The sequence below is a fragment of the Nonomuraea sp. NPDC005650 genome, assembly GCF_040605375.1.
Classification (GTDB): domain Bacteria; phylum Actinomycetota; class Actinomycetes; order Streptosporangiales; family Streptosporangiaceae; genus Nonomuraea.
Map to the genome: position 1 here is coordinate 1 of NZ_JBEXCR010000036.1, position 57,671 is coordinate 57,671.

At 66.2% G+C, this 57,671-nt stretch carries 46 protein-coding genes and 2 pseudogenes (1 of these 48 running past the window's edge); 27 read left to right on the forward strand and 21 right to left on the reverse strand.

Going from position 1 to position 57,671, the window contains the following annotated elements:
• Positions 1 to 145 precede the first annotated feature (145 nt).
• The 4 genes from ABZS69_RS46130 (at position 146) to ABZS69_RS46145 (ending at position 5,337) form a co-directional block, all read left to right on the forward strand.
• Complete coding sequence (locus tag ABZS69_RS46130; RefSeq protein WP_355384615.1) at positions 146 to 2,776, forward strand: RHS repeat-associated core domain-containing protein; 2,631 nt, start codon at positions 146 to 148, stop codon at positions 2,774 to 2,776.
• A 60-nt stretch (positions 2,777 to 2,836) separates the two neighbouring features.
• A complete protein-coding gene (locus tag ABZS69_RS46135; protein WP_355384618.1) occupies positions 2,837 to 3,340 on the forward strand; it encodes a hypothetical protein in 504 nt (167 codons plus the stop codon).
• 795 nt (positions 3,341 to 4,135) lie between these two features.
• Positions 4,136 to 4,663, forward strand: coding sequence for a hypothetical protein (locus tag ABZS69_RS46140; RefSeq protein WP_355384621.1), 528 nt, complete (start codon positions 4,136 to 4,138; stop codon positions 4,661 to 4,663).
• Positions 4,664 to 4,731: 68 nt separating this feature from the next.
• A complete protein-coding gene (locus tag ABZS69_RS46145) occupies positions 4,732 to 5,337 on the forward strand; it encodes a DUF6461 domain-containing protein (protein WP_355384938.1) in 606 nt (201 codons plus the stop codon).
• A 330-nt stretch (positions 5,338 to 5,667) separates the two neighbouring features.
• Here ABZS69_RS46145 and ABZS69_RS46150 read toward each other — a convergent pair whose 3' ends face one another.
• Positions 5,668 to 6,339 carry a hypothetical protein gene (locus tag ABZS69_RS46150; RefSeq protein WP_355384624.1) on the reverse strand — a complete coding sequence of 224 codons (672 nt, stop codon included), beginning with the start codon at positions 6,337 to 6,339 and terminating at the stop codon, positions 5,668 to 5,670.
• 8 nt (positions 6,340 to 6,347) lie between these two features.
• Entirely contained in the window at positions 6,348 to 9,206 is a 2,859-nt protein-coding gene (locus tag ABZS69_RS46155) for a CHAT domain-containing tetratricopeptide repeat protein (protein WP_355384627.1), read from the reverse strand.
• A gap of 128 nt (positions 9,207 to 9,334) precedes the next feature.
• On the opposite strand from ABZS69_RS46155, the gene ABZS69_RS46160 reads away from it, so the two are divergent.
• Positions 9,335 to 9,928: an HIT domain-containing protein gene (locus tag ABZS69_RS46160; protein WP_355384630.1), complete on the forward strand. Its 594-nt coding sequence runs from the start codon at positions 9,335 to 9,337 to the stop codon at positions 9,926 to 9,928.
• A gap of 766 nt (positions 9,929 to 10,694) precedes the next feature.
• On the opposite strand, the pseudogene ABZS69_RS46165 reads toward ABZS69_RS46160, so the two are convergent.
• A pseudogene (locus ABZS69_RS46165) lies at positions 10,695 to 10,967 on the reverse strand (tyrosine-type recombinase/integrase); the annotation flags it as partial.
• Here ABZS69_RS46165 and ABZS69_RS46170 point away from each other — a divergent pair.
• Positions 10,957 to 11,505, forward strand: coding sequence for a transposase (locus tag ABZS69_RS46170; RefSeq protein WP_355384633.1), 549 nt, complete (start codon positions 10,957 to 10,959; stop codon positions 11,503 to 11,505). The pseudogene ABZS69_RS46165 and the gene ABZS69_RS46170 overlap by 11 nt on opposite strands.
• Positions 11,506 to 11,740: 235 nt before the next feature.
• Here ABZS69_RS46170 and ABZS69_RS46175 read toward each other — a convergent pair whose 3' ends face one another.
• The gene (locus ABZS69_RS46175; protein ID WP_355384636.1) at positions 11,741 to 12,094 is read right to left on the reverse strand and encodes a hypothetical protein; all 354 of its coding nucleotides are present in this window, start codon (positions 12,092 to 12,094) and stop codon (positions 11,741 to 11,743) included.
• Positions 12,095 to 12,359: 265 nt separating this feature from the next.
• On the opposite strand from ABZS69_RS46175, the gene ABZS69_RS46180 reads away from it, so the two are divergent.
• Together ABZS69_RS46180 and ABZS69_RS46185 are read left to right on the forward strand one after the other, a co-directional pair.
• Positions 12,360 to 12,554 (forward strand): hypothetical protein, encoded by a 195-nt coding sequence (locus tag ABZS69_RS46180; RefSeq protein WP_355384639.1) that lies wholly within the window; start codon positions 12,360 to 12,362, stop codon positions 12,552 to 12,554.
• A 295-nt stretch (positions 12,555 to 12,849) separates the two neighbouring features.
• Positions 12,850 to 13,011 carry a hypothetical protein gene (locus ABZS69_RS46185; protein WP_355384642.1) on the forward strand — a complete coding sequence of 54 codons (162 nt, stop codon included), beginning with the start codon at positions 12,850 to 12,852 and terminating at the stop codon, positions 13,009 to 13,011.
• A 55-nt stretch (positions 13,012 to 13,066) separates the two neighbouring features.
• Here ABZS69_RS46185 and ABZS69_RS46190 read toward each other — a convergent pair whose 3' ends face one another.
• Together ABZS69_RS46190 and ABZS69_RS46195 are read right to left on the reverse strand one after the other, a co-directional pair.
• Positions 13,067 to 14,476 carry a DUF4241 domain-containing protein gene (locus ABZS69_RS46190; protein WP_355384645.1) on the reverse strand — a complete coding sequence of 470 codons (1,410 nt, stop codon included), beginning with the start codon at positions 14,474 to 14,476 and terminating at the stop codon, positions 13,067 to 13,069.
• Positions 14,477 to 14,967: 491 nt separating this feature from the next.
• Entirely contained in the window at positions 14,968 to 16,434 is a 1,467-nt protein-coding gene (locus tag ABZS69_RS46195; protein WP_355384648.1) for a leucine-rich repeat domain-containing protein, read from the reverse strand.
• A 705-nt stretch (positions 16,435 to 17,139) separates the two neighbouring features.
• On the opposite strand from ABZS69_RS46195, the gene ABZS69_RS46200 reads away from it, so the two are divergent.
• Complete coding sequence (locus ABZS69_RS46200; RefSeq protein ID WP_355384651.1) at positions 17,140 to 18,921, forward strand: reverse transcriptase domain-containing protein; 1,782 nt, start codon at positions 17,140 to 17,142, stop codon at positions 18,919 to 18,921.
• Between the two features lie 255 nt (positions 18,922 to 19,176).
• Here the strand turns inward: ABZS69_RS46200 and ABZS69_RS46205 are convergent, their stop codons facing one another.
• Together ABZS69_RS46205 and ABZS69_RS46210 are read right to left on the reverse strand one after the other, a co-directional pair.
• Entirely contained in the window at positions 19,177 to 20,160 is a 984-nt protein-coding gene (locus ABZS69_RS46205) for a beta-ketoacyl-ACP synthase 3 (protein WP_355384654.1), read from the reverse strand.
• On the reverse strand, positions 20,157 to 20,396 hold the full coding sequence (locus ABZS69_RS46210) for an acyl carrier protein (protein WP_355384657.1): 240 nt from the start codon (positions 20,394 to 20,396) through the stop codon (positions 20,157 to 20,159). Before ABZS69_RS46210 ends, ABZS69_RS46205 begins: the two co-directional genes overlap by 4 nt.
• A gap of 362 nt (positions 20,397 to 20,758) precedes the next feature.
• On the opposite strand from ABZS69_RS46210, the gene ABZS69_RS46215 reads away from it, so the two are divergent.
• Entirely contained in the window at positions 20,759 to 22,069 is a 1,311-nt protein-coding gene (locus ABZS69_RS46215; RefSeq protein WP_355384660.1) for a wax ester/triacylglycerol synthase domain-containing protein, read from the forward strand.
• 286 nt (positions 22,070 to 22,355) lie between these two features.
• Here ABZS69_RS46215 and ABZS69_RS46220 read toward each other — a convergent pair whose 3' ends face one another.
• Together ABZS69_RS46220 and ABZS69_RS46225 are read right to left on the reverse strand one after the other, a co-directional pair.
• Complete coding sequence (locus ABZS69_RS46220; protein WP_355384662.1) at positions 22,356 to 23,657, reverse strand: MFS transporter; 1,302 nt, start codon at positions 23,655 to 23,657, stop codon at positions 22,356 to 22,358.
• A gap of 279 nt (positions 23,658 to 23,936) precedes the next feature.
• Positions 23,937 to 24,086, reverse strand: a pseudogene (locus ABZS69_RS46225) (ATP-binding protein); the annotation flags it as partial.
• A 163-nt stretch (positions 24,087 to 24,249) separates the two neighbouring features.
• On the opposite strand from ABZS69_RS46225, the gene ABZS69_RS46230 reads away from it, so the two are divergent.
• Genes ABZS69_RS46230 through ABZS69_RS46245 form a run of 4 tightly spaced genes read left to right on the forward strand, consistent with a single transcriptional unit; the run spans position 24,250 to position 27,734 of the window.
• On the forward strand, positions 24,250 to 25,296 hold the full coding sequence (locus ABZS69_RS46230; RefSeq protein WP_355384665.1) for a tyrosine-type recombinase/integrase: 1,047 nt from the start codon (positions 24,250 to 24,252) through the stop codon (positions 25,294 to 25,296).
• Positions 25,293 to 25,604, forward strand: a complete 312-nt coding sequence (locus ABZS69_RS46235; protein WP_355384668.1) for a helix-turn-helix transcriptional regulator — start codon at positions 25,293 to 25,295, stop codon at positions 25,602 to 25,604. Before ABZS69_RS46230 ends, ABZS69_RS46235 begins: the two co-directional genes overlap by 4 nt.
• Before the next feature lie 19 nt (positions 25,605 to 25,623).
• Positions 25,624 to 27,255: an integrase gene (locus ABZS69_RS46240; protein ID WP_355384671.1), complete on the forward strand. Its 1,632-nt coding sequence runs from the start codon at positions 25,624 to 25,626 to the stop codon at positions 27,253 to 27,255.
• 11 nt (positions 27,256 to 27,266) lie between these two features.
• Positions 27,267 to 27,734, forward strand: coding sequence for a hypothetical protein (locus ABZS69_RS46245; protein WP_355384674.1), 468 nt, complete (start codon positions 27,267 to 27,269; stop codon positions 27,732 to 27,734).
• Positions 27,735 to 27,754: 20 nt separating this feature from the next.
• Here ABZS69_RS46245 and istB read toward each other — a convergent pair whose 3' ends face one another.
• From istB to ABZS69_RS46260, 3 genes are all read right to left on the reverse strand, one after another.
• Positions 27,755 to 28,420: an IS21-like element helper ATPase IstB gene (istB, locus tag ABZS69_RS46250; RefSeq protein WP_355384677.1), complete on the reverse strand. Its 666-nt coding sequence runs from the start codon at positions 28,418 to 28,420 to the stop codon at positions 27,755 to 27,757.
• 20 nt (positions 28,421 to 28,440) lie between these two features.
• Positions 28,441 to 30,060 carry an IS21 family transposase gene (gene istA / locus ABZS69_RS46255; protein ID WP_355384680.1) on the reverse strand — a complete coding sequence of 540 codons (1,620 nt, stop codon included), beginning with the start codon at positions 30,058 to 30,060 and terminating at the stop codon, positions 28,441 to 28,443.
• A 249-nt stretch (positions 30,061 to 30,309) separates the two neighbouring features.
• Complete coding sequence (locus ABZS69_RS46260; RefSeq protein WP_355384683.1) at positions 30,310 to 31,623, reverse strand: FAD-dependent oxidoreductase; 1,314 nt, start codon at positions 31,621 to 31,623, stop codon at positions 30,310 to 30,312.
• Between the two features lie 132 nt (positions 31,624 to 31,755).
• Between ABZS69_RS46260 and hpnC the strand changes: the two genes are divergently transcribed.
• The 3 genes from hpnC to hpnE are packed head-to-tail and all read left to right on the forward strand — an operon-like array spanning position 31,756 to position 34,762.
• Complete coding sequence (gene hpnC, locus ABZS69_RS46265) at positions 31,756 to 32,562, forward strand: squalene synthase HpnC (protein WP_355384686.1); 807 nt, start codon at positions 31,756 to 31,758, stop codon at positions 32,560 to 32,562.
• Complete coding sequence (locus tag ABZS69_RS46270) at positions 32,559 to 33,440, forward strand: squalene/phytoene synthase family protein (RefSeq protein WP_355384689.1); 882 nt, start codon at positions 32,559 to 32,561, stop codon at positions 33,438 to 33,440. Before hpnC ends, ABZS69_RS46270 begins: the two co-directional genes overlap by 4 nt.
• Positions 33,437 to 34,762 carry a hydroxysqualene dehydroxylase HpnE gene (hpnE, locus tag ABZS69_RS46275; RefSeq protein ID WP_355384692.1) on the forward strand — a complete coding sequence of 442 codons (1,326 nt, stop codon included), beginning with the start codon at positions 33,437 to 33,439 and terminating at the stop codon, positions 34,760 to 34,762. The genes ABZS69_RS46270 and hpnE overlap by 4 nt, the downstream gene beginning before the upstream one ends.
• On the opposite strand, the gene ABZS69_RS46280 is transcribed toward hpnE, so the two are convergent.
• Genes ABZS69_RS46280 through ABZS69_RS46295 form a run of 4 tightly spaced genes read right to left on the reverse strand, consistent with a single transcriptional unit; the run spans position 34,749 to position 40,202 of the window.
• Complete coding sequence (locus ABZS69_RS46280) at positions 34,749 to 36,701, reverse strand: prenyltransferase/squalene oxidase repeat-containing protein (RefSeq protein ID WP_355384695.1); 1,953 nt, start codon at positions 36,699 to 36,701, stop codon at positions 34,749 to 34,751. The genes hpnE and ABZS69_RS46280 overlap by 14 nt on opposite strands.
• Positions 36,698 to 37,822, reverse strand: a complete 1,125-nt coding sequence (locus ABZS69_RS46285; protein WP_355384698.1) for a Rieske 2Fe-2S domain-containing protein — start codon at positions 37,820 to 37,822, stop codon at positions 36,698 to 36,700. The genes ABZS69_RS46280 and ABZS69_RS46285 overlap by 4 nt, the downstream gene beginning before the upstream one ends.
• Complete coding sequence (locus tag ABZS69_RS46290; protein ID WP_355384701.1) at positions 37,819 to 39,243, reverse strand: cytochrome P450; 1,425 nt, start codon at positions 39,241 to 39,243, stop codon at positions 37,819 to 37,821. Before ABZS69_RS46290 ends, ABZS69_RS46285 begins: the two co-directional genes overlap by 4 nt.
• Entirely contained in the window at positions 39,213 to 40,202 is a 990-nt protein-coding gene (locus tag ABZS69_RS46295) for an NAD-dependent epimerase/dehydratase family protein (RefSeq protein ID WP_355384704.1), read from the reverse strand. The genes ABZS69_RS46290 and ABZS69_RS46295 overlap by 31 nt, the downstream gene beginning before the upstream one ends.
• Before the next feature lie 167 nt (positions 40,203 to 40,369).
• Here ABZS69_RS46295 and ABZS69_RS46300 point away from each other — a divergent pair, with 167 nt between their 5' ends.
• From ABZS69_RS46300 to ABZS69_RS46315, 4 genes are all read left to right on the forward strand, one after another.
• Positions 40,370 to 41,449, forward strand: coding sequence for a DUF1295 domain-containing protein (locus ABZS69_RS46300; protein ID WP_355384707.1), 1,080 nt, complete (start codon positions 40,370 to 40,372; stop codon positions 41,447 to 41,449).
• Between the two features lie 71 nt (positions 41,450 to 41,520).
• Positions 41,521 to 42,852: a cytochrome P450 gene (locus ABZS69_RS46305; protein ID WP_355384709.1), complete on the forward strand. Its 1,332-nt coding sequence runs from the start codon at positions 41,521 to 41,523 to the stop codon at positions 42,850 to 42,852.
• Between the two features lie 13 nt (positions 42,853 to 42,865).
• Positions 42,866 to 43,621, forward strand: coding sequence for an SDR family oxidoreductase (locus tag ABZS69_RS46310; RefSeq protein ID WP_355384712.1), 756 nt, complete (start codon positions 42,866 to 42,868; stop codon positions 43,619 to 43,621).
• 36 nt (positions 43,622 to 43,657) lie between these two features.
• The gene (locus ABZS69_RS46315) at positions 43,658 to 44,413 is read left to right on the forward strand and encodes a glucose 1-dehydrogenase (protein ID WP_355384941.1); all 756 of its coding nucleotides are present in this window, start codon (positions 43,658 to 43,660) and stop codon (positions 44,411 to 44,413) included.
• Between the two features lie 95 nt (positions 44,414 to 44,508).
• On the opposite strand, the gene ABZS69_RS46320 is transcribed toward ABZS69_RS46315, so the two are convergent.
• From ABZS69_RS46320 to ABZS69_RS46330, 3 genes are all read right to left on the reverse strand, one after another.
• Positions 44,509 to 44,784: a hypothetical protein gene (locus tag ABZS69_RS46320; RefSeq protein WP_355384715.1), complete on the reverse strand. Its 276-nt coding sequence runs from the start codon at positions 44,782 to 44,784 to the stop codon at positions 44,509 to 44,511.
• A 1,094-nt stretch (positions 44,785 to 45,878) separates the two neighbouring features.
• Positions 45,879 to 46,250 (reverse strand): hypothetical protein, encoded by a 372-nt coding sequence (locus tag ABZS69_RS46325; RefSeq protein WP_355384718.1) that lies wholly within the window; start codon positions 46,248 to 46,250, stop codon positions 45,879 to 45,881.
• 257 nt (positions 46,251 to 46,507) lie between these two features.
• Positions 46,508 to 47,476 (reverse strand): LacI family DNA-binding transcriptional regulator, encoded by a 969-nt coding sequence (locus ABZS69_RS46330; protein ID WP_355384721.1) that lies wholly within the window; start codon positions 47,474 to 47,476, stop codon positions 46,508 to 46,510.
• Between ABZS69_RS46330 and ABZS69_RS46335 the strand changes: the two genes are divergently transcribed.
• The 6 genes from ABZS69_RS46335 to ABZS69_RS46360 all read left to right on the forward strand — a co-directional run bounded on the left by ABZS69_RS46335 (position 47,439) and on the right by ABZS69_RS46360 (position 56,751).
• Positions 47,439 to 48,881 carry a polysaccharide pyruvyl transferase family protein gene (locus ABZS69_RS46335; protein WP_355384724.1) on the forward strand — a complete coding sequence of 481 codons (1,443 nt, stop codon included), beginning with the start codon at positions 47,439 to 47,441 and terminating at the stop codon, positions 48,879 to 48,881. The two genes, ABZS69_RS46330 and ABZS69_RS46335, sit on opposite strands and share 38 nt — an antisense overlap.
• Positions 48,874 to 49,785, forward strand: coding sequence for an ABC transporter permease subunit (locus ABZS69_RS46340; RefSeq protein ID WP_347779519.1), 912 nt, complete (start codon positions 48,874 to 48,876; stop codon positions 49,783 to 49,785). Before ABZS69_RS46335 ends, ABZS69_RS46340 begins: the two co-directional genes overlap by 8 nt.
• Before the next feature lie 29 nt (positions 49,786 to 49,814).
• Positions 49,815 to 50,753, forward strand: a complete 939-nt coding sequence (locus tag ABZS69_RS46345) for a carbohydrate ABC transporter permease (protein WP_355384728.1) — start codon at positions 49,815 to 49,817, stop codon at positions 50,751 to 50,753.
• Positions 50,754 to 50,786: 33 nt separating this feature from the next.
• Positions 50,787 to 52,409 carry an extracellular solute-binding protein gene (locus tag ABZS69_RS46350; protein ID WP_355384731.1) on the forward strand — a complete coding sequence of 541 codons (1,623 nt, stop codon included), beginning with the start codon at positions 50,787 to 50,789 and terminating at the stop codon, positions 52,407 to 52,409.
• Between the two features lie 48 nt (positions 52,410 to 52,457).
• A complete protein-coding gene (locus ABZS69_RS46355) occupies positions 52,458 to 55,940 on the forward strand; it encodes an alginate lyase family protein (protein WP_355384734.1) in 3,483 nt (1,160 codons plus the stop codon).
• 412 nt (positions 55,941 to 56,352) lie between these two features.
• The gene (locus tag ABZS69_RS46360; RefSeq protein WP_355384737.1) at positions 56,353 to 56,751 is read left to right on the forward strand and encodes a hypothetical protein; all 399 of its coding nucleotides are present in this window, start codon (positions 56,353 to 56,355) and stop codon (positions 56,749 to 56,751) included.
• Between the two features lie 155 nt (positions 56,752 to 56,906).
• Here ABZS69_RS46360 and ABZS69_RS46365 read toward each other — a convergent pair whose 3' ends face one another.
• Positions 56,907 to 57,671, reverse strand: partial view of a plasmid pRiA4b ORF-3 family protein gene (locus ABZS69_RS46365; RefSeq protein WP_355384740.1) — the 3' portion only. Its footprint extends 444 nt past the window's final position; only the last 765 of its 1,209 coding nucleotides appear in the window; the start codon falls outside the window, past its right edge — the gene reads right to left on this strand; the stop codon is at positions 56,907 to 56,909.

Below are 57,671 nucleotides of genomic sequence, written 5' to 3' on the forward strand. Positions count from 1 at the left end.
TGTGACCATCCAGACCCGCGACGGAGGTAGCCGCAGCTCCTCTGATAGACATCAACAATCCAGGTCAGACAGTCCCTGAGCGCGAGCTACACCCATCACCGATGGGCGGGGCAACGCCACCTGGACCAGCTACAACAGCCTCGGTTTGGCCGAAACAGCGACCGAGCCCTCCACAACGGCGCACCCGAACGCGGCCGACCGCACCTGGACCCACGTCTACGACGAGGCCGGAAACCCCAAGGCCACCATCCAGCCGGGCGGGGTGCGCATAGACCGTACTTTCGACCGCCTGGGCCGGCTCACCAAGGAGAGCGGCGCGGGCGGCGGCGCCGCCACAGCGGAGCGGACGTTTGGCTACGACCTGGCCGGCCGCCGCACCGCCGCCGGTGACCTGACGGTCGACTACAACGACCGCGGCCTGCCCTTGAAGGTCTCGCGGGGCACCGTCCAGGAGACCGCCTACGGCTACGACGGGATCGGCACCCCCACCCAGCGCATCGACGCATCCGGCACCGCCACTTTCACCTACGACAGCGCCAACCGTCTCAAGACCGCCACCGACCCGGTCACCAGCCGCACACTGACCTACGGCTACGACGCGGCCAGCCGGTTGAAGACGATCACGGCCACCACTGGCACGGCCAGCACCCAGACCATCGACTACGACGACATGGACCGGGTCACGGGCCAGACGCTGAAGAACGGCTCCGGCACCCAACTCTCCAAGATCACCTACGAGTGGGACAAGGACGACAACCTCACCAGCAAGACCACCGCCGGCACCGCCGGGGCGGGCATCAACACCTACGGCTACGACCACGCCGGACGCCTCACCTCCTGGACCGCCCCCAGCGGCGCCACCACCGCGTATGAGTGGGACGCCGCAGGCAACCGCACCAAGGCCGGCAACGCGACCTTCACCTACGACGAGCGCAACCGCCTCACCAACGGCAACGGCACCGACTACACCTACACCCCGCGCGGCACCCTGGCCACCAGCACCAAGGCGGGTGCCACCACCCAGTACACCTTCGACGCCTTCGACCGGCTCATCGCCGACGGCGACAACCTCTACAGCTACGACGCCCTCGACCGGATGACCAGCCGGATCCGCGGCACCGCCAAGCACACCTTCGCCTACAGCGGGCTCGGCAACGACCTGGCTGCCATCACCGATAGCGGCGGCGCTGTCCAGGCCAAGTACGCTCGCGACCTCGGCGGCGGCCTGCTTGGCCTCAAGGAGGGCACCGCTGCCGCGGTGGCGACGCTGAGCGACCTGCACGGCGACCTGGTGGCCACCTACACCACCACCCTGCAGACCTCCACCGCCTACGACCCGTTCGGCACCGTCACCGCCCAGACCGGCACCAAGACGAACGTCGGCTACCAGGGCGAATACACCGACCCTGACACCGGCAAAGTCAACATGCACGCCCGCTGGTACCAGCCCGGCACCGGCACCTTCACCAGCCGCGACACCGCCACCCTCACCCCCAACCCCTCCGTCCAGGCCAACCGCTACACCTACGCCAACGCCTCACCCCTCACCGGCACCGACCCCACCGGCCACTACACCGTCATCGACAGCGGCTCACTCTCCGGGGCCGGCTACGGCAGCTCCGGGTCGAGCGGCTACACCACCATTCCGGCAGGCAGCTACAGCAGCTCCGGATCATCAGGCGGCGGGCAATGCATCGGAAGCTGCTACGGAGGCGGCGGCGCAGTTGATTCGTCCAACGACATGATCGGCGGCTGCCTCGCCTGCGTCAATGCAGGGGAGGCGAGTTGGAACTTCGCCGAAGAAGACGTTACTAAGTGGTACTTCGAGAACTACGTCCTGCCGAGCCTTCCCTCCTTCAGCGATGAGGAAGCGAAACGAATCAACGTGATGGCGATAAGCGGCATGACGGCCCCCGACGACTATTGGGAGCTGACCGGCGAACAGCGCGCCGATTTCGCGAGGTTGGCATCATGGATCAACTTCCTCGATCCTTCGATCACCGAGCAAGAGCTGCTCGGCATTTCGCCGCCTTCCAAGAGGGGATCTTCGGGCACGTCCGGAGTGATGACGGCTTCCTCGAGAGGGATCAAGGGAAAGAATATGCTCTTTTCCCCCATGCGGGATCCAGCTCTCAACAAGGATCCTAGAAAGAAGAGCGAGGCATCATTTTATCAATATTACAAACTACTCATACCCTACCGAAAGAAGATCGAAAATGCTGCGAGATTCTACAAGGTTGACAGAATCTATTTGACCGCCACCCTTCTCTATGAATTGAATCGCGAAGAAACTCAGGCGTACATGAAGAATAATAAGGGTGTGACGTTTCTCACCCTATTGGCCAAGGGAATGACCGGGTCCTTTGGCCTGCCACAGCTTGAGCCTTACAAGGTGGCAATGGCGCACAAAGAGCGCTTCGGAAAAGCTATTAGCGAGAAAAATGCCCTTAAAATGATCATCAGAGATCCTATTGGGGCAGCGGCGCTGTGGATGTGGTATTTGCACAAAACAGTCAATATCCCAACCGCGGGTGGCGGGACAAGGAAGATGACCTGGGCAGAAACGGCAGTCGCCTACTGTGGCTGCTCTGGCGCGACCCAGAGTGCCAGCAACAAGAAGTGGTCCACGAAAAAACTGGAAGCATGGCTGAGCGGCAACGCAAAGTATCCTGATACAACGTCGCGCGAGGAAGCGGCAAGGCGGTGGGCGGCGATGGGTGAGAACGGATGGTCATATCTGGCAGCCCTGGAGTTCTGGGCGTTCGGGAACTCCTGACTATTCACGTAATGCGAAACGTTCAACCCCTCCGTGGCCTTGGTGAGGTATGCTCCTTCCGTGACAGTTCACGATCGCCATCCAGTTTTGGCCAGGATGACTGCCGTTGCCGGGCCCGCGTTGATCGCTCTGTGTGTAGCGATTCTGACATCCGGATGCGGGCTCTGGTTTCAGAAAACGATCCGGGTCGAGGCAGGCGTGGTTGACGAGGTGCAGGGCATTGGCCGGGTTGTAGCGCAAACCCAGGATGATCCTAGGTTTGAAAACACCATTCAGGTCGACGACATCCTGATTCTCGATGTCGGCGCCCAGTCTTCCGAAGAAGGAATGCGTGTCGCGCAAAGCCGGCTCGAACAGCGCGGATGGGTTCCCTCAGGCGAAGGCCCAACGTTCAAGGCAATGACATCGACGCGCTGGAAGCACACAAGTCTGAGCCTCAGGTCATTCATGTCGGACGACTCCTACGGCATCGAGGTGCGGGATCTTGTCGACAAGGAGGTCAGTGGTGATCAGGCCGACCGGAGCAAGTATCTCATCGTGGTGATCGCGCCCGTGCCTCAATGAATCTCGGGCTTTTTGGGATGCTGAACGGAAAGGAAGCCAGAGCTTCGGTCAGTTCCGTTGGTGTCTCGGCATACCAAGGTCGAAGCGTTCTCAGCCGGTGGGACACGCGCCAGCTCGACAAAAGCGGGTGGTAGAGAGCAATCCTGGGACGTGAATAACAAACGCGCCTTTAGTGATCGTCGGTTATCTACACCAGTCGATCAAGAGCAGGGGCCGTGTTTGCGTGCCATCACCCCAGATCGACGTGCTCGCCCGTCGTCTGGAGCACGTCAGTGTCGCCGACCCGCTTACCGACCTGCTCGATCTGCCGGCTCTGGCCGACTTCGCGGGTGATACGCGCGAGCACGTACGGAGCTCGATCGCCTCCCGCTCGCCCAGCACGTCCAGGCGCAGTACGTGCGCGTCCAGGTGGTGCCAGCCCTCGCCCAGCCTGCTGGTCACCAGCACCTGCCCGGTCAGCGTCCGCTCCAGCAGCGGCCGCACATCGGCGGGGTCGACGACGTTGTCCAGCAAGCCGCATCGTCGTGGTGTCCCAAGTACCGATCGTCCCGTCCGTGTGTATGACCCCAAGCTCTACCCAGGGGTTAGCGTCGACTTCCTCGATCCGGAGCCGCTCAAGCTGTGGCACTACCTCGGGACCGAGCAGATCCCCACTCGGCCGAAGGGCGATTTCCCTTCGTCGCCCGCTGCGACAGCATTCGACTCAGTTATCCGGCGCGCAGGTCCAATGGCGAACTCTATTGGCCCGGCCACACTGGCGGATGCAGAATTCTCGGCGCCGACCGCGTCTACACCATGTACACGGAAGATCCCTTCCGCGGAGAGGTGGCGAGACACATCAGAGATGCCTTCCAAAACCCGCAGGCGACCGATCCGAAGCTGGATCGGCAAGGCCAGCCCATCACCAAGAAGTTCCCCGGCAACTACGACGTGATACCCAGGGCCCCCTTGACCAGGCGGGCGAACAGCGAGCTCGCCCCCGACGGTGTGCTGCTGAACGGGAAGAACCGCACCCAGATGACCTGGTACTGTCCGAACCTCACCGGGGCCGGCCCAGGCAAGGAGTGCGATGAATATCCGTTCCGCTCCGCCTTCCAAGCGCTCGGCGTCGAGGGCAGCATGGTCAACAATGTCTGGACGCCTACGTTCAACGCCTCGCTTCGCATGGTGAGCGAGGCGCACGACGAAGCTGCCGGTTTCGATCTGGGCGCTTTCTACTCCCGTTATCGCGTCTTCACTTCGAGCTCCCGTGAAGGCGGCGCGGGCAACTGGCCGTCCAATGCCTTCTGGGTCAGAATCCGCGCGGGCGCGCCACCGTCATAACTCCACAGTCAGGAGGGGGGCGTCTCCGGGATGCCCCCTCCTGGCGCACCGACAATCGGGAGGTGATCATGCGGTCGCCGACGTACCTGCACGACCTTCTGGTCTCGACTCTCTTCACCGATGAACTCGATCACGACATGGACCTGTGGTCGTTGGGATTCAGCGCCCTTTGGATCAAGGGAGCGGATCTCGACACCCTCGCCCAAGCCTTCTCCTTGGACCTTTCCACCCGCGTCCCGAGCCACTTGAGCGAAATCCTCGACCACAACGGCGACGACGGTTCTCTCTGGGTGGCCGAGGCCGGAGGTTGGACGGGCATCCTGCCGGCACGTTCAGACGACGCTTTCCTGCTGTCGCTGACCGAAGGAGGCCGTCACGCCCTCAGCTTCAGCATGGACATCAACGGCCATGACAGCTTCAAGCACATCCGGGACGGGGACACCGTCGTCTCTTTCCGGCCCACCTGGCCCGATTCCAAGCAGGGCAGCGACCCGCACGCGCTCGATCACCTGATGGATGGGCTGCGCTTTCAGGTCAGTGGCGATGACAACCCCGTGGAAGAGGACGAGAGCATCAGCTCGACCCTGGCGTTGATCGGCCGCATAACGGAAACGGACATGGCCGCTGACTGGCTTGAGGCGGTTCACTCTCGCATTGGACTGACCCGAAGGTGACGGGGCTAGTCTTGGGCTAGTCTCCGATCGCCCTGCGGGCGGCCCGTTCCGGGCTGAAAATCGGGGTGGCCGTCCGACCTGCCGCCGCAGCACCGCCACCTCATGACGCACCACCATGATCGCTGCGTCCTTCGACGTCGGCCGCGGCCCAGCGACATCAGCCAGCCGAACACCCGAAGCGTGATCAGATAGAGCAGGCGAATAGGCACAAGACGCGATCTTTCCTGCGGGTGCGAACCCCATCAAACCACAGGTCAGAGCCGTCATGGTTGTGCTTTTGATGCGGTACGGACCGGCTTCAAAGGCATGGATGGCGTTCGCCTTGTCGCGCTACTGGTCGAGCCGGTGTTCGCCGTCGATGCTCCCGCTCCGGGCCAGGAGGGGGAGCAGACCCGCGACACCGGCCATCCGAACCTTAGCCCGCAGCTGAAACCTCGCGGTAACCGGTTCGCCTGCCGGGGCGGCGACCAGGAGACGCAGGTCGCGGTCCGCGTGCAGGTATCCCTTGTCCAGAGCGAGAAAGTCCCAGTAGCCGCGGGTGAAGCCGGTGCCGGAGGAGACGATCTGCGGGTAGTACACGGTGCGTTTGTGTGAATACTGCGGCGTCAGGTCGGCGCTGAGGACGTTGGGGACAACGTGGAACTTCAGGCCGACCCCGATGGTCGTGGTCAACTCCACGGGACGGTCTTCAACCACTTCCCGGGGGACCATGTCGGAGATGCGGGCCCGCGGCGTCGGGGTGAGGTCGACCATGAGCCTGGACCACTCGAAGCGGCAGCGGGGGTCGGAGTGCACCGCGCAGGTAAGGGGCACGTCGTAGCCCGCGAGGCCCTCCTCGCCGTGGACCACGGTCGATGGGCCTTTGGCCAGCGCGATGCGGTTGCGCCGAAGGGCGAGACGGATGTCCTCGTCGCCGAGGATGTCCATGACCTGACCCGTTCCGCGCTCGTCGCCGAGCGCGTCAGTGTCCAGGTCGAACTCGGCCTCGATGATCGTGTCCAAATTCTCTCCTAGTCCCAGTCTCCGAGCAGCGTGAAGGGCGCCCAGTGATGCAATAACTTCCAACGGTGATCGTGGTCACGCGTTTCCACGATGGCCCGGCGCAGCGCCTCGGCCTTGGTCGGCACGGCCGCGCTGTGGAGGTTCTCGTAGAAACGCGTCATCAGGTATCCGGCCGAGTCGTCGGGCACGCGCCACAGGCTGGCCAGAACGGTGCTGGTACCGGCGGAGAGGAAGCCGCGTACGAGGCCCTGGACGTCGTCGCCCGGATGGTGCCCGCTGACCCCTGTCTCGCAGCCGCTTAGCGTGGCCAGCCACGGGCCGCGCACCATCGTCGCCACCTCGCGGGCGGTGAGGACGGTGCCGTCGCCCAGACACAGTCCCGACGCCAGCGGATCGGCGGCGTCGAACCGGGCATGCCCGGCGTAGTGTGCGATGTCGGCTCCCTGGAAGGCATCCATGACCGCCGCACGGGTCACCCGCGTACCGAGCACGGGAGTGGTGTCCAAGAGCGCGGCCACCGCCTCGGCCTCGGACCTGGCATGGGGAAGATCGCCGGTCGGGTCGCCGAACACAGCATACGGCGATCCGCCGGGCACGGTCTGCCTCGCGGCGGCCGCGCGACAGGCGCGCAGCACCGAGGCGCTGGCGGTATAGCTGACAGGGTTGCGCTCGATCAGGTACCGATCGTCGAGGCGCAAGGCATGCAGCGGGAGGTAGTGCAGTAGCCCGTGCGGCGCCAGCACGACCGGTTCGTCCGGGCTCGACCATTGTGCGATCGGCGAGACCAGGGGATCGTGGCCGTGCCACAACTCCTCCAGCCCACCGAGCACCATCTCGCGGACGCGGCCGGCGCTGCCGAAGTTGGTCAGGGTGAAGCGCCGCAGGCCGGCGCGGTCCAGCGGGACGCGTACCGCTCGGGGCCGGTCCCAATCGGCTCGTGCCCCGATGACCAGGACGCCGGCGACGGTGGTGAAGTATTCGACGAACAGCAGCGGCGTACCCGCCGTGGCCAGCACAGCCTGGAACGCGGGCCACGCGAGCGGATCCTCGTCCTCGCCGCCGAGGCGTTCGGCCAGCGCACGGGCCTTGCCGCGCTCGGCGAAGTCGAAGGCGTCCACCGGCTTGCCGAGTGTCACGCAGGTGGCCACCATCCGTTCGTACACCTCGACCCGGGCTTCGCCGCCCAGAAAGCGCAGCCGTTCCTCCTCGCTGTCGAGGCTGGCCCTGCCCCGCTCCAGGCGTTCGATCGCGGAGCGGTAGTAGCCGCAGGCCCGTTGCAGGTCTTCGCGGCCGCCGTCCTGTTCGTACGCCTTCCCCGCGGCCAGGTAGGCCGCCCGCAGGAAGGCGTCGGAGTTCAGCTGCTCGGCTCGGGCTACCAGCGTGCCGAGTTCGCGGCGGGCGGCCTCGACCTCGCCCCTGCTCAGCCGTATCAGCGCCAGCCCGAGCCCGGCGTTGATCCCCATGGACGCGTGGGACTGCGCCGCCAGGTCCAGCGCCTTTCCATACCACGGCTCGGCCTCGTCCAGCCTGTCCTGCAGGCGATACAGGTTCGCCATGCCCCCGAGTGCCATGAGGCGGGCGCCCGCGTCGGCGCCCTCTGCCAGCTCTAGCGCGCTCCGCAGCGTGGTCTCGGCCTCTCCGTAGCGGCGCAGCCGGACCAGGGAGGTTGCGTAGTTGTAGGTGGCCATGAACTCCCGGCCCCGGTCCTTCGCCGCCGCGGCCACCTGCCGGGCCCGGTCGAGCAGGCCGAGGGCGGATTCGTCGTCGTGGAGCAGTGTCCCGGCCAGGTTCGCCTTGAACATCAGGAAATCAATCAACTCGCCGATCACGACGCCCCGCAAGACGGAGGCTAGCCCCTTGTCCTGGGCGGACACGACCGCGGACCGGGCCAGTACACCTGTGGTCCAGGACTCGCAGCGGCTCCTCAACCCGTTGTCGCCGTCCAGCTTTGCCAGGCCCGAGTCCGCGACCGCGCACGCGCCGCTGATGTCGCCGACGTCCCGCCTGATCCGTCCCTCGATCAAGAACAGGTGGACGACGTCGTACTCGGCGCGGGCCGCCAGCACCTGTTCACCGAGGGAGCCCACGTCCGGATTCTCGCGCTTGAGGAAGGCCGGCAGGCGCTCACTCACCACCTGCTGGGCGTGTTCGATGGTGGCGAGGCCCTCGTCGTGGCGGCCCGCGCTGTGCAGGTTGGTCGCCAGATCGCTGAGCGCACCCAGCTCGCGGGCCACCATCCCGCGCCTGCGGTACAGGCGCATGGCCCACCGATCCCACCGGAGGGCGGCGTGGGGCTTGTGGGTCAGCGCGAACGTGGCGCCGACGAAGTGAACGACAGGCGCCCGCTCGGCACCGCGCTGTAACAACGCGATTGGCAGGGGCAGAACCGCCAGCAGCCGGGCGCGCCGAGCCGACCCACCGCGTGTCGCTGTCCGGGCCCCTTCCCGTAAAAGTTCGCTCACCAGCCTCAGCACGAGCCCTTCGGCGAGGGCGCCCGCCAGGGCGGGGACGGCATACCAGGTGAAGATGGTCGCGTCGGGAGCGAAGAAGGCACCGACCACGGCGGCCGCGATCACTATCTCGGCCAGCCCGCGCACAGCCGCGGCCACCACCAGGGCGACGATCCATGGCGTCGCGGCCCACGCCATCAGCGACCCTTGCCCAGCCCAGCACGCGAACGCCAGCGGCACCGCGGTCAACATCGGGGGCAGCCGCCAGACACCACCTTGACGGAGCCGCTCACGAGTCGCCAGCAGCCCGAGGAACACCGCCCAGGCGACCCCGACCAGCGCCAACCAGCGCGGCAGGCCGGCGACGACCAGGTCGCCGAGCATCCCCACCGCAACGGAGGCGCACACGACAACCACGCCGAACCACCTGGCCGCATGCCTCACATCCGGCTCCCGTTCGAAGGGCCGACTCCTTGCCGCGGAGCGGGGTCCTCCACGAACGTCGAACGCGATGCCTCACCAGGAAGGTCGGACACGGCCCCGCGATGCGTCCGGTCGGGCGCTCTCGCAGTCATCAAACAACCGCACCGCGTACACGGCAAGGCCCTTGCGCGTCCGAGATCGGCCTTCGACACCAAACAGGGGAACCAGCGCGCTCATGCGCCCGAAGAGACCTTTCTGACCTGCGTGAACAGGCCACGCCAGCCTGCCGGAGACGTCCCGCGGTTCCTCGTCGTCAACGCGTCCGCTGCGGCCCGAGGACGGCTGCTGTCAGCGCACGGGAAGGTCACAACCTGGTCGTCCCCCGCGAGCACTGTCGCGACCTGACCGACATCCACCCGGACCGCGCAGGCCTGCTGATGCGGGGTGCTGTGCACACCGCCGCCCTCCTGCGGTGCACGCTGGAACCGGGCGGAATGAACCTCTGGCAAGCCGCCGGCCCTATGGCCTGGCAGACCGTGTTCCACTTCCACCTTCACCTGCTTCCCCACTACACCCCGAGTATCTCAAGCAGGCATGGACGCATCGGGAACTGCCGCTGTCGTCGCTGTCGCCACTGGCCGATCACATCAGAACCGCCGCGGTGTCCTGAAGCGACGTCATTCCGGGCGTCGTCTGCGTGGTTTGCCCGACGTTGACGGCGCAGCGGATGACAGTTGGAATCAGCGACGACCTTGATCCGAGTATGCAGCTCGCACCGCGAAGATCATTGAGTTGCGTACGGGTTGGAGCACGTGCCGAGCACTGCCACCGTCATCCATGGATTGCGCGAGCATAGCTGGAGTGCGGGATCCATGCCGGGAAGCCGCGATGCAATGATCAAATTGGGATGTCCGCCGCGCTCGGTGCGTGCTCGTGCGCCCCGTCACGCGACGTCAGCACCCGGCACCGCCAGACACGCAAAGTGCGCGGAGGCAGCACGAACCATCATCAAACGGCACTGTGCGGCACTAAAAGATCTTGCTTCTAATCCGATGGCCTCCGTGCTCGTAACTCCGATGTCTGCGCTTTCGAGACGAGTCGAGACGGAGCTTGATCTAGTCTTTATGTTCGATCGCGTTGGCGGCCAACACTTGACTTATCGAAAGCAGTGCGTTGCCAATGATTTGCTGAACATGTACAGAATGCCTTGTCCCGAACTTCGGTAGGACTCGCATACGGATTCTGGGGACTTCGACTGCCTAATCCGACGGTTGCAGGTTCGAATCCTGTATGGCACGTTTTTGATCATGGCCTGACCTGCGGCTTTACGGGATCGGATGCGTTCTAGAATTTTCGTCTAGCGGTTGCGTGCTCCGTGCGTGCTCGCGCGTACCAACCCCGCACGCGCCATGATCGACATCGGCCTTCTGGGGACTTCCTCGGCAAAGGAAACGGCCCCGTCCCGCCGTGCGAATACGGCGATCACGGGGCCGGTTTCCTGATGTAGCGGGGGCAGGCTCGCAGCGGGATCACCTCTCCCGGCTCCCCCTGGTCCTCCTCCTCGGCGAGCAGAAGTGCTGCGGTCTTCTCCGCGGCCGCCATCGCCACCTCGGGGAAGACCGAGGTGTAGGTGTCGGCCGTGAAGGAACTGGAGGTGTGCCCCAGCATCTCCTGCACGACCTTCATCTCTACCCCGGCGGCCAGCATCAGCGAGGCGGCGCCGTGGCGGAGATCGTGGATGCGGATGGGTGGCAAGATCCGCCGTGGCAGGCCTCGTTGGGGGCAGAATCCCGACACCGGAAATATCGGCAGGGTCGTTGACCGGTGGCATGTCGGCTTCACCGACCTGACCGGCGGCCAGGGGCTGCTGGGTCAGGTTGAGGGTCGTGTCTCGACTGTGGTGGCCGCCTGGCTGACTGCCCAGCCCGCTGCCTGGCGTGGCGCCATCACTCATGTGGCCATCGACATGTGTGCCATATTCCGCTCGGCGATCCGCGCTGCGCTGCCACGCACGAGGATCGTCGTCGATCATTTCCACCTGGTGCGGCTGGCCAATGCCAGGCTCGCCGAGCTGCGCAGGCGGCTGACCTGGAAGATGCGCGGGCGCCGGGGCCGCAAGGGCGATCCCGAGTACGATCATCGCAGGCTGCTGCGCGCGGCCGCCGAAGAGCTCACCGATCAGCAGCGCACCGTCCTGGAACGGGACCTGACCAGGATCGGCACCTACGGGCGGCACATCCTGGCCGGCTGGCACGCCTGTTCTACCTGCTGCATGCCCGCGGCATGGGCCTGAACAGCGGCATCGATGGCACCATGTTCGGTGCACCACTGAACGAGGCGCTGCGCCGCTTCCAGAAGGAGCCCGGGCGGCGCATGTGGCCCGAGGACCTGGCCCGCGCTGCTGCGCGTGGACTGAACCCCGCGTGGCCACCTCCTGCACCAATCCCGATTCCCGTTGTATCCCGGGCCCGCGGAGGAGTAAGAGTCTAGTGAACGAAACTGGACTGATCGAGAAGTGCGACTGACGGTCAGGCGGGTCCCTCGCAGTCTGGTTCGGAGTCAGGCTTGGTCGGCGGTCGGAGGATTGTGCGCGGGGATGTCTGCCAGGTGAAGCCATGCCGGAGAAGGAGTTCGGCGTGGCGGTTGTCGCTCCGATGCATGGCGATGACCATGAAGACGGCGATCCCTACCGGCATCCCGGCCAGGAGGAGATCCGGGTAGGCATCAAGATCGAGATTGAACAGGAAGCCGATTGCAGCGCACACGATCGCAGCGCTGACGGCCTGCCGCACGACAGCGACTAACAAGGCAAGCAGGTTCTTCCGCCTGGCCTCGCGGATCACGGCTTCAAGCTGCTGTTCATAGGTCTTCTCTACGGTCACAGCGGTGGATTCTGTCGCAGTTAGAGAAGGCGGCACCAGATGCTGCCGCTAACTGATCCATAACTGAGCGGCCCGAGCGGCCGTCCGCCTCAGTCCCCCCGGGACGGACTGCCCGACGGGGCACGGCCCATCGCACGTAACCGATCCCTTCGAGGAGCATCCTCATGCGCCCATCCCAATAGCGCCATCCGTTTCGTTAGCTGATCTTGATGGCCTGCCCGACTGGGCGGGCCTTTCGCGTGTCCACCCCCTATTTGGAGGATCCATGCATGCAGAGCCCGTGAGCTACGGCAAGCCGGTCGAGCGGAAGGTGACCGCCGCGACGGTGGGCAGCTACCTCAGCCTGCTGGCGGTCCTGACCGTCCTGCAGACGGTGAACGCAGACCTCGACCTCATCGCGTTCCTGCCCGACTGGCTGGAATCGCTAACGGTTCCGCTGCTGCCCTTCGGCCCGTTATGAGGTTCAGGGGGTTCACCGGAGAGCCACCGGAAGATCCCTTATCGTCACCGAAGTATGCCAAGTTGATCGATCGCGTGGTTCATACCTTCCTGGTGTCGGATCGTGCATACATCCAGGCGAGGGGATGCATGGAAGCCTACCTAGAAGGTTCAGGGAACCACGGAAGAGGAGCTTCGATTGGCGGGGGCGAAGAAGGCGAACTGAGGAAGCGGTACGGATAGCCGAGGAAGCGCGCAAGCAGGCCGAACGTCTTTCGGCGGAGATGGCTGAACGGCTGGATGGGCTGAGGGGCGCTATGGACCAGAGGCTGAACCAGCTATCGGCGGCCGCCGCCCAGCTCAACAAGCCTCCTCCGGAGCCGGTGCCGACCCCGGAGAAGGAACTGGGACGCCTCCTCATCGCGATCATGAACGAGGGGTACTACACCATCTGGTTGCATACGAAGATCTCTCAGTGACCGTTCCGCTCGCGTCCGTGAGTGCCGGATCGTGTGGTGCCAAGAAGCGGGGCCTTCATCGGTCGCGAAGTGCTTGGGATTCGGTGAAAGAGCGACGGCGCTCGGCCCAGCCATCCGCGACGTGGCTGATCTGGGCCGCCATGAACTCGGCTGCGGCGCCGGGACTGGTGAACGGCGCCTCCCTGCGGTCGTCCGCCACTGGAGCGAACAGCGGCAGGCAGACGGCTGTCGACGGCACCGTGGGAGGCAGTGCGTCGGCGTCGTGCAGGATGAGCATGTCCGCCACGAACGAGGTGACTTCCCCGTCGGCATCGCGGCCGATCCATACTGGATAGCTGCCGTCGCCCAAGCCGCTCTGGTAGGCGATCAGATTGGTGCCGGTCTCCGGGGCGCGGACCTCAGTGGACAACAGGTCTATCTCCTGGTCGGACTCCTCTTCCCACTCCTCGATGAGCCTCTCGAACTCGTCGCGGCCCAAGGAGTCGAGGAAGCAGCCCATCCCCGCATCTACGCCGAACCCGAAGAACTCGTCGGCGCCGAGCAACCGGACGTCCTGTCCCGGCAGCAACGCGAGCTCCCAACTGACGGTCGGCTTGTCGAGGATCCGCAGCATCACGGCCGGGGTTTGGCCCTCCCAGTCCGTCCCCTCCCAGCGCATCGAGGCGATCAGGGCGGCGTAGTCGCCAGAAGCCACAGTGACGGTGAAGGGAACGGAGTCACCCAGAAGGTAAGGATCGGCCGCGATCACGGAGCCGGTGGGCAGGTGAAGCCACCCCGCGGGCGCGGGCTCGGTGATCAACGCGACGCGCCCCTGGTCAGAGGCCAGGCGGCTTCCGGGAGTGAAGAGCGCTTCAAGATGCCGGGGGCGCAGCGGCAGCGGGGCCGACCAGGCGGGCATCGTGCCTGGAGCCGGTCCGTCCACCGGGTCCTGGGCCGGCGCCAGGGTGATTCGGCCGCTCAGCCCGAGCACCTGCGCATCGACGTAGGCCGTCCACGCGCCGAACTCCGCCTTGGCCACCGAACGGTGCTCAACCGGGACGCTCGCTCCGGTGTAACGCGATCCGCCGACATCGCGCAGAACTTGCCTGGCGCGGCCGTCCGGGTCGATCGTCATCGTGAAACACCAGCCACGCTCAGGGAACTCCGCGTCGGCGTCAGAGGCGTGGCGCCACTCCTGGTAGCGCATCAGGTGTAGCCGTCCGGGCTCCAGTTGCCGGTATTCCAGCTCTCTGTTGCGCCGTTGGCACTCATCGAACAGGAACAACCCGAGATGACCATGGCCCCAGTCGACCTGGAACAAGGCCTTCGGCCCCCCTTGGACAGACAGCAGGACGGCGTACTGCTCACCTGATGCGTCCCTGCCGCGGGCCTCCGGCTCCGATATCGGAGCGACGGCCGCAGGAACCTGCGGATCCCAGCCCTCGCAGTACGTGACATCAACCGTGCCGACGTTCTCCGTCGTCATGCCATCTCCTGCCCGCACCAGCGTGATCGGATCTTTTCGGGCGTCGCGCTAGCAACCGGCACCGACAGCGAATGGCCCGCTTCTGATCCGACGGTCGCAGGTTCGCGGCCACCAGTCGGCGGAACCTGTGGGGCTCGAATATTCAGTCACAGCGTCCGACCTGCGAGTTCGCTCGACACGCTGGATCCCCAGCCTCCACGGTTTGAGCAGTCGCTCAAACCGTTTGAGCAACCGCTCAGACGGCAACGCTCAAGATCTGCATGCCTGCCAAGGACTGCAGGTCAGCGCATGAATCGAAGATTCGAGCCCTACAGGTTCACCCTGGTGTGGCTCGAGGGTTACAGGTCATGGCGATCGCCGGCTCCGGACGACACGAGTTCTACCCCGTGGGGTTGTATACCCTGCACGTCGGCGACGTCCTCATGACCACCCTCCTGGCCGTCCTCATCCTCACCATCCGCCGGCTCCGCCATGTGAGGGTCGGGTCGGCGTCAAGCATCCAGCGGTTCGTCCAGGACTTCGAGCCAGCCGTTGACCATCCGCACCTTCTTGCCGAGCGCCTGCGAGATGGCGGCCTGCCATCGGGGATCGTGGTCGCGATGGGTGCGGATCTCCTTGAACGGGGCTCGACCGCGCAGCCCTGCGGGATCGAGGTCGTCCGGAAGTCTCAACAACGACAGCTTGGTGAGTGCCGGGAGGTCGGCTATGCCGCCGAGGTCTTCCAACGCGGGGCTGCCCCACAGGGTCAGCTGGCGCAGCGACGGGAGGTCGTGGCCGGTTCCCGGCGTGCGCAGCCCGCCGCATCCGTCCAACCACAGATCGGACAGCGCGGGCAGGCCGCCGAGCCCGTCGAGGTTGTCCAGGATGTCGCAGTAGCGGATGGTGAGCTCGTTCAGCGATTCCGAGCTGGGGAGTGAGGAGGCGTCGGTGACAGGCTGCCCGGAGAGGAGGAGCTTACGCAGCGCGGGCACGGCGGACAGGGGCGAGAGATCGTGCACCTCGGGGCTGTCGACGATTGAGATCCACCGGAGCGATGGCAGTTGTTCGACGCCTTTGAGCGAGGCGAGGCCGGTGCACCCGGAGATCACCAGCCCTTCCAGCCCGGTGAGGCCGGTGATCCCTCGTAGGTCGGTCACCTTGTCGCAGCCCGTCAGGCTGAGGCGGGTGATCCCGGGAAGCGTGCCGAGGCCCCGCAGGGACGTGAGCCGGGCGCATCCCTCGATCTTCAGGGTGGTCAAGGCCGGTTTGTCACCGAGCCCTTCGAGGTCTTCCAGACGGACGCATCGGGAGACATTCAGCTCGGTGAGAGCGGTGAGTTCCGTGAGGTCGGCGAGATGACTGATGCCGGTCCTGGACAGATCGAGCCTTTCGAGGCTGGCGAGCGCCTTGAGCGGGGCGAGGTCAATGACCGCGCGGCAGCCGCCCAGGTTGAGTGTGGTCAGCTCGGTGAGGCGGGCGATCGGGGCCAGGTCGGAGATCTCAGGGCATTGGTCGAGATCGAGATGGACGAGGTTGCCGAGGGTGGCGAGTTCGTCCAGGACCGTGATGTCCTTGCGGCGCGAGATCCGCAGGCGGCGGAGCGTCGTCAGGTGGCCCAAGCCCTCTAAGGTGTGTTTCCTGCCGAGGTCGAGCTCGGTGCGGTGCTCGCGGGCGAAGGCGGGAGCGAGGAGGAGTCGAGCGAATTCGCCGCGGTCGGTAACGGCCGGCCACAGTTTGAGCAGTCTGTCCGTCGGCGGTTCCGCTATCACGGCGAAGTCGGCGGCGAGTTCGGTCGCGGCGGTGGTGCCGATGCCGTAATCCATGACGACCAGCTCACGTATCGCCCGCCAGGCGCGGGACGGTGAGGGCGGCTTCTCTTCGCTCAGCAGACTGCGGAGTGCGGCCAGTTGAGGTGATTCGCCGGTTCGGGATGTCATGGCGATCACGATATCCTGTACCGCTTCAAAGCTCAGACACATGGTTTGAGCTGGCGTTTCTTTGGATCAGCTAGGCGGCTCTGTAGTACTCGTTGATCACACCGCCGAGCATTCTTCGACGCTTGATCCGACCTTCCATCGCCAGGACAACCCGTCCGTCATGATCAGGTGGGCGTTGCTGGCGGGACTGGTGCGGTCGATGCCTGTTGTAACTGCGCCATGAGGCGCCTTGTTGTATCCCCAACTCAGTTGGGAGGGACTCGGAGGGAGGTCTCTGGGCCTGATGGCTGACCCGGATCCGAAAGGTGATCGGGGACCACAGCATGCCAGAAAATCGGCGGTCGCGTTCAAGTGCCAGAAGCGATGCGTCGAGGGGCCCGCGTGACACGGCGAAAGCTGGATTGCCTGAACCCTAATCTCCAGATGACGAAAGGGCACGTCCGCCGGAAATGGCATTTGCAACCGGCGCCAGACCCTGCATCGGCATCACTACAAGGTCGATGCATCCTCCGGGGTGTGGAGCGATTCCCAATGAGGGAATTCAAGGAGATGAATGGGGCGCCTAAATCACGCTCGATACGTGCAACAAGGATGAACATGGGATCACCTAAGGGGCGCGAGCCCTAAGGTTCGACGGAGACCTCGTAGTAGTCGCAGGGGTAACGACCTGCCAAGGGGGACGGGAATGCCGTCCACAGGGCGAAGGAGGTCAGGTGATGGACATTCGGAGACCGGAAGGTATGCGCAATGCAGAACGCCGAAACGGTGCTGAATGTCTTGCGTGAACGCGGTAGGCGTGGCCTGCCGTGCGATGAGCTGTACCGTCAACTGTTCAACCCGCAGCTATATCTGCTGGCCTACGGACGTCTGTACTCCAACCAGGGAGCCATGACGCCTGGGGTCGACGGGGAAACCGTGGACGGCCTGTCCGAGGCCAAGATCGGTCGCATCATCGGTGCGCTGCGCCATGAGCGCTACCGGTTCCGGCCGGCAAAGCGAGTCTACATTCCCAAGAAGAATGGGAAGAAAAGACCGCTCGGACTACCATCCTGGTCGGACAAACTCGTCGGCGAAGTGATCCGCCTACTATTGGAGGCGTATTACGAGCCGCATTTTTCCGACCGGTCCCATGGTTTCCGTTCCGGCCGGGGATGCCATACCGCACTCAGCGAGGTGGCAGAAACCTGGACCGGCACGACCTGGTTCATCGAGTTGGACATCGCCGACTGCTTCGGAAGCCTGGACCATCAAGTCCTGCTCTCGCTGCTGGCGGAGAAAATCCACGATAACCGGTTCCTCCGGCTCATCAAACAGATGCTGCAAGCCGGATACCTGGAGGACTGGGCATGGAATGCAACGCTCAGCGGCGCGCCACAAGGCGGTGTCGTATCGCCCATCCTCTCCAATATCTATTTGGACCGGTTGGACAAGTTCGTCGAAACAACTCTTATACCAGAACACACCCGGGGAAAACGCAGAGCACACAACCGTGCCTACACACAGGTCGCGCGTGAGATGGCACGGGCCCGCCGCCGCGGTGACCGCGCCGCCCTGCGCCAGCTGCGCAAGCAGCAGCGTTGTCTGCCCAGCGGGGATCCTGACGATCCCGGCTACCGGCGGCTGCGCTACTGCCGCTACGCAGACGACCAGATCCTCGGGTTCACCGGCCCCAAAGCCGAGGCCGAGCAGATCAAAGCCCGCCTCACCCAGTTCCTGCGCGATGAACTCCGACTGGAACTGTCCGCGGACAAAACCCTGATCACGCACGCCCGAACAGGCGCAGCGCGCTTCCTCGGCTACGACGTCACCGTCCAGCACGCCGATCGCAAAACCACCCGTGGTAAGCGGTCGATCAACGGCGGTATCGCGTTGAAAGTGCCCACGGCGGTGATCAAGGCCAAGACCAGCCCCTACCTCAAAGGCGGTAAACCCGCGCACCGGTCCCAACTGGTGAACGAGAATGACCACACCATCGTCAACACCTTCGGGGCCGAATACCGAGGTCTGGTCAACTACTACTTGCTGGCCGGCGATGTTTACAAACTGAGCCGGGTGCGGTGGGTCATGGAAACCGCACTGCTGAAAACGCTGGCCTGCAATCACGCCTCGACGGTGTCGAAGATGGCGGCCCGCTACAAGGCCAAGATCGATACACCCGACGGGACCCGTACCTGCTTTGAGGCCCGTGTTGAACGCGACGGCAGGAAACCTCTGGTCGCACGGTTCGGTGGACAGCCACTGAAAAAGAAAAGAAACGCGGTACTGGTGGACCGCAAACCGGTCCCGGGCATCATCCGGCATAAGGAACTAATCAACCGGCTCCTGACCGGACGATGCGAATCCTGCGATCATCAAGGCGAGGCGCAAGTACACCAGGTCCGGAAAATCGCAGACCTCACCAAACCGGGAAGGCCACAGCCCCCATGGATGGAAACCATGGCAAAACGGCGACGAAAAACCCTCATCGTATGCGCCACCTGCCACGACACCATCCATGGACGACACCCCACCGCGACAACCACGCAGTAATCACTGGAGAGCCCGTTGCTCGGAAACGGGCACGGCGGGTTCGGGAGGGGGCCGTCCGGAAAAGGACCAGTACGCTGGCACCTCGCCGGACGGCCTACCTCGCTGGTCGGTGTACTCGTTCAGGACTGATCGAAGGTGCCGCTCGTTGTAGATCAGCATGCGGTCGGTGCATTCGGCTCGTACGGTGCGGACCCAGCGTTCGGCGTAGCAGTTGGCTCGAGAGCTGCACGAGCGAGGTTTCGGCAGGCGTGATGGTCAGGGCAGTCGAACGACTTGGGCTGCGTACGACAAGCCGGCTCCGAAACCGAGCAGAAGGGCCCGGGATCCCGGGTGGAGCCGGCCCTCTCGATGAAGAGCTGTGAGCGCTTGTGGAATGGAGGCACCTGAGGTGTTGCCGTGGTCGGTGATGGTCGCGGCGACGATGACGTCGTCACGCAGATCGAGGCGGTGGATCAGTTCCTGGGTGATGCGGAGGTTGGCCTGGTGAGGGACGAATACATCAATGTCGGTGAGAGTCAGACCAGCGGCGGCTGTGGCCTGACATGCGATCTCCGGCACGGTGTTGAGCACCCATTGGAACAGGCTCGTGCCCTGCATGCGTAGGGTGTGAACCAGGGCTGCGGCCTGCTCGCCGCGGGCGGACGGCCACGGGTCGGCCTGTTGCACGACCTGGCGCAGGCTCCCCTGGGAGCCCCAGACTACTGGGCCGATGCCGTCGTCGGCGCAGGGCCCCACGACCGCGGCTCCGGCGCCGTCGGCGAACAGGGGGGCGAGCTGATGGTCGTCAGGATCTGTGATGTCGGTCATCCGCTCGGCTCCGATGACCAGCACGTACTGGGCGGTTCTGCTTCGCACCAATGAGTCCGCCAGTGCGATGCCGCTGCAAAAGCCCGCGCAGGCAGTGTTGATGTCGAAGGCTTGGGTGCCATTCGCCCCCAGGAGGTGGGCTATTTCGGGTGCTACGGCTGGGGTCTGACGAAGGCTGCTGATCGTGGCGACGATTATGCAGTCGATGCTCGCGGCGGGGATGGCGGCGGCGGCTATTGCCTCTTCCGCCGCTGCGGTGCCCATCATCGCGACACTTTCCTTGTCGTTGGCCCAGCGCCGCTCCTGAATGCCGGTACGGCGGGTGATCCACTCCTCGGTCGTCCCCAGCCGGTCGGCGATCTCGCGATTGGGGACGATCCGGACGGGCCGGTAGGTTCCCAGTCCAAGGAGCGTACTGCCCAGCGTTGTCACCGGGCCTCGGTCGCATCTGACACGAGGCCGACGAGTTCGGCGATCGTCGTCGCGGTGTTCAGTTCGTTCTCGTCCAGTGTGGTTTGGAACTCGCGGTTGATATCGAGGATGAGTGTGACCACGTCCAGCGAGTCCAGCCCTACCTCCTCGAGCGTGGACGCGGCGTCGCAGGCGCTCGAGGGCGCTTCGGCGCGTCCGGCCAGCATGGTCATGACCCGCTCAGACACCTCGTTCATCGTCAGCTCCTTACGGTTGCCGTGACCTTGGTGTCTACCACCCATCAGCACTGTTCGCAGTATTGCTGTAACGCTAGGTAGTTGTATCGGTCGCGTCTGCCTCGGGGAAGAATCGAACCGGAACTCGCAGTTTGGCCTCCTTTGCGGTGCAGCAGGTCCGACAAGTCGATGACTGACCGTCAGCCCAAGCGGCGAGCCGATAGTCGCCAGGCGGCGCCCCTCTGTCGCAATTGGTAATTGCATGATTACTTAAAGTGCTAATATGGATGTGCTCTGATCTTTTCGCCGGCAGGCGCTTGCCCGGCTGGATTAATCAACCGAGCCCGATACAGGCCCCATGCCGCAGCCACGATGAGGTGCTCATGGCCTTCGCCTCCGTTCCCCTGACCGCGCTGGACGACTTCATTATGCGAGGCGCCGATCAGAGGAACGCGCAGCTGCACGTCGGCGTCCTGCTGACGGTTCCGGGCCGACCGCCGACACCGGCGGTGCTGCGTGACTACGTCGGCGGCCGCGTTGAACGCGTCCCCGCTCTGGGCTACCGGCTCGACGACGACCGGTCGTGCTGGCGGCCCGACTCCGGCTTTGACCCCGGGTCTCATGTCGACGCGCACCGGGTGGAACCCGGTGCCGACCTTCCGATGGCCGCGCTGGATCTGCCCTCGCTGGATCCAGGGCGACCGCAGTGGAGCCTGACCGTCCTGCACGGCTATTCGCCGAATGAGTACACGCTCTGTTACCGCGCCCACCATATGTTCCAGGACGGATTGTCCATAGCCCATGCCGTGGAGGCCCTGTTCGGTCGTCGGCGGATGCCCGCGCCTGTGCCCCCTTCCGCCGCCGACTTTCACGTCTCACGGGTCGCCGCACCGTCCACGCCCCTCGTCGGCGCACTACCGCGATCCCTCACGGACTGGGGTCTGCCCATGCGGCGCACCGCCAACTGGACCCCCAATAAGCAACCTGGCACCGGGCGCTTCATCGTCCATGCCGTCGACTTGGACACCGCTCGGCTCGCTGCCACGGCACTCGCCGTGAGAGCCAGCGTCAACCAGGTCTGTCTGGCCGCGCTCAGCGGCGCACTACGCCAGTGGACCCCTCACGACTGGCAGGACCCGCTCGATCGCCGCAACCGGCGCGGCCTGGGAGTCATCCTGCCCCTCAACCTACGCCCGGCGACTCAGGTGAATGCTCTGGGCAATTGGGTTGGCCTGTTGCCGATCACTCTCCCCTGCCACGAGCCGTCGGCCATGCGGCGACTGCATCATGTCCTCGGCGAGATCCATCCGGCACGCACCCTTCGTCACCGCCTGCGCGGCCAGAAGGCCATCCGTCATCTGCCCCACGTGCTCACGCGACGCCTGGCAGTCCGCTGCACGGACCCGGCGTACCTCGCCACCGCTATCACCACCATTCGCATCAGCACTGGTCTGACTGTTGTAGGGGCGCCCGTAGGCTCCCTGAGATTCGTTCCTCCCATCGGAAAACAACATCGTCTGATCGCCGCCATTCTCCAGCACGGCTCCATGGCCACCGCCACCCTGATAGCCGACGCCGCCCTGCTGCGCGACCCGCTAACCGATCCCGCCCGCCTGGGCGGTCTCTGGCAGGAAGCCATCGCCGAGCTGCATACCTTGACCACCATGGTGGAGACGACGACGCGACGCCCTTGAAGCAGGCTGTAGCCGGCAAGTGAGTATGTCGATGACGTTCAGCAACGCCTGTCGGTGAGTTCCAGCAACGACGGGGTGGGGTGGGCGTCTGGAATGTCGGTGAGTTTCAGCAACACCGCCGGGGCGGCGGGAGCACCGACGAAAGTGCTGCTGACGCGCCGACGGAACGGGCGGCATCATGACTACGATGCCGCCCGTTCTGTCTTGTCAATCGTCGCGGCGGCTGGGCAGCTCCGGGCGTGGGTCCGCAGGTGGAAGACAGCCCAGGCACAAGCGGCCCGCGCCTCTACACCTGCTTCGATCCCGAGACACGCGGCGGCGAGCCCTCCGCCCTGTCGTGGGGAGAGCCAGTACTGTCCATCTGCCTCCAGACCGGGAAGATCAACGGGCACAGCGTGGCGAGCAGATACACACCGCCAACTGTCAGCAGCGTGCAGGGCAGGCCAGCCGAATCCACGAGGAAGCCCGCAGCCAGTCCGCCCATCGGAGTGACCAGCTGGACCGAGGCCGTCGTCGCACTCAACACGCGGCTGCGCAGTTCCTCCGGCACCGTCTCATACGTCACTGTGGCCATGATGGGGTTGAGTACACCGAAGGCGAGACCCTCAGCCGCCATGATCACGGCCAGCGGCGCGAAGGTGTCGGTGAAGGCGGCGACCACGAAGCGCGGCAGGCCCCCGATGAGAAAGGCGATCGCGAACACTGGCCACCGCCGAAAGCGGCTGCCCACCGCCCCAAAGACCAGCGCCCCCGCGAGTGCACACACCCCGAACGCCGCGTTCAACAGACCGAGATCGATGGAACCATCAAGCTCCACACGGGCATCCACGGGGAGGAGCACGGCGCTCCATGCTTGGTCGAGGCCCCTGGTGACCAGCGTCATCAGGCACAGAGCCAGCAGCAACGGAGTGGCTGCCAGGAAGCGATAGCCTTCCGCGAGTTCACGACGGTAGGCACGCAACGATGTCGGTTCGACCCGCCGCTGGGCTTGTGCCTCGGGCAGGCCGCGCACCCCGAACGCGAACAGCGGCGCGGAGACAGCGAAGGTCGCGGCATCCACCCACAGGACGTTCTCGGCTCCGAGTACGGCGATCAGCACACCTCCGAGAGCCGATCCAGTCAGCGCCGCACAGCGTGCCGCACCGTCGTACAACCCGGCAGCCCTGGTCAGCGGCATTCCGGCGCGTTCGGCGAGCGTGGGCAACAGCACGCTGCGCGCAGTTTCACCCGGCGAACGGAACAGCCCTGTCACCGCCATGAGCACGCACAGCATCCAGAAACGCAGGACGCCGGCGAACTGCAGCAGCGGGATCGCCGCAACTGCGACTCCGCAGGCGAGATCCGAGGCGACACTCATCCTCCGTCGCCCGATCCGGTCGATGACCGGACCGGTGACGAGCGCAGCGAGTACCGCGGGCAGCAGTGTGCAGAACGCGACGATCCCGGCCTTGGCGGCGCTGCCCGTGCTCTGCAGCACGAACCACGGCACGCCCATGTATGTGAGGCAATTCCCAGTGATCGAAAGGAGGTTGGCGGCAAGAACCGTTGTCAGAGGACGGCGATCAACCGTCCCAAAGTCTTCGGGCACTACGGTGGTCTCCCATGAGGGGAAGCGCCCACCGCGAACGAAGCAGGTCAGCCGGTGGGCGAAGCGAAGTGGTCAGCGTCTGGCGCGCACAGCGAGGCGCACCGCGATGCGGTGTTCACAAGCAGCGCCTCCAACACTTCGCCGGGATGGCCACCCGGCACCTCCATGCATTGTCACCTCGGACACCCCTCCTCCGCAACGATGGTCCGTTCGCAACGGGCAGCTCGCACAGGGAGTCGTCCGAGATGCGCAGATGAAGGCCGTCGGTGCCCCCTGCGGTCAGGTATCGGCTGACCGCCCGGCCTTGCTCTGGGTGTGGGCGAGTCGGTAGGAGTCGGTGCCGGTCTCGATGATGGTGCCGTTGAAGGTGAGCCGGTCGACGATCGCGGTGCAGAGCCTGGGATCGGTGAAGGTCTTCGTCCAGCCATTTGGGGGTGGCACATGTTCCCGACAGAGGATCTCGGCTGCTAGCTGGGGTTTCTGGGTTCTTTCTGGTTTCCCTGATTCGTGAGGCGTGAGAGGCGTATGTTAGGTGCTGCCTTCATTCTTCCGGTGTGAGGAAGGTGTGCCGGTGGCGCGGTCTCGTTTGCGGGTGCTGGAGGGCGGGGCGCTCCCGCCCGGGCCGTTGGTCAGCGATCCGATGGAGTATCAGGCGCAGTGCGTCGAGGCGTTCGTGGCCTCGTGGGCCGCTCGCGGGTTCAGCCCGGTGACCATCGAGAACGACACCGGGCTGCTGGAGCGGACGTTGGCCGCTCTCGGTCGTCCAGCTTGGGAGGTCACTCCCGAGGACATCGACCGGGTGGTCGGCGACCTGGTGGTAGCCGGTCGCGCCGCCTCGACGCGGCGCGAGTATGTGCAGATCTTCAAGGGCTTTCACCGGTTTCTGCAGGTGCGTAAGGCCGCTGAGATCGAAGCCGCGTTCGGGGTGCGGCTGGTCTGCCCGGTGGATGAGTTCAACGCCTCCCGGCATGTCGGCGACGACTCACCGGCCGAGCTGCCGCCGCCGACGCCGGAGCGGGTCAACGGCTTCTTCGACTTCCTCAAGGACCGCATCGCCACCGCCCGCAAGTACGGCCCGGCGGCGCGGGATTATGCGCTGTTTCGCACCCTGTATCACGCCGGGTTGCGCTCGGAGGAGGCCGCGCTGCTGGATCGGCCGGATGTGCACTTCAACCGGGGCCCCTTCGGGAAGTTGCATGTCCGTTTCGGCAAGGGCGCCCGCACCTCCGGGCCGCGGCCCCGATGGGTGCCGATGCTGGACGGGCTGGATCTGCTGCTGCGCTGGTTCCTCAATGACGTGCGTGGCCGCTTCCCCGACTCGCCGGTGCTGTTCGCCGATGAGTCCGGCGGGGCGCTGCATCGCGGCACCATCCGGAACCGGCTGCGCTATCTCATGCAGTTGGAGGGGCGGCCGCAGAGCGAGTGGTTCAGCCCGCATGCGTTGCGCCGGGCGTGTGCCACCCACAACTATGAGCGCGGCGTGGACCTGGTGGCCATCCAGCAACTACTCGGGCATTGGACGGTGAGCTCGACGATGCGCTATGTCCGGCCGTCGGCCACCTTCATCGAAGACGCCTATCGCCGGGCGGTGACCAGCGCCCTGGGCGAGCTGACCGGACAGGGAGACCCGACCGCATGAAGATCCGGTGGAAACTGCGGATGGCCGCCGCGCAGCGTGAGGTGTGGACCGGCGCCCAACTGCGGCGGCTGCTGGCCGACAAGGCCGGGCTGGAGCTGTCGGCGGCCTCGGTCTCGGCGCTGCTGACCAAGGAACCCACGCAGGTCAAGCTGTCCACTCTGGTCGCGTTGTGCACGGCGCTGGAGTGCAGCCCCAATGATCTGTTCGAGGTGGACACCACCCCCGTCGAGCAGCCCGCCCGCCCGCCGCAGCCGGCGACCGAGCCCAAGGCCGCCACCAGCGGCGGCCGTTCTATGCCGCCACTGTGACCTGAGCGGGAGGACGGCGATGGGTCAACGGCAACGCGACTGTGTGAATTGCGGCGGCCCGGTCGGCATCATCGGCCGCCTGCACTGCTGCCGCTGCTTCAGGCGGCTCAACGAAGCGGCCGCCAAGGCGTCCTGCCCGGGCTGCGGTAAGCAACGGGTGCTGCAGGCCGACACCGGCCGGTGCATCACGTGCTCACGCGTCTGCACCGAGTGCGGGCATCCCGTCCGCTCGCCGGAGGCGACGCTGTGCCGGGACTGCACCCGCAAGGCTCGGCAGCGGGCGGCGCAGCAACCGTGCCCGCGCTGCGGCCGCCCGGGCTATCTGCGCCAATCCACCGGCTGGTGCGGGACCTGTTCACGTCCTCGCCAGGCGAAGGACCCGCCGCGCGTCTGCGCTGACTGCGGCCAGCTGCGCCCGCATGCCGGACACGGCCTGTGCTCGGCCTGCTGGCAGCGCCGCCCCGAACGGCCCTTCGTCGCCGGCGAGAACCTCATCGCCCGGCTGGCCGACCCGCCGCCCTGGCTCGGCGACCTCATCGGCCACCTGGCCGCCGGTCACTCTCCGGCCCGGGCCTGCGTCCTGATCGGCCAGCTGGGACGGCTGCTGGACGACGAACATCCCAACTATCCCCAAGCCCTGCTGGAGCGGGCTCGCTTGCCCGGCCGCTCGATGGGGCCCTTGGCCCGAGGGCTGGAGATCTTCTTCGTCGAACGCGGTCTGGCGCTGGCCACCGATCACGCCGAACGGCTGGCCTCCGGCCGCCGTCGCCGCCGGATCGCCGCCGTCCCCGAGCCGCTGCGGCCCGCGGCGGAGGCCTTCAACACCTTCCTGCTGCGCTCCCGCGAGCGCGCGCGCCGGGCCGGGACGCTGCCCCGCGCCGACGTCACCCTGGACATCAAGCTGTCCACCCTGCGCGATCTGGCCCAGCACGTCAGCGCACGAGGGAAGCAGGACTGGGCCCTGGTCGACGTGCACGACATCGAGACGTTCCTGGCCGCTCAGCCCAAGAACCGGCCCCGGCGGCTGCAGATCGCCCGCCAGTTCTTCCGCTTCGCCAAGAGCCACAAGATGATCCTGATCGACCCCACCAGCGGACTGTCGGCGAAGGCGGCCAAGGGCTTCATCGGCCAGACCCTCACCCTCGACCAGCAGCGACACCTCTTCCAGAGATGGATCACCGATCCTGCTGTCCACCCGCACGAGGCTCTGCTGGGAATCCTCGCCCTGCTGCACGGCGCCTCCAGCAGCGAGGTCCGCCACCTGCGCCTGGACGACATCGATCCCGCCAACCGCGCCATCCGTCTCGGGCACCGCCCCCACCTCGTGCCCCTGGATCCGGCCAGCTGGAGCACCGTGCAGCGGTGCGCGGCGCACCGCGAGACTCAGCACACCAGTAACCCGCATCTGATGGTCACCAAGGGCACCAAAGCGGGCCGGAGCCCAGCCTCGGTCGCTTATGTCAGCCACGTCCTGGACCCGTCCGGCATCTCCCCGCGGATGCTCCGCTCTACCCGCCTGATCGATCTGGTCAACACCATGGACGCCAAACTCGTCGCCGCAGCCTTCGGGATGAATCCCGAAGGCGTCATGATCTATCTCGCGGACCACATCGACGAAGGCCGTCTGGCGGCGCAACCAGAGCAGGGATGACCATGACACGGATGTCATTGCGCTGGACGCTGGCGGGATCTGGATGGGCCGACTGCACCGTTGCTGACGACCAGGCCGAGGCGGAGGTCACCGCCTCCTATATCACCGCGGCTCCTGAGGAACTCCTGACCGCGACGGCCCGGCTGGTGCTCGGCGAAGAGCAGACACAGGCCCAGTTCGAAGCCGAGCCGACAGCGTTTCGCTGGATCTTCTATCGAGGGGGCAACGACGTCTGGGTGCGACTGCTTCAGTTGCCCGATGGCCGCCGTCACAACAACGCCGGCAGCGAGATCTGGTCCAGCTGGCAAACGATTGACACCCTGGCCCGAGCCGTCATCCGCTGCTTCGACGACGTCGCGCGACGCTATGACGAAAGCGGATACCACGGAAAGTGGGGAGCGCCATTCCCTCGGCTCGAACTCGAAGCCCTCCGGACCGCATGGCGCAACCACACTGCTCTCCCGTCCCAGCCCGAATAGCTGCTCCAACGTGTGAAGTTTCAGCCGAACCACACACATGTTGGCTCGAACATGTGCGCTTTGCCGAAGGACTCGTTGGAGGCGATGGCGATGGCCTTGTTCTCCTCCCGTTCGGTCAGTACCTGGAACATCAACTCGGCGCCATGACGGTCGAGTTCCATGTAGCCCAGCTCATCAATGCACAAAAGATCGACGCGTCCGTAGCGGGCGATGGTCTTGCTCAGCTGCTTCTCATCCGCTGCTTCGACCAGCTCGTTCACGAGCTTGGTCGCCAGGGTGTACTTCACCCGGAAGCCGGCCATCGCGGCCTCGGTTCCCAGCGCGATCAGTAGGTGCGACTTGCCGGTGCCGGAATCGCCGATCAGGCAGAGGGGCTGTGCCTTCTTCACCCACTCGGAGGTGGCCAGGGTGTGGATCACGGCGGGGTCGATGTTGGGGTTGGCGTCGAAGTCGAATTCCCTGACCGACTTCTGCCTCGGGAACGCAGCGGCCTTGATCCGGCGCTCAGAGCGACGCCGGGCCCTGTCGTCGCACTCGGCCAGCAACAGCTCGGCGAGGAAGGTGAGGTAGGACATCTGCTCGCGGGACGCCTGCTCGGCCAGGTCGGGGAACTTCGCGCGGATGGTGGGCAGCCGCAGCATGCGGCAGGCGCCGACCACGGCGGTCTCCGCCGCCTGCTCGCTCATCCGGTGACGGCTGGGAGTACTCACGGCAGCGACTCCTTCGGTGCGACGGGACGACGGTGCAGCAGCTGGTCATAGACGGCCGGCGAGGGCAACGGCCGAAGATCGGGCGGAAGGTGCGCGAGACGGCGCTGCGTCAACGAGGCCACGGAAGAAGGCTCTTGGGGCTGAACCGGGGTGGAGTCATCGTCGGATTCGGCGGCCTTGCGGGCCTCCAGGGCGACGGCGTCTGCGGTCAGTGCTCCCACCCGTAAGGATGCGGCGAGCCCTGCTACCAGGTGCTCGTGCGGGATGCGACGGTGCAATAGCAGCACTTCGATCAGGGCCTTCGTGCCTTCCTTATCCCCGCGGGCCTTGCGGGCAGCGGACCACCACGCGTCGTGGATCGGGGTGAACCGGCCCGCTTGGCGGGCCTGTTCCAGCGCGGTCGCCCCGGGCAGGGCGCCCGGCTTGCGCAGCAGCGTCTCCAGGTAGTGGTCGAGTTCGAGACGCTCGCCGGCCTTGGCGACCAGCCGCTCGTGGCGGGCGATCTCGGTGGCGCCGTCGTAGATGGCCAACTCGTTGGCATGCAGCACGATGCGGACCCTGCGCTCGATGTAGCGGGCCGGCGCCGAGTAAAAACCGGCGCGGGCCCAGACGCGGCTGTGCCGGTCCACCCGGGTCTCGATGACTTGTCCGGCGTCGAACGGCTCGGTGGGCAGCGGCGCCAACAGCGGCTGTTCGATGGCGAAATACTCACCGACCGTACGCGGTCGCATCCGGATCCGGCGGGCCTCGTCCTCCTCGTCCCACCGCTCGACCAGCGTGTTCAGCTCAGCCAGCGAGCCGACCTCCGGGACGGGGACGAAGTGGTTGCGGCGGAAGCGGCCGATGTCACCCTCGACCCCACCCTTCTCGTGGGCGCCGACCAGGCCGGGGCGGCAGTAGAAAGTGTCAACGCCATAGTGCTCACGGAAGGCGAGCCACCGTGCACTCTCCTTGCGTTCCCGGGCGAACCCGATCACCTTGGCGACCGCGGCCTTCAAGTTGTCGTAGCGGACCTTGCCCCGGGGCACCCCGCCCAGCACGCTGAAGGCGTGGACGTGCCCCTCTGAGAACGCCTCCTGCCCGCTGGTGGCGAAGACGCGGTGCACCGCCTTGCCGGAGTACGACAAGCGCAGGCTGAACAGGCTGCAGACCAGAGTCTGCCCGGCCAGGTGAACAGTGACGTCCCCGAAGTCGACCTCGGCTTCCTGCCCCGGATGATGGGACTGCGGCACGAACACCTCCGCGCTGCCGCGTCCGGCTTCGGCCCGGATCTCGCCCCGGCGTACCGCAACATAGGCCCGGACGATGCCGTAGGAGATCCCGTCCGCATGATGCTCATCGACCAGACGATCAAAGACACGCTTGGCGGTGTGCCGCTGCTTGCGCGGGGCGTCCAGGTCCGCCCGCAGCATCTCGTCCACCAGCGACTTGAACGGATCGAGCCGGGTCGCCCGGGGCGGGAGCTTCTTCCGCGGCTGTGGCCACGCGGACTCCAACGCCTTCTGGACCGTGGGGTGTCCCACCCCGTACTTGCGCATTAGAGCACGCTTGCCCAGCCCGGCACGATGGTCACGGCGGATCGCCGCGTACAGATCAGACCTCGACTTCGACGCCATCGGCGGCCTCCAGCGGTATGGAGCAACCTCATGCTCCCACCGCAAGCCCCTGACTGTTGCTGGAACTCATCAACACCGTTCCCCACGAACTCCCGGTGTTGCCCGCGCTGAACGACAACCGTTGCTGGAACTCGCCCACATACTCACGGCAAGTGCTGCGGGCCGCGAGCTGCCAAGTTGACTATGTGATGGCGCCCCTTCGTGACCTGTCGCGTTGTGGCATTCCATGGCGGCTCCGTGCCGGTGGGACTATCGACCGCGGCCGGGAAGTGACGCAGGCCAACCCCTGTCGGTGAGCCCGCCCAGCCAGGGCAGCCATTCGGCCAGTTCGCGAACTGTGTGGAAAACGTTGCCTACCTGCCGGTCCACCAGAGCTTGCCGGGCGAGCCGGCTCACGGCGACACCGGCGACGTGAAGGAATGCTGCGGTGAACTGTCCGCGGTGCGTCTCCTCGGTGGAGAGCAGCCGCATGGTTCGGTCCCGTTCGATGGGATCGCGGCGCCACAGCTCGTACACCGCGTGCCGAAGTGCGCGGTCAGCCGGGCCATCGGAGGTGAATACGGTGTAGAGCGCGTTGGCCAGCATCTCCGGGACGCGACTGCGACTGGCTCTCTCACGTTCGTAGGCGGCCCATGAAGCCGACCTGGCCAGGCACTCTCCGTCCATGAGCGCCAACGTCAGTCCTGCGGCCGTCATGGGATGGAAGTGCCCGACCGCGTCGCCGACCAGGGCGTACGGGCCCTGCGTGTAGCGGAGGCGAGCTTGGAATTGGTTGGCCGCCCAGGTTAACGCGCCTCGGTTCAGTTGGCCCGCCAGCGCGTGGGAGAGGTGGGGAGGAAGCGCCATCGCATAGCGCCGGTCGATGTAGTCGGCCAGGTTCGTGGGGCGAGCGGTGAGCGGAATGTCGACGCACAGCCGGACGGTCCGTTCGTTGAGCCGGTAGGCCAGGATAGGGCCGGGGCCGCCCAGGAAGATGTGTCCGTATCCTTCGTGCGGCAACTGCGCGTCCATGCAGACGCCGACCATACGGGAGAGCCGCTTGGAGCCGGCCGTGCCGGTGAAGGCTTGACGCAGTCGCGAGGAGCGCCCGTCCGCGCCGATGATCGCTTCCGCGCTGACCTGCCCCACCTGCTGTGTTCGGCGATCGGTATAGGTGACCGTGCCATGGTCTACTGCGGTGACGTGCTTGTCTGCGGACAAGGTGATCCGCGGGTGTGCTGCGACCGTCTCGCGCAGGGCCTGGACGAGAGCGGAATGGGCGAAGCTCAGCCCGGTGCCGCCGTGCGCGTAGGGAAGCGTGATGGCCGGGCTTCCATCGTCAGGAAAGACCACGAAACCTGAGCCGGGGACGCACCCTGTCGCCGACAGGTCCACGCCGAGTTGGTGCAGGATCTTCACGCCGGGAGGGTGCAGCCACTCGCCTGCCAACCGTTGTGAGGGGCGCTCGTCGGACTCGATCATCAGGACGCACGCTCCTTGGTGGGCGAGCGCGAGGGCGGTGGCGCACCCGGCGGGACCTGCGCCGACGATGACGATGTCGCCGTGAGGCTTGTTCAGGGCCACTCCGCCACCCCTCCTCAAACACTCTCCGGAGTTGTATGATTACTTATCGTAGTCAGATGGTGGTTCGCTGACCAGACGCTTGCCATCAGGGGGTAGTTGAGCGTGCTTGGGAGTACCGACTCAGTAGCCGTCATGGCCAAGGCCGGCCACGAGAACTTCCCTGTCGCTCTGTGGCTCTTGCCGGCGGACTGCCGCCGTCATCTGCTGGCCTTCTACGGATTCGCCCGACTGGTCGACGATATAGGCGATGACTACGACGGGGACCGGCTCGCGGCCCTGAGCGCACTGGAGCACGATGTCCAAAGAATGTACCTCCACCGGCCTCGCCACCCATTGCTGAAGCCGCTGCAGCAGTCGGTGCGAGAGCTCGGCGTGCCGAAGCGTCTGTTGCTGACCCTGATCGAGGCCAATCGGCAAGACCAGCACGTGACCCGATACGACACCTTCGATGACCTGCTCGGATACTGCAGGCTGTCAGCCAACCCCATCGGTCATCTCGTGCTCCATGCCTTCCAGGCCGCAACCCCCGTGCGGATCGGCTTGGCGGACCGGATCTGCAGCGCCCTCCAGATCATCGAGCATCTCCAAGACGTGGCCGAGGACTACGCACGCGGGCGCGTCTACCTTCCCCAGGAGGACCTGTCCCGGTTCGGGTGCGCAGAAGACGACCTCGCCCGCCCCGCCGCAGGAGGCCGCCTGCGGCACCTGATCGCATTCGAGTGCGAGCGCGCCGACCGGCTCCTCCAAGCGGGGCGTCCGTTGATCAACACCATGCCCAGGCGTAAAGCGGCGGCGATAGCCGGCTACATCGCAGGCGGATACGCCGCGCTTGCCGCCATCCGGCGGGCCGGCTACGACGTCCTGGCCCATCCCACTTCGCCTACGCGGCTCGATCTCGCGCGGGCGTTCATCCACACCTGGAGCCGAAGACGCGAATGACGATCGGCCGAGCGCGTGATCTGACCGCCGCCTACGCCTATTGTGAGCGGACGACGTGGCAGCACGCCCGCAACTTCGCCTACGGAATCCGCCTGCTGCCGTCGCGTAAACGCCAGGCGATGTGCGCGATCTACGCCATGGCCCGGCGTATCGACGATATCGCTGACGGCCCATTGCCGCCGACGCGGAAGCTGGCGCAGCTTGAGCACATCCGTGCTCAGATGGGCCGGTTGGAGACGGAGGACGAGCAGGTTTTGCTCGCGCTGGCCGACGCTGCGGACAGCTTCTCGCTTCCACTGGATGCCTTCGCGGACCTGATCGACGGTGTGGAGATGGACGTCCGCGGCACACGCTATGAGACCTGGCCAGAGCTTGCACTCTACTGCCGCTGCGTCGCCGGAAGCATCGGCAGGCTGTCGGTGGCGGTCTTTGGAGCGCGCGACCGGCCGCTGGCGGACTACCTCGGCGACACCCTCGGTGTCGGCCTACAACTGACGAACGTCGTGCGTGACATCAGGGAGGACGCGCTGATGCACCGCCTTTACCTACCCACCCAAGAGGTGGCCAGGTTCGGCTGTGAGGGTCATCCGCCGGTGGCAACGGCGGCTTTCGCCGACCTGGTGCGCTTCCAGAGCGACCGTGCGCATGCGCTGATTGACGAAGGGCTGAGGCTGCTGCCCATGCTCGGTTACCGGGAGGCCGCCTGTGTGAGTGCCATGACCGGCATCTATCGTGCACTGCTGCGTCGCATCACCCGAGATCCCTTTGCCGTGCTGGAACGCAGAGCGAGCCTGCCCACGACGGCCAAGGCCGGCGTAGCCGTACGGGCGCTGCTAGGGCCGGCGCGAACCATCCCATGCCGGAGGGAGGCTCCATGACCAGGAAGCCGGAACGGGTGCTGGTGGTGGGCGGAGGGCTGGCCGGGATCACCGCTGCACTCGCGCTCGCCGACCATGGCGTCTACGTCGAATTGCTCGAGGCCCGCGCACGGCTGGGAGGAGCGGCGAGCTCCTACCGGCGGAACGGCCTGATGGTTGACAACGGCCAGCATGTCTTCCTGCGCTGTTGCTCGGAGTACCAGCGTCTGCTCGACCGGATCGGCGCCGCCGGCAAGGTCGTGATCCAGCGACGCCTGTCGATCCGGGTGCTGCGTCCCGGAGGCGTTCAGGGAACGCTGTATCGGGACTGGCTGCCGGTTCCCTTGCACCTGGCTCGTGCGCTGGCGCTCTACTGTCACATACCGGCCCGCGAGCGGCTGTCGGCCGCGCGTGCGGTGCTGGCCATACGCCGGCTGGACCTTCGCGACCCGATGGTGGACGGGCGAAGCCTGAAAGAGTGGCTGACCGAACGGGGCCAGTCCGTAGCCGCGATCGAAGGGCTCTGGGAGTTGATCGGCAGAGCGACACTCAACGCCACCGCGGACCAGGCATCGCTCGCACTGGCCGCCAAGGTGTTCAGCACCGGTCTGCTGTCGGCCCCTGACGCGGCCGACATCGGATATGCCCGGGTGCCTTTGGGGGAGATCCACGACGATGCGGCTTCCGCCGCGCTTGCGGAGGCCGGCGTGCGGGTTCGGCGCCGCGCACGCGTGACCGCTCTCGCCCTGGGCGATGGGAGCGTCGAGGTCACCTGCGCCGGAGGTGGCACAGCGGGGGGCGACGCGCTGGTGCTGGCCGTCCCGCATGACGCCGCCGTCAAACTGGTGCCCGCCGCCGCAGTCGTCGACCTGCGGCGGTTCCTCCGGCTGGGTGCCTCCCCCATCGTCAACGTCCATCTGCTCTATGACCGTCCCGTCACGGAGCTGGAGTTCGCCGCTGGAGTCGGCACGCCGGTGCAGTGGATTTTCGACCGGACCGCCGCGGCCGGATGTGGAGGGCAATATCTCGTGGTGTCCCTGTCTGCGGCCGATGACATGGTGGACTGGCGGGTGGCGGACTTTCAGCGGGTGTTCCCCCATGCGGTGAGCGAGCTCCTCCCTGCGGCGGGCCAGGCCCGCTTGGTGGACTTTTTCGTGACCAAGGAGCGGGCGGCCACGTTCCTGCCCGCCCCAGGGACCGGCGCGCTGCGGCCGGGCCCACGAACCAACTCGCCGCGTGTTTTCCTGGCCGGCGCGTGGACCGACACAGGCTGGCCGGCCACCATGGAAAGCGCTGTACGCAGCGGGCGGGCCGCCGCCGAGGCCCTGCTCATGGGCCGCTGATGTCGAGTGACTGAAGGTAACGGCCCAACGCCCAGGTGGGGAAGTAGCTGGCATAGAGCCGGTAGTGCAGCATGGCCGTGCCGAAGAAGACCCCGGTGACCGCCTTCTGCCGCCATGAGCCGTCCTGTTCCTGGTGCTGGTGCAGCCAGCGGACGCCGGTCTGGAGTGCTTCCTTGTCGGGTGCGCCGCAGTCCAGCAAGGCCAGGACGGCCCACGCCGTCATCACGGGCTCGCTGTGCGAAAGGGCCACATAACGCCGTTCGAGGCAACCCGAGTAGTGTTCGCCCCAACCGCCGTCAGGCTGCTGGGCGGCGGACAGCCAGGCGGCCGCTCGCCGTAGCTCGGGAGCGGCGGGTCCGAACCCTGCGGCGCGCAGGCCGCGTACCGCCATGAAGGTGCCATAGATGTGGTGCACGCCCCAGGCCGCGGGGAAGGCGCCGTCAGGTAGTTGGCTGCGGCGCAGGAAGCGCGTGCCGCGAAGGACGGCGTCGCGGATGCGCCGGCGCAGGAGGTCGTCGCCGAAGGGTGTCAGCCGGGTGAGCGCGCACAGTGCCGAGCCGGTGCACTCGATGTAGGAGCCCTCGACCATGCAGTTGGAGTACATCTCGGAAGGGTTGAGCGCCTCCAGCGCCAGCGGTGCCCGCCGGGCCTCATAGGTGCCGAAGCTGCCGTCGGCGTTCTGCCTGGCGAGAATGAACTCGGCCGCCAGCTCCAATCGCTGCGGTGGGATGGGTAGGCCGTATGCCGCGGACTGCACCAGCGCCGCCGCCGCCTCCGCCGTGCAGTCGCTGACCGGCCAGCGGTGCCGGCCCTCGGAGAAGCACCAGCCCCCGATCACCGGGGATCGCCCTTGGGGGACCGGGGCGGGCAACGGCTCCGTCACCTGCGCGTCGAGCAGAAAACCGAGCGCGCTGCCGACTGCGGCCGCGACCTGCGGATGGTTCGTACCGGGCCCGGCCGTCAGGGCCTCCAGCGCGAACGCGGTGTCCCAGGAGTGCGACCGCGCGCCGCAGTAACGGATGCCGTTTCGGGCGTCACGCCAGCGCCAGTACTCCACCCCGGCCAGCCCGTCGGCCAGATGGGGGTCGGCGGGGTTGTGAGAGAAGAGGGCCAGGCAGTTCAGCAGGCCGTTCACCGGTGACAGCCCCTGGTGGCCGCTGGCGCGCTGCTCGTCTCGCACGCGTCGCAGGCACCGGTCCAGCGCTCTGCGGCGGATGCGCGGGGGAACCGTCCGCTCCCAGGCACGGGCGAGGCGGTAGAGGGCGCGTAGTGGGGCGGACGGGGGAACATGCACGTCGGTGGGGCTCAAGGTGTGGCGGTGGGCGGTGGCGTCCGTGGAGGTCTTGCCTTGGTCGCCGTAGAGTTCGGCCCGCAGCAGGACGCCCAGGTCTCCCAGGTCGACGCGGAAGCGGCGGCCGTACAGGTAGGCAATGGCCTGGTAGATGTTGCGGGTGTGGCAATAGAGCCGATCAGGGTGCACGCTGAGCCAGCGGGGGAGCAAGAAGAGTTCCGGAGGAAACGGGTTGACGGCCTCGTAGGTGTACAGGCCCAGCAGCGCCAGCCAGAACCTGCCCCAGGTGGGTATCGCGAGCACACCGCCGGGCTGCAGGCGCAGCCACCGGCGCGCCGGAACGAGAAGGGGGTCGTCGGGGGGCACGCCGAGCAGGCGCAGCGCCACGTAGGCGAGCGCCGTGAAGTACACGTACGGGCCGGATTCCGGGTGCATGGCCCAGCCGCCCTCGATGGTCCGGGTCACGCGATAGTGCAGGATCATCTCGTCGCGTTCGTCGGCCGGGATGGGTGCGCCGACGATATGCCGGACGATGACGTACTGCGACAGGATCATGGTGTTCCACACCATCTCGCCCTCCCAGCAGCCGTCGGCGTGCTGCAGGCCCAGCAGGTGGCGCAGGGCGCGTTCGTGGGCTTCGGCGGTCATGTGGAGGCGACCCGTGTACGGGGAGACGGCTGGCGGGTCCGTTGCAGGTATTCCTCCCATTTGTGCACGGTCAGATCTTGGAACAGGTGCACGGCGGGATTGAGATCGACGATGGGGGCGGCGAAGTTGCGTTCGTAGCCGGATTGCTCGGCCTCGACGGCGGCGCCGTCCTCAAGGAGCAGCGGTCGGACGGAGAAGGCCAGCCCGAGCTTCATCATCGGGCCCATCGCCCAGCGCGGGAAGCGGAACGGGGTCAAGGGGATCTTGAAGGCGTCGAAGTAGAAGATGAAGAAGGCGCGGGTCGTCATCCGGTCGATGGGCAAGAGGAAGCACCAGTGCTTGATGATGCCGCCTGTGTCGGATCGCTGGTACGGATAGTCGAAGCACAGGTCGATCGATGTGGTGTCACCTCTACGCCGGTCCACGAACAGCCCGGACACCCGGCCACCGCCGATCAGGGTGTCGTAGCCGAGGAAGACCTGGTCGCCGCGCATCTCGTGATAAGAGAGCCGGGCGTCCCAGAACGGTCGCTTCTTGCGATGCAGGTAAGCGTGGGTGAAGTCGCAAACATTGTCCACGATCATCGAGTGATGGGCGCGCCAGGTGAAGTCCGCGTCCATCCGCGCCCACGGGCGAGGCCGATCGATCTCGGGAATATCCGGAATGCCGCGTTCGGCAGCGCGCCGTGGATCACCGGGGAAAAGCCAGATGAGGCCGTACCGGCTGCGCACCGGGTAACTGCGTACTCGCACCTCGGGCTCGGCACGTCCGAACAGGTCGTGGGCGTAGTGCACGACGCGGCCGTCGCCGTCGTAGGTCCAGCCGTGATAGGTGCAGGTCAGGTGGCAGTCGTTGACCTCTCCGAGGGAGAGCTTGAGCTGCCGGTGGGCGCAGCGGTTCTCCAGCGCGCGCAGTTGCCCGTCCGAACCCCGGTAGAGGGCGATCGAACGGTTCCAGAACATGACCTCCACGACCTGGCCGGGCCGGACCGCCACGTCGTACTCGACGGCATACCAGTAATCGGGATCCAGGCCGGCGGCGCGTACCTTCTGCCGTTTGTTACGGGCTTCGGCGAAGGTCGGCGGATCGCCCAGGCGATCCGGATACTGTTCGGCTCTCACTGCTCTCCCAAGGCGGCGGTGGTGGACGCGAGGTCTCGGCTGCGATAGCGCACCAGGCACGGTGCTCGTGGGCCGGGGATCATCGTGGAGTAGTCCGCTGGGTTGGGGCTCTGGCCGAGTTCCAGCTCGAAGCGGCGCAACAGCACCGCCCAGATGATCTTCACCTGCTGGTAGGCGAAGGCCAGCCCGATGCAGCGGTGCTTGCCTCCGCCGAAGCCGATCAGAGAGTAGGCGCTCTTTCCTTCCTCCCGCCCGGGTCCGTACCGGCTGGGGTCGTAGCGGTCGGGATCGCGAAACAGGCTGGGCAGGCGGTGGGAGACGCCCGGAGAAAGCATGACGAGCGTGCCCGGGTCCACCCGCCGGCCACCGAGCTCGATCGCCTGCAGGGCTTTGCGCATGAGCAACACGAGGGGAGGATGCAGCCGTTCGGCCTCCCGGACGCAGCGCTCCAGTCGCTCCAGCCGTTGCAGGGCCCGTAGATCGATGGTCGAGTCGTTGCTGAACAGGGTGTCGATCTCTTCGATCAGCGGCGGCAGATGCTCGGGGTGCTCCAGCAGCAGGACCCCGGTCCAGGCCGCCAGCACGGCGCTGGTGTGCTGACCAGCGAAGATCAAGGCAAGAAGCACTCCCGCGATGGTCTCGTCCGGCAGCGGTTCGCCACTGGTGTACCGTGCGCTCATCAGCACCGACAACAGGTCCGCACGCTCCTCGCAGCCTGCGCTGTCGCGGCGGCGCTCGGCTACGATCTGCCCGATGGTGTCCGCGATGCGGCGCCGGGCTCGATCGCGCCGGCGGAAGGCCGGCAGCGGCAGGTACGGATTGATCAGTGCGGCGAGCCGGATGCCCGATTCCAGGTCCTGGTAGAGGCCGGGCAACTCACTTTTCAACCGCTGCCGGAACTCCTCACCGATGAGGCATCGGCTGGCGATCGCGACGGTCAGCTCGTTCAGGGCCTTGCCCAGGTCGGCCTCGCCCTGATGTCCCCAGCCATCGAAGTAGTCCTCCGCTTCCCCGGACATGAGCTCGGCGTATCGGTGGAGGCGGGCGGAGGCCAGAGCGGGCCGGACGAAGCCGAGTTGCTCGTCCATGATGTCGGGCTCGGCGTCATAGGCGATCCCCTCGCCGAAGACCGGAGACATGAAGCGGTAGGCGTGCTTGGGACTGAGCACGACCTCGTCGGCGCGGAAGAAGGTCTCGGCGACGGCGGGACCACAGACGAAGACCACTTCCTGGCCGAGCAGTGTGAAGGAGTAGATGTCGCCGGCCAGTTCCCGGCCCCGCCGCAGGAACGCGACCGGGTCACGGCCGAACTGCCGCGCGTGTCCTATCCACGGCATCCCGCCGGGAAGCCGGGGAGGGCGCGGGTGGGCGGGTGGGTGTGCGCTCATTTCTACCTCAGCAATCCCCTGCGCCGGAAACACGCGTACGCCTCCGCCACCGCCTCCGCGATGCTCGTCGGCCGGTAGCCGAGCTCCTGACGGGCCTTGGTGATGTCAGCCTTTCGTCGCATCCGCAGAAAACGGACGGCGGCCGGTGTGAAGCGCTGCGGCGCGCCGGGACGCAGATGCCGCACCACGGGGTCGGCCATGGTCGCGACCGTGGCCATCAGCGATCCTGGAATGCGCAAGGGACGTGTGGGGGTATTCCCCAGGGTCCGGCTGCACACGCCGAGCAGTTCATCGACGGTGAGGAACTGCGTCGAGAAGATGTAGCGATGACCTGTCCGGCCCTGCCGCATGGCCAGGAGATGGCCCTCGACGAGGTCGCTGACGTTCACGAACTCGAATCCGCCCGGTATGCAGGCGCGCAGCCGGCCACGGGCGAAGTCCAGCAGCGTTCCGCCGAGCCGTGAGGGGCCGAAGTCATACGGGCCGATGATGGCGGTGGATACGGCGATCACCACTTCCAGCCCGGCGATGACCGCCTTGAGGCACTCGTGCTCGGCCAGCGCCTTGGTATGCGAGTAGGGCAGGACACGGCCGAAGGGGTAGAACGGCATCCCTTCGTGGCTCGGGCGGTCCGGGTCGTGCCCCACCGCGCTGAGCGAACCCGTCACGACGACCCGCTGGACGCTCGTCTGCCGTGCGGCCCGCAGGAGATTGGCGGTGCCCAGCACGTTGCAGTCGAACAGTTCCCGTTCCCTGCCCGCTCGCGTGGAGATCTGTGCGGCGCAGTGATAGATCCGCTCGCAGCCGGACACGGCCTTTGCGATCGCGTCCGGGTCACGGAGATCGCCTTCCATCCGCTCGACGGGGAGCCCATCGAGGGCCGGGCTACGGCTGCCGGGCCGCAATAACACCCGGACAGCAAGCTGGTCCGCCAGGAGCCGCCTTACGAGATTCGCTCCTAGATGTCCTGTTCCACCGGTAACCAAGATCATCGCACTTCCCTGGATCCTTCGGCAGGCATCTCCCTAGCAGCATAAATTACCTTCTGCTACTGCACAATTACTCTTAGTCAACCAGTGCCGCGGTCTCTCTTGACCGTGATCTCACTCTATGTAGTAATTACATTACTCATAGTTACTCTGCTGATCGGAGATGAGTGGTGAGCGGGATCGCACTGGCATGGTCAGCCCTCTGCTATGTGGGGTTCGTGGCCGTTTTGTTCTTGGGGACCCGGGCCCTGCCCGGCCGCACAGCCGAGGGCGCACCGCTCGCCGACGGCACGCGACGCCGCTATCGGCTCAACGGGCTGACCCAGCTGATCGTCTTGGTCTCGGCCGCCGCGATTGCCGCCATCGTCCACCCGCAGGCGCTGAGCTTTCCTTACCGGCATTTCCTGCCGCTGGTCGTGGCCGCCAACCTGTTCGCCCTGGCGGCCATCCTGCTGTTGTATCTACGTGGCACGCGCACACGGGGGTACGCGCCGCCAGGCGCCAAAGCCCGCCTGCGCGAAGCCTTCTTGGGCATCGAACTCAACCCCACCATGGCCGGCGTCGATCTGAAGTTCTTCTCCTACCGGCCTTCCCTGCTGGGCCTCTTCCTGGTGAATCTGTCCTTCGCGGCCGCGCAGTTCGAGCGACACGGCACGCTCACCGACCGGATGGTGCTGTACCAGGCGTTCTGGGCGGTGTACCTGATCAACCACTTCCAGTTCGAGCGCGGGATGCTCTACACCTGGGACATCATCGCCGAACGCTTCGGCGGGATGCTCGTGTGGGGCGACTACGTCCTGGTCCCGTTCTTCTACAGCCTGCCCGGCTGGTTCCTGGTGGACACGTTCACACCTCTACCGGCGTGGGCCGCGGTGACGACCACTCTCATGTTCCTTTTCGGATTCTGGCTGTTCCGCGGCGCCAACAGCCAGAAACACCGCGCGAAGAACGATCCCGCGGCACGCATCTGGGGCCGTCCAGCCCGCTTCACGGAGGGTGGACTACTGGTCTCCGGCTTCTGGGGCATCGGCCGCAAACTCAACTACACGGGCGAACTGCTGATGTACATCAGCTGGACCGCCCTGTGCGGATTCGGTTCCCTGATCCCCTATCTGCTGCCCCTGTGGCTGACGGTCCTGCTCGTGCACCGCGCCTGGCGCGACGACCGGCGATGCAGAAGCAAGTACGGGCCGTCATGGGAGTCCTACTGCCGCACCGCCCGATTCCGGATGATCCCCTTTGTCTATTGAGCGGCTATTGAGCCTCTATTGAGCGACGCCGAAGGCGCGGCCCCAGCCACGTACCGCCATCAGAAGGACCTGTGATCACGTTGCCGTCCACCCACGCTTCCGCCCTCGCGCACCCACCTCTTGTCTCCGGCGGGAATCCCCTGTGGGGGCACAGCCTTGAGTTCCTGCGAGACCCGCTCACGTTGCTCCTGCGCGGGCATCGCGAACACGGCTCGATCTTCCGGATCCGCCTCGATGGCCGGTGCACGGTAGTCCTGCTGGACGCCGACCTCAATCGGCTGGTTTTCACCGAGACCGGCCGGCGGCTTTCCATCCGCACCGCTTATCCGTGGCTGGTGCGCATGTTCGACCCCCGGTTCTTCTTCTTCGCCCCCGAAGAGGAGTATCAGCTGCAACGTCAGGTCGTGCTGCCGCGCTTCCAGAGCCGTGAGCTGGACGGCTACATCGAGGTCATGGAGACCGAGACCGAACGGTTCCTGGGAAGCCTGGGTGACGAAGGCGAGATCGACCTGACCTCCGCACTGGCGCCCCTGGTGGTACGGATAGCCGCAGGCGCTTTTCTCGGCCCTGATGCGGCGGACGAGACCGCGGGCTTGTTCCGGGATCTGCGCAGGTTCTCCGACGGTACGGACGCGATCACGCCTGGCTGGCTACCACTTCCGCATCTGGTGCGCAGCCGCCGCGCGGGACGACGGCTACGCGCCATGATCCTGCAGCTGGCACAGCGACGGCGTGCCGAGCCGACGGCCGCGTCCGACTTCTTGCAGTACCTCGCGAGCGCCAGCTACCCCGACGGCGCGCCCGTTCCCGACCACGTACGGGTCAACCTGGTCCTGCTGCTGCTGTGGGCCGGTCACGAGACCACCACGGGCCAGCTCGCCTGGTCACTGATCGATCTGGCACGCCATCCAGAAGAACTGCGGCGAGTCCGACAGGAACATCACGGCCTCACCAACCGGCTGACCGCGACCGGCATCAACCGCCTGCAACATCTCAACCGGTGCCTGCACGAAAGCGAACGGCTGCACCCGGTCTCCTACGTCATGGCACGCATCGCACAGGCGCCCCTCGACATCGAGGGCTGGCATATCAGACCCGGCAGCCGGGTGATGGTGTCGCCGGCGGCCTTTCACCGCCTGCCGGAAACCTTCCCCGACCCGGACCGGTACCGCCCCGACCGGTTCACCGATCGCTCCGCCGCGCAACAGCTCATCGGTTTCGGCGGCGGCATGCACCGATGTCTGGGCGTCCGGTTCGCCTACCTGGAGATGGCGGTCATCGTCACCCGCCTCCTGCAGCGCTACGACCTCGAACTCCTCGATCCTGACCCTCAGCCCGTGCGGGGCAGTTCCACTAAATGGCCACAACCCACCCGCGTCCGTTACCGGCGAACTCCTGAATAGGTTGTCACTCCTCATGCCAAGCAGCACTCCTCCGGGCGGCGTCATCATCGCGGGCGCATCACGAGGCATCGGAGCCGCCTGCGCCGTCAGCCTGGCCCAGGCCGGTCACCCGGTCGCTCTGTGGGCGCGGTCCGACACCACCGCGTTGGCCGCTTCCATCACCCGCGACCACGGCGTCGCCGCCGTGCCCGTGCCCGTGGACATCACCCGACGACACTCCCTTCCCGCCGCACTCGACCAGTCCCGCCAGGGAATGGGGACCATCGCAGGCGTGGTGCTGGCGGCCGGCCTGGTACGGGTGGAGACCATCGGCGATCTCGATGAGCAGCGCTGGGACACCGTGCTGGACGTCAACCTGCGAGCCATGGCATTGCTCGTCCAGGAACTCGCCGATGACCTGCGCAAGAACCGCAACTCCTCCGTTGTCGCCATCTCCTCCATCGAAGGGCTCGTCGGCAGCGCACTGATGCCCGCCTACTGCTCCGCCAAGGCAGGAATCCTCGGACTCACCCGATCCCTCACGCACCTGTTCGCCCAAGACGGCATCAGAGTCAACGCGATCTGCCCCGGCTTCATCGACACCAAAATGCTGCGCGACAACGTTCCCGCCGAGGTCATCGAAGTAGTCCCCGGCAAGATCCCCCTCGGCAGGATCGGCCGCCCGGAAGAGGTCGCGTCAGTTGTCCGCTTCCTGATGAGCGACGAGGCCTCCTACGTCACCGGAGCCACGATCGTCGTCGACGGCGGCCTCACAGCCGTAGGTCTGTGACGCCCCGCAGTGCACCACGACAAAGGACGAACGAGCATGGGAAGACTCGAGGGAAAAGTGGCCCTCATCACCGGCGGCGCTCGCGGCATCGGTGAAGCACACGTACGTCGCTTCACCGCCGAGGGCGCGCGCGTCATCCTCGGCGACATCCGCGACGAACAAGGTGCCGCACTCGCCTCCGCCACGGGAGCCACCTACGTGCATCTGGACGTGGCGAACGCCCACGACTGGGCTCACGCGATCGACGTCACGCTGAACACCCATGGCACGCTCAACGTCCTGGTGAACAACGCAGGCGTCCTCCAGCACCGTTCGATCAGCGACATGACAGAGGCCGACCTGCGCCACATTCTCGACATCAACCTGGTCGGCCACTGGCTCGGCATCAAAGCCGTGATCGAGCCGATGAAAGCCGCCGGCGGCGGATCCATCATCAACACCTCCTCCACCGAGGGCTACGCCGGAGCGGCCGGACGATCCGCCTACAGCGCCTCCAAGTTCGCCATCCGCGGCATCACCAAAGCCGCCGCCCAAGAACTCGGCCGCTTCGGCATCCGCGCCAACAGCCTCCACCCTGGCGCCATCGTCACTCCGCTGACCACAGATCCCGAGCTCACCGCCGACGTCGGCCTCGACATCGATGGCTTCATCGCCTCTCTTCCCCTGGCACGGTGGGGACAGCCGGAAGACGTCGCCGGCGCCGCCATCTTCCTGGCCTCCGACGAATCCGCCTACTGCACCGGAACCGAGATCCTCGTCGACGGCGGCATGCTGTCAGGCCCCGGTTGCTGAGCGCTGTGCGCCTGCCGAAAACTACGTCCATGCAGTTCAAGCTGCATGTGAGTACTCGTGGATAACTCAGCCGAGCCGGTCTCTTCGGCGTATGCTCAGGTCGGTGATTCGCGTCGGATAGCTGTTCGGCGCAAATCATCCCTCGGCGTGTCGGCGGCGCTGGACTGCCGGTCACGCTGCGCGAGGCGTTCGCCCTGGCCCCCGACCTCGGTGTCGCGCGGGCGGTCGTGCTGTGTACGTATCGCGTTGACGCCTACGGTCAAGTGCGGGTCGGCTGCGCGCTCGCCAGACGCCTTGAGCGGCGCTCCCTCGACGTGGGACGTCGATGCGGCGACCGTGTTCATCGACATCGGTGACAACGTGATGATCAACCAGAAAGGCGCCGCCAACGACCTGCTTGGGGGCATGCGATAAAGCGTCCAGGTGTTGGAGCACGCTGACCGCCATCTGTACGTAGTGCCAGCCTGCGCTGGGGACGGTCTTCGGCGTGGCGCTACCTGTGATGATTGAATTAGGATGTCAGTCGTGCTCGGTGCGTGCTCGTACGCCCCGACATGCGCCGTCAGGACGCGGCACTGCCTGACATGCAAAATGTGTGAAGACGGCACGAACCACCACCAGGCGGCACCGCGCGGCACTAAAGGATCTTGCTTCTAATCCGATGGCCGCAGTGCTCGCAACTCCGATGTCTGCGCCTTCGAGACGAGTCGAGACGAAGCTTGATCTAGTCTTTACGTTCGATCGCGTTGGCGGCTAACACTTGATTTATCGAAAGCAGCGCGTTGCCAATGATTTGCTGAACATGTACAGAATGCCTTGTCTCGCACCTCGGTAGGGCTCACACATGAATTCTGGGGACTTCGACTGTCCAATCCGATGGTCGCGCCGTTCGAATACTGCTCTGTATGTCTTAGGGAACCTTCCTGACCTGCGGTGATGTGCGCACGAGCCATGGGAATAACATGGGGTTCAAGGGCTGATGTGCTCGGCCCACGTGGTGGACGCCCGCTCGGGCGCCGGATCAAGACCTACCTGTTTGAGGATCTCCCATACTGTGGACGGTGCCGCCTTGACGCCCAGCGTGGTGAGCTCTCCGTGAGCCCCAGCCGGGGTTCTCCCGGACCAGGCGCAGAATGAGGGCGCGGATGGAGCGGACCCTGGGGTGGGCGCCCGGGTCGCTTCGGCCGGCAGGTACGGACATGGCGCCGTCGCATCAGATCGCGGTGTCGGCGCAGGACCGTGTCCGGCCGGACGAGGAGCCGCAGCCGGCGTAGGACCTCGCGGGGCAGCGAGGTCAAGAAAGCGGCAAGGAGGGCCCGGTCCTCGGGCGCGAATTTCACTCTGGTGTAAGCGCCGAGCTGGCGTTCAAGGATGGCGATCTGGTGACGCAGGACGAGAATTTCCACGTCCTTGTCCCGATCACTCGTGGGCAGCAGCCGAAGCGCGGCGAAGGCGTTCGTGACGGTCAGGTAGGCCAGACGAAGAAGCACAGCGGATCATCCTGCCGTACGCGCTTTCGTCTACTGGGTGACCGGAGCTCGCGTACGCCATGCGAAGCCTTCACGGGGTTATGACCTGGGCGGATGTAGTTATCGGCAGGCGCAGTGCGCTGCGTGTGCAACGCGCACGACAGGCGTCCCTGTTGGTTCGCGGTGTGCTCGTCATTGAAGAGGTCGCCAATGACGAGGCGAACGACCATGGCCACCTCGCTGAACAGTTTGCGATGCCAGGCCAGCAACGTGGCCGGCGTCATCGGGAAGATCGTCCGCCATTGACGGCGGGGTATCAGGTGCGAGAGCGTCGCGAACCACAGGCGGTCGGTTGGTTCGTAGCGCACCCGTGGAACCTGATGGCGTAGGACCGCGTTCTGATGTCGAAGCGCCAGCAGTTCCGCCTCCTTGGAGGTGTTCCTTCGTAGCAGCAGCGCGGCAAAGACAACAGATGTCGGGTGACGGCGTACACCGTAGACAAGATCACCGAGAACTGCCTACGACGCCTCGTCACGTACCTACCTCTTCCAGACTTCCGTCAGCTTATGTAGCCGACTGTCCGGAATTTGCTGGGCAACTCAGCCGCGGGGCGATCATGCGAACGCTAATCGCGGATCCGGGTCAGAGCAGTCGCTGAGTCACGGATCACCAGTTCGGGTTCGGGGTCGGTGATGACACCGCCTGCGCTTGGCCGCCCCGCGATCAGGTCGTAGAGCGCCTCGACGCCGGCCCGGCCGAGTTGGTACATGGGCATCCGGACTGCGGTGACAGCCGGGCGCAGGTGTTGCATCAGGTCGACGTCGTGGATGCCGACCACCGACAGTTGGTCGGGGATGGTGATGCCGAGGTCGCGTGCGGCGGCCAGGACCCCGACCGCGCTCATGATGTTGTTGACGACGATGGCGGTCGGCGCGGTTGCCGCCTGCATGGCCTGCCGGAGCCCGTCGGCGCCGGCCTGCTCACCGAACCCGGTGGCCAGGTGCGGAGCCGGTGTCAGGCCGGCGGCGTCCATCGCCTGCTGGTAGCCCAGGTAGCGCTGCTGGGAAAGGTATCCCGAACCCCCAACGAAGACGATGTGGCGGTGGCTGAGGTTGACCAGGAACCGCGTCGCGATCTCGCCCGCGCGGCGATCGTCTACGTCGATCCAGGGATGGTCCAGTGCATGTTCCAGGATGAGGATCGGCTTGGGGTGGGAGCGGAGTTCGGCCATCACGTCGTCGTCCAGCAGCCCTTCGCCGCGGATCAGAATGCCATCGACCGTGCCCTGGCTGAGCAGCCGGGTCAGGAACTGGCTGCCGGAGCGCATCGTCTCGGCATCGCCCAGCAGGACCGTCGCGCCGTGCTCCGCCGCCGCCTCGTAGACCCCACGCCGCAGCGCTCCGTAGACCGGGTTGTCGATCTTGTTGAGGATCATCGCGATCATGTCGGTTTGGTTGAGCCGCAGCGAGCGCGCCGTCTGGTTCGGCTGGTAGCCCAATTGCTGCATCGCCCGGAGCACCCGGGTGCGGGTGGATTCCTTCATCCGGGTGTGGCTCGTGCCGTTGACCACCGCCGACACCACGGCGAGCGACACCCCAGCCGCCCGTGCGACGTCACGTTGCGTTGCCATTTTGAAAGCCTCCTCGGTTCTTGACGTAACGTCTCACCATCCCTATTTTGAATTAACGTTACGTCAACAAGGAGTATATATGACATCGACACGTCGCACCGTCCTCCTGCGGTCATCCTGGGCGACGGTGAACATCGGCGACGTGGCTCACTCCCCTGGCGTGGTGCGGGCGTTTCAGCGGTTCGCCCCCGAGGTCGAGGTCATCCTCTGGCCGGTGCGGCTGGAGGAGCGCGAACGATCCATGCTGCGGCACGCGTTTCCCGATCTGCGCGTCGTCGATGGCACTCTCGGTGGGGACGGGCCGAGCACCCCGGAGTTGGCCGCCGCCATCGACGGTGCGGACGTCCTGATGCACGGGTCGGGCGCCGACGCCTTCCAGAGCACCGAGATCGATTGGTGGCGCGAGCACGTGGGCCGCCCGTATGGGTACTTCGGGGTCACCGTGGATCCGCTGTGCCCACCGACCATGGCGACGCTGCCGGAGCTGGTACAGATGGTCGATCTGCTCCCACCGTCCTATCTCGAGGACGACGTCAAGGACCGTTTCGACAGCGCCGACTTCGTGTACTGCCGCGAAACGCTGACCCTGGCCACCCTGCGCGGCCAGAAGATAACCGGGCCCGACCTCGCCTTCGGGCCGGATGGCACGTTCGCGTTCGACCACACTGACGCCGCCGCTGCCGCTCGCCTGCTGGAGGGTTTCGGCCTGCAGCCCGGTCGGTTCGCCTGCTTCGTTCCGCGGCTGCGCTACGCCCCCTATGCGAAGATCTACGGCACGGAGCCGACCCGCGAGCAGATGCGGCGCGACGCGGTCAACCGGGCCACCGTGACACACGACCTGGCGGTGCTGGCGGCGGCGATCGAGACCTGGGTACGCGTCAGCGGCCTGCCGGCCGTCGTGGTGCCCGAGATGAGCTATGCCGTCGAGCTCGCTCACGAGCAGCTTCCCAGCCTGCTCAGTCCACAGACGCTCGGTCAGGTCCGGCTCCTCGACCGGTACTGGCCGCTGGAGGAGGCGACCGGGGTCTACGCCGTCTCGTCGCTGGTGGTCAGCATGGAGTGTCATTCGCCGATCCTGGCCGCACGACATGCGATCCCGACCGTTTACCTTCGGCAGCCGACCGAGACCACGAAATCTCAGATGTTCGCCGACCTCGGCGCCCCAGACCTGGTGATCGAGCTCGACCATCGTGCCGCGGCGACGGTCGTCGCGGCGGTCACCGACATCGCCACCGACCCGGCGCCCGCGATCGCCCGGAGCAGGAGGGTCGCGGCCAATGCCGACGACCGGCTGCGGACGGCGGTGCAAGCCTGCGTCGCGGGCCGGCCCATCGGCCTGCCTGCACCAGTGGAGACCGGCGATGCGTAGCCTGCGCGACCGCTGGCGGCGCGACCGGGTCCTGCTGCTGCTGGCGCTTCCCGGGGTCACGGCGCTGCTGCTGTTCCACTACCTGCCGCTCGGCGGGAACATCATCGCGTTCCAGGACTTCCAGCCGTTCCTCGGAATCTGGCACAGCCCGTACGTCGGGCTGGACAACTTCGAGCCGGTGCTCACCGGCGACCCGGTGTTCCTCAACGCACTCGTCAACACACTGATCATCACGCTGATCCAGGTGGTCTTCGTGTTCCCGCTGCCGATCTGCCTCGCGTTGATCCTGAACGCGACCATCAGCGAACGGCTCAAACGCCTCACCCAGTCGATCCTCTACATGCCGCACTTCCTGTCCTGGGTCATCGTGGTCGCCCTGTTCCAGCAGATGTTCGGCAACGGCGGGATGCTCAACGCCTGGCTGCGCTCGGCCGACCTGTCCACGTTCCACATCGTCGGCGTACCCGAGTTGTTCAAACTCATGATCACATCACAGGTGATCTGGAAGGACACCGGCTGGTCGACGATCATCTTCCTCGCCGCACTGTCCAGAGTGGATCCGGCGCAGATGGAGGCCGCGGTGGTGGACGGCGCCTCGGCAGCTCGCCGCCTGTGGCACGTGACCCTGCCCTACATCCGCCCGGTGATCGTCCTGCTGCTGATTCTGCGGCTCGGTGACTCGCTGTCCGTCGGGTTCGAGCAGATCATCCTGCAGCAGGCACAGGTCGGTGCCGGTGCCAGCGAAGTACTCGACACATACGTCTACAACCACGGGATCGTCGGCGGCGACTGGGGCACCGCGGCCGCGGTGGGGCTGATCAAAGGCATTGTCGGTGTCGCGCTCGTGCTCGGCGCCAACCGGTTGGCCCACGCCCTGGGCGAGCAGGGGGTGTACGCCAAGTGACGAGCCGACCTATGCCGACTGCGGTGTCCGTGGCGCGCCCCGCCGCGGGCACGGGGCCGCGGCGGCCACGCTCGGGCCGCAGCCAGCGTCCGGTCTGGATGGGCGAGCCCAGCAAGCTGGGGGTCGGTGCGCGGGGACTCGTGCTCGGCCTGGGCTGCCTGGCGGTTTTGGTGCCGTTCTGGGCGGTGCTCATGACCAGCATCGCCTCCCCGGAGGAGGTCAACAGGGCGGGCGGCTTCGTGCTGTGGACGAACGAACCGACGCTGGACTCCTACCGGGCCGTCCTGTCTGGAGGAATCGTCACCCGTGCGCTGCTGGTGAGCGCCGGCATCACCGTGGTCGGCACGGCACTCAGCCTCGTCGCCACGATCGCTCTGGCGTACGCGCTGTCGCGGCCAGCTTCGTTGCTGCAAAAGCCGATCTTGCTGATGACGGTGTTCACCCTGCTGTTCAACCCGGGCATCATCCCGATGTACCTGACGGTCAAACAGCTTGGCCTGCTGGACAACTACCTGGCACTGATCCTGCCGGTGCTGGTGAACGCGTTCAACGTCATCGTCATGCGCGCGTTCTTCCAGGAAATCCCACGCGAGCTGCGGGAAAGCGCCTACATGGACGGTGCCGGGGAGATGCGCATCCTGCTGCGGATCGTCCTGCCACTGTCGAAGGCAGTCGTCGCCGTGATCGGGCTGTTCTACGCAGTGGCGTACTGGAACGCCTTCTTCTCCGCGATGTTGTACCTCCAGTCGTCGGAAAAGTGGCCGCTGCAACTGGTGCTGCGTACCTACGTCGTCAACAACACCCCGATCGGGTCCGACCAGCTCAGCTCGAACCTGGAGAACCTGCCACCACAAATCTCCGTCCAGATGGCGATTCTTGTCATCTCTGTCCTGCCCATCCTGTTCATCTACCCCTTCATCCAGAAGCACTTCGCCAAGGGACTCATGGTCGGCGCCGTCAAGGGCTGACCGGTCGTCCACGCAATGTGGAAAGGAGACGTCGTGGCACCCACCTTCAGCCGCCGCCACGTCCTGGCACTCGGCGCGGCAACTGGGCTGGCCCCGCTGCTCGGGGCCTGCGGCGACGGCAGCCCGAGTTCGCCGAACAGCTCGACCGGGTCGGTCAAGCTGCCCACCTACAAGCCCGTCACCGCGGCCACGCCCGACCTGGCCGCCGAGCCGGCCGGGGTGTCGCCGGGATACTTCACCTACCCGGCCGCCTCCAGCGCCGCATCACAACCGGTGCAGGGCGAAGCCGTCACGGCACTGACGTACACCTACGACCCGATCGCCCCCGCGCTCGGCTCGAACCCCTACTGGCAGAACCTCAACAGCAAACTCGGCACCGAACTGAAGATCACGTACGTCGCCTCGACTGACTACAAGAGCAAGGTCGCCACGACCATTGCCGGTGGCGATCTGCCCGACATCGTGGCTGTCCAGGGCGTTGTCCAGCAGATGCCGGCCATGCTGAAGGCGACATTCACCGACCTCACCGAGTACCTGTCCGGGGACGCGGTCCTCGCCTACCCGAACCTTGCCGCCCTGCCCACCGATGCCTGGCGCGGCACCGTCTACGACCAGCGGATCTGGGGCATCCCCGTGCCGCGGGCACGGATCGGCACCGTGCTGTACACCCGGGCCGACCTGCTGGCCAAGGCAGGACTCAGCCTCCAGCCCAATTCGTGGGCCGAGTTCAAGGAGATGGCGGGCGCGCTGACCGACGAGCGGGCCGGTCGGTGGGCGTTCGGACAGATCCCGTTCAACACGATCCTTGAGATGAACGGGATCACCGGCAACTGGCCCGGCGGCGCCGGCGTCTGGCAGGCCGAAGGTGGCGTCTTCACCCACTCCGGGACGACACCGCAGTTCATGCAGGCCCTCGAGGACACCGTCGAGCTGGTGAAGTCGGGGGTGGTGCATCCCGACCACGCGGGCGCGCCCAACACGAAGCGCAACGGGTGGATGGTGGCCGGCACGACCTCGTTCACCATCGGCGGGTACGCCGGGTGGGGCAAGTTCTACGGCCAGGCGAAAGACGTGCCCGGCTTCCGCCTGACCGGCATGCTCTCGCCCACCCGCGACGGCACAGGGACGCAGGTACGCACGCCCGGCCCGACGCTGTCCAGCTTCACCGCCATCGCCAAGACCGACAACGCCGATCGGATCAAGCAGATCCTCAAGGTCCTCGACTGGTTGTGCTCACCCTTCGGCAGCAGCGAATACCTGGCCCTCCGGTACGGCGTCGAGGGCCAGACGTTCAACCGCAACGGCTCCGACCCGACCCTCACCGAGGGCGGGCGCAGCCAGATATTCCTGCCGGTGCGGTACCTCGCCGAAGCATCGCCCGTCATCTACGAGCCGGGCAACCGCCAGGCCGTACAGGACCAGCACGACCACCAGGTCGCCGGCGTCCCGCTTGCCGTCGCGGACCCGACCCTCGGGCTGTACTCGGAGACCGCCGCCAGCAAGGCTGCCAGCGAGCAGCAGGAACTGGACTCGGTGCTGCTGGAGATCCAGCTGGGGAACAAGCCCGTCTCGGCGTGGCAGCCGGCCATCAAGAAGTTCATGGACCGGGTGGGCAACAAGATCAAGGCCGAGTACGAGGAGCAGGCGGGTGGTTGACGCGATGGACTCGGCTGACGCTCTCACGAGGTTAGGGAGAGGACAGTAATGCGACGGAGCAATTTTCGTTGGTACACGCGTCGTCGGGTCCGTGCGGCGGTCGTGCTGGCTCTGGTGGCGGCGTTTCTGTCGCCGGGCAGTGCCGCCGTCGCCGACATGTCGGATCTCGGCGGGCTGCTCGACCTGACGCGCCCGGGGCTCGGCGCGGTGGCGGCCAAGCTGGCCGCCGGCGATGAAGTGGGCGCCGCGAGCGAGCTCAAGGTGTATTACGCGGGCCGCACCGACGTCCAGTACCCGGCTCCGGCCGAGGGCCTGGGCGGTGGCGACTCGGGCCCCGACGAGCTCGCGGCGGGGATTTTCCGGTTCGGCGCCGAGACTCGCAACTTCTACAACAGCGCCGAGCAGCGGATCGACATCGACTGGCAGGACCCTTGGGGTGGGACGCAGACCACCCCGGGCGGCGCGCAGACTTTGATGAGCGACTTCACGTTCATGCCCAAACTGACATTCGCTTACGTGTCCGAGAGTGACCCGGCAAAGCGTACGGCGTACGCGGCGGCGTGGATGGACATCTCGCTGGACTTCTTCGCCGACAATCAGAGCTGGCCGCAGGGCCGCAACCTGTCGGCAGCCAAGCGGCTCGCCCAGCTGGTCAGCGCGTTTTCCGTGTTCCGGACCGATCCTGGCATCGACGCGAGCGATCTCGTGGCGTACCTGTCCGGCGTGCACTCCACGACGGACTTCCTCGTCGGCGTGATGCAGAAACATGTCGGAAACAACTGGTACATGTCGATGGCCCGCTCCGTCCACGCGGCAGCCGTGTTTCTGCCCGAGTTCTCGTCATCGCCTGGCTGGGAGTGGTTCGCGGTGCGCTCGGCAGAGCGGTTCCTGCGCGCGTACTTGAAGGGCGACGGTGTATACCGCGAGCCGGCGTTCAACTATCAGGCATACGTGGCGGATATGCTCAACTCCGTCATAGCAGTCGCGGATGCCAACGGGCGAACCGTTCCTGATTCGCTCGTCCAGGGGGCGGACTGGATCGCGGATTCGCTGTTCGCGACCCGTCAGCCGAATCTTGAACCCGCGGCGATTGGCGACACGCCGAACAACTACGCGGGTACGTCGGCCATTCGCAGGAGCGGTGTACGCAACTCCTGGCCCGATTTCACCTGGGTCGCCTCCGGCCGAACGGAGGGGACCACCCCGACGCTGTCGTCCACGGTGTTTCCGATCAGCTTCGCGGTTCAGCGTTCCGGGTGGGACGCCGATGCCCGGTACATGCTGATCAACAACCAGAACTCCAGCTACACTGCCTCGCATCGGCATCCGGACGACCTCAGCCTGGTGATGGCGGCGTACGGGCGTCCGCTGATCGTCGACTCCGGGGTGGGGGACTACAGCGCGACTCCGACGAACGACTGGATGCGCCGTACCACCGAGGCGCACAACACCATCGAGGTCGACGGACTCCCGCAGACCGTCGGCGTTCCCCGCACAACGTCGCTGTGGCGCTCGAACGCGGGCCTCGACATCTACCGCGGTGCGGCGATGGGCTACCGGCCGGTCGCGCACGATCGCGCGGTCTACTTCGTCAAGCCCGGCTTCTGGGTGGTCTCCGACGACCTCACCGGTGACACCGCCGCGCACAACTACCGGCAGCTCTGGCACTTCCCCGGTGATCCGGTGACCGTCAATCCGACTACGAAGGTCGCCACGGTCGGGTTCGACACCGTGCCCGGAGCCGCACCCGTTGCCGGCGTGCAGCTCATCCCGGTGGCAACGGCCGGCGCCGCGGTAACCCCCAGGGTCCACGAGAATGGCGCCGTACGCGTCGGCGAGCAGGTACTCACCAACGTCGACTACCTGTCGTACGACTGGTCCTCCACCGGGCCGACGGGGCTGGACACGGTGGTGGTTCCCGGCAAGGCCGGCGCGGCGCCCTCGGTGACGGCGAAGCGGATCGCCATGCCCGGAGTGAGTCACTCCGTGGCGACGGCGATGGAGATCGCCCTGCCGGACGCGACCGGACGCTTCTACCTTTCGCGCGAGGCGACTCCCTCGTCGAGGGCGTTCGGGGCCGCCACGACCAACGCCGAGACCGCCTACCTCGAGCGTGCTTCGGGCGGCGGGCTTACCAGGTACGCGCTGACCAGAGGGTCGTCGCTGATGGACCAAGGCAACACCGTCATCAGCGCATCCGCAGTGGTGTCCGATGTCAGTGTGGAACTGCGCGGCGCGACCGCCCGGATCTCGCTTGGGGACCCGTTCACCGGCACGCTCTCCATCAACGCGCCGAACGCGAATGCGGTGACGGTGAACGACACCCCGGTCACGTTCACCCGCGCGGGCGACCTCATCACCGTGTCGGTCGAGGAACACTTTGCCCCGGCACCCGTGCTCAACGACGAGTTCGACGATGCCGGCCTGGACCGTGACGTCCATGACTTCAACGGATCCTTCGGCGGCTGGGCGCCGGTCCAGGGGACCTGGGCGCTCACCGGCGCACAGCCGGACACGCAGCTGGCACAGACCTCGACTGCGGACATGGTGTCGTTCGCGGCGCTGCAGGACGTACCCGATGACGTGGTCATGGCCGCGGACATCGTTCCCGGGGCACGCGGCCAGACGACGGCCCGTACCGGTCTCGCGTTCCGCTACCACGATTCCCGCAACTACTACCGGGCCGAAGTGCTCAACTCCACGTCGGGAGCGACGCTGCGGCTCGTGAAGATATACAACTCGACGACCGAGGTTCTCGCGGAGACCGCACTGCCGATCGGCGCCAACGTCCCGCACAAGCTGGTCGTATCCGCGATCGGGAGGTATCTGAGCGCCAAAGTCGGCGATACGTCGATCTCCGCGGACGACGGACAACTGCCGACGGGTGGTGCCGCCGCTTTTACGCATCGGCGGGCCGCGACCTTCGACAACATCGTGATCAGGGAAGGGCTCGATCAGGCCAGTTGGCGAGGAATAACAGGATCTGTGTCCGTCGCTTCGGGCAAGTTGCACCTCACGCCGCCTGCCGGTGGCCGGGCGCACGTACTGGCCGACTCGACACTGCCGACGCGCTTCTCCGAGGCGTGCGACTATGCCGTGGAGACCACGGTCACTATCGACGGATCCGTCGGCAACGCAGGACTCTCGCTGCGAGACACCACGGACGCGTACGGGTATCGGATCCACGTCGGCAAGACGAGCAACGGAACCCAGTACGCGAGCATCATCCGCGAGGCTCACGCGTCGGGTCCCGTCACAGTGGCCACGGCATCCATCAGCGACCCGTTGACAGGTCCCGTGCGACTGGGTGCGGCGATTCACGGTGACCGCATCACCGTGACGTTGAACGGCGTTCAGGTCTTGAAGGGTCGCGACACCGTTGTCCGCAGCGGCGGCGTCGGGCTTTACGCATCAACGGCGAGTTCGTTCGAGAACGTCACTGTCGCACAGTCCTGCGGGCGGGAGCGCCTCCGGCCAATTGCTCCTGGCGCCGGCCACCGCCTGAACCACAACGACGGAACTGGCGTATAGCGGCAGAGCATGAGGGTTGGTGGGCCGCCGTACGTATGGGCGGCCCACCAACCCCGTCGCCGGCACGGCAAGGCCTTTCCCACTCAGCCCGATGACGAAGGAGCTGTGCGTTGTTCCCACCATCCGGAGCCTCATCACCGGTGGTCACTGACGCGGCGCACCGTCCGTCGGCCCTGCTGGTCATGCCGTGCGACCTGGCCGATCACGGATACGGATCGGATGAACGCGGACCGCCTGGACCGCCTGGTCCGCTGGGCCGGCTCGGACGCGACGGTCGAGCAGCTCAGCAGGCGACCGGCGCTACTGGCCGACGTCGAGCTGCTCGTCACCCGGTTGGGGCGGCCCCCGCCTCGACCGCACTCTGCTTTCCCACGCGACCAGGCTCCGTGCGGTCTTCTACGGCGGTGGATCGGTGCGGCCGATCGTCACCGACGAGTTCTGGGCGGTCGGCATCCCGATCGTGTCGGCCGCCGCCGCCAACGCGGTGCCAGTCGCCGAGTTCACGTTCGCGCAGGTGACGCTGGCGCTTGAGCACGGCCACCGCTTCGAACGCGCGGTACGCCGGCTCGCCCAGTTCCCATCCGAGCCGGCGGCGCAGCAGCGGCGGATCTTCCGTGAGCAGCAGGAGGAAGCCCGCCCCCTGCTCCGTTACGCCTACGAGCGGGAAGCGACAAGCGACTGGAGTGATCTGCTGCGCCGTCCCCAGGATCCGGAACTCGACCTGAAAGGCGGCGAGGGGCTCCTCGAAGCGGCAACGCCGGAGACGTACCTGGCCGTCAGCCGCTCCAGCCTGCCCTCGGCACGCGCCTAGCTATCAGAGCTTGCATGCGATCAGGGGTGACCTCAGGTCAAGTGCCCGGAGTACGGGAAGCTCCGAAATGAGGCGGCTGGCGCTGCCGCGATGAGTCCCGACCGAGCACACTGGGGGAGTACCGCGGCGGGAAGGCCCGCGGGCTGCGCGTCTGATCACCCGGCCGAGGCCAGCGCTCGGCGAGCGGCTTCAACGGCGAACCTGGCCGGGTCGAATTCCTGCGCGCTGTCCAGACCGGCCCGGCGGACATATTCATCGTGCTCGTCGTGCTCGGGATCGGCCAGCACCAGACGGAAGTATGCGTAGCCTCCGATGCCGCCGACGTCCTCTGGCGGGCAGGCGCCCTCCCCGCCCAACAGCACCGGGTAACGGACGCCTTCCTCCGCGGTGAGGATCTCCTCCAGCACGATGTCGTGCCGCCAACTGTCACCCAGGTCGTATTCGTACTCGATGGCTGCCCTGACCTGTGCGAGCACCTCCGCCAGGGAGGTCTTCCCCTCGTCCACAACGTCCAGATCCCACTCACGGGACGGTTGGCCGTACAGGACACCGCCGACCCTGAACAGGTGGAGATGACTGTCCTGCCAGCCCATCACCGTGACCAGGATGTAGTGCAGCCTGGCGAGCGTGATCCCGGGGGAGACGAGCAGGCGCCGCCAGATCACCGGGTCCGCGCTCTCCTGGAGCGTCACCCGGATCTGGTAGATCGGCTCTCCAGATGCGGCCTCGCCCAGGCTGCGCCGCACGGTGGTCACCGCGGCCGGGGTCAGGGTCGCCGTCTCTTCCGTGAGCTCCACCGCGCCCAGCTGGGCCAGGACGGTCAGCAGCCGATCGAGGTCCTGATCGGCCATTCGCCGTTGCGCTTGCGGGTCGCGCATCTCGTAGTACGGCGATGCGATCTGCCAGGCCAGCTCCCGCAG

What these genes read in the sequence shown, in the direction of transcription:
- ABZS69_RS46180 (WP_355384639.1), top strand. Translation starts at nt 12,360, where the DNA reads ATGCATGCAGAGCCCGTGAGCTACGGCAAGCCGGTCGAGCGGAAGGTG.
- ABZS69_RS46210 (WP_355384657.1), bottom strand. Translation starts at nt 20,396, where the DNA reads ATGAACGAGGTGTCTGAGCGGGTCATGACCATGCTGGCCGGACGCGCC.
- ABZS69_RS46315 (WP_355384941.1), top strand. Translation starts at nt 43,658, where the DNA reads ATGGGAAGACTCGAGGGAAAAGTGGCCCTCATCACCGGCGGCGCTCGC.
- istA (WP_355384680.1), bottom strand. Translation starts at nt 30,060, where the DNA reads ATGGCGTCGAAGTCGAGGTCTGATCTGTACGCGGCGATCCGCCGTGAC.
- ABZS69_RS46140 (WP_355384621.1), top strand. Translation starts at nt 4,136, where the DNA reads ATGTACACGGAAGATCCCTTCCGCGGAGAGGTGGCGAGACACATCAGA.
- ABZS69_RS46270 (WP_355384689.1), top strand. Translation starts at nt 32,559, where the DNA reads ATGACGATCGGCCGAGCGCGTGATCTGACCGCCGCCTACGCCTATTGT.
- ABZS69_RS46145 (WP_355384938.1), top strand. Translation starts at nt 4,732, where the DNA reads ATGCGGTCGCCGACGTACCTGCACGACCTTCTGGTCTCGACTCTCTTC.
- ABZS69_RS46160 (WP_355384630.1), top strand. Translation starts at nt 9,335, where the DNA reads ATGCGTCCGGTCGGGCGCTCTCGCAGTCATCAAACAACCGCACCGCGT.
- hpnE (WP_355384692.1), top strand. Translation starts at nt 33,437, where the DNA reads ATGACCAGGAAGCCGGAACGGGTGCTGGTGGTGGGCGGAGGGCTGGCC.
- hpnC (WP_355384686.1), top strand. Translation starts at nt 31,756, where the DNA reads ATGGCCAAGGCCGGCCACGAGAACTTCCCTGTCGCTCTGTGGCTCTTG.
- ABZS69_RS46245 (WP_355384674.1), top strand. Translation starts at nt 27,267, where the DNA reads ATGTCATTGCGCTGGACGCTGGCGGGATCTGGATGGGCCGACTGCACC.
- istB (WP_355384677.1), bottom strand. Translation starts at nt 28,420, where the DNA reads ATGAGCGAGCAGGCGGCGGAGACCGCCGTGGTCGGCGCCTGCCGCATG.
- ABZS69_RS46310 (WP_355384712.1), top strand. Translation starts at nt 42,866, where the DNA reads ATGCCAAGCAGCACTCCTCCGGGCGGCGTCATCATCGCGGGCGCATCA.
- ABZS69_RS46240 (WP_355384671.1), top strand. Translation starts at nt 25,624, where the DNA reads ATGGGTCAACGGCAACGCGACTGTGTGAATTGCGGCGGCCCGGTCGGC.
- ABZS69_RS46235 (WP_355384668.1), top strand. Translation starts at nt 25,293, where the DNA reads ATGAAGATCCGGTGGAAACTGCGGATGGCCGCCGCGCAGCGTGAGGTG.
- ABZS69_RS46195 (WP_355384648.1), bottom strand. Translation starts at nt 16,434, where the DNA reads ATGTGTCTGAGCTTTGAAGCGGTACAGGATATCGTGATCGCCATGACA.
- ABZS69_RS46185 (WP_355384642.1), top strand. Translation starts at nt 12,850, where the DNA reads ATGGACCAGAGGCTGAACCAGCTATCGGCGGCCGCCGCCCAGCTCAAC.
- ABZS69_RS46295 (WP_355384704.1), bottom strand. Translation starts at nt 40,202, where the DNA reads ATGATCTTGGTTACCGGTGGAACAGGACATCTAGGAGCGAATCTCGTA.
- ABZS69_RS46340 (WP_347779519.1), top strand. Translation starts at nt 48,874, where the DNA reads ATGCGTAGCCTGCGCGACCGCTGGCGGCGCGACCGGGTCCTGCTGCTG.
- ABZS69_RS46215 (WP_355384660.1), top strand. Translation starts at nt 20,759, where the DNA reads ATGGCCTTCGCCTCCGTTCCCCTGACCGCGCTGGACGACTTCATTATG.
- ABZS69_RS46170 (WP_355384633.1), top strand. Translation starts at nt 10,957, where the DNA reads ATGGGTGGCAAGATCCGCCGTGGCAGGCCTCGTTGGGGGCAGAATCCC.
- ABZS69_RS46200 (WP_355384651.1), top strand. Translation starts at nt 17,140, where the DNA reads ATGCAGAACGCCGAAACGGTGCTGAATGTCTTGCGTGAACGCGGTAGG.
- ABZS69_RS46355 (WP_355384734.1), top strand. Translation starts at nt 52,458, where the DNA reads ATGCGACGGAGCAATTTTCGTTGGTACACGCGTCGTCGGGTCCGTGCG.
- ABZS69_RS46280 (WP_355384695.1), bottom strand. Translation starts at nt 36,701, where the DNA reads ATGACCGCCGAAGCCCACGAACGCGCCCTGCGCCACCTGCTGGGCCTG.
- ABZS69_RS46190 (WP_355384645.1), bottom strand. Translation starts at nt 14,476, where the DNA reads ATGACGACGGAGAACGTCGGCACGGTTGATGTCACGTACTGCGAGGGC.